49 protein-coding genes and 1 pseudogene (2 of these 50 running past the window's edge) are annotated in these 57,671 nt (G+C 39.5%); 20 read left to right on the top strand and 30 right to left on the bottom strand.

Translation table 11 applies throughout. The annotated features are described in order from the left end of the window. From PTRA_RS16790 to PTRA_RS16780, 3 genes are all read right to left on the bottom strand, one after another. Positions 1-1,276: the 5' portion of a mannitol dehydrogenase family protein gene (locus tag PTRA_RS16790; RefSeq protein ID WP_058374816.1), read on the bottom strand. The gene continues 248 nt to the left of window position 1, outside the view; 1,276 of the gene's 1,524 nt are visible here — the first part of the coding sequence; its start codon is at positions 1,274-1,276; its stop codon lies off the left edge, out of view. Positions 1,277-1,336: 60 nt separating this feature from the next. Further along, positions 1,337-3,058, bottom strand: coding sequence for a purine-cytosine permease family protein (locus PTRA_RS16785; protein ID WP_058374815.1), 1,722 nt, complete (start codon positions 3,056-3,058; stop codon positions 1,337-1,339). Positions 3,059-3,236: 178 nt separating this feature from the next. After that, positions 3,237-3,917, bottom strand: coding sequence for an HAD family hydrolase (locus tag PTRA_RS16780; protein ID WP_058374814.1), 681 nt, complete (start codon positions 3,915-3,917; stop codon positions 3,237-3,239). Positions 3,918-4,271: 354 nt separating this feature from the next. Here PTRA_RS16780 and PTRA_RS16775 point away from each other — a divergent pair, with 354 nt between their 5' ends. Next, positions 4,272-5,807, top strand: coding sequence for a catalase (locus tag PTRA_RS16775; RefSeq protein ID WP_058374813.1), 1,536 nt, complete (start codon positions 4,272-4,274; stop codon positions 5,805-5,807). Positions 5,808-5,918: 111 nt separating this feature from the next. Further along, complete coding sequence (locus PTRA_RS16770) at positions 5,919-6,434, top strand: ankyrin repeat domain-containing protein (protein WP_058374812.1); 516 nt, start codon at positions 5,919-5,921, stop codon at positions 6,432-6,434. A gap of 59 nt (positions 6,435-6,493) precedes the next feature. Here the strand turns inward: PTRA_RS16770 and yddG are convergent, their stop codons facing one another. Then, positions 6,494-7,414: an aromatic amino acid DMT transporter YddG gene (yddG, locus tag PTRA_RS16765; RefSeq protein ID WP_058374811.1), complete on the bottom strand. Its 921-nt coding sequence runs from the start codon at positions 7,412-7,414 to the stop codon at positions 6,494-6,496. A gap of 279 nt (positions 7,415-7,693) precedes the next feature. Between yddG and PTRA_RS16760 the strand changes: the two genes are divergently transcribed. After that, positions 7,694-8,176: a putative 4-hydroxy-4-methyl-2-oxoglutarate aldolase gene (locus tag PTRA_RS16760; protein WP_058374810.1), complete on the top strand. Its 483-nt coding sequence runs from the start codon at positions 7,694-7,696 to the stop codon at positions 8,174-8,176. A gap of 379 nt (positions 8,177-8,555) precedes the next feature. Here PTRA_RS16760 and PTRA_RS16755 read toward each other — a convergent pair whose 3' ends face one another. From PTRA_RS16755 to PTRA_RS16745, 3 genes are all read right to left on the bottom strand, one after another. Beyond that, a complete protein-coding gene (locus tag PTRA_RS16755) occupies positions 8,556-10,058 on the bottom strand; it encodes a trehalase family glycosidase (RefSeq protein ID WP_058374809.1) in 1,503 nt (500 codons plus the stop codon). Positions 10,059-10,072: 14 nt separating this feature from the next. After that, positions 10,073-11,311, bottom strand: coding sequence for an MFS transporter (locus PTRA_RS16750; RefSeq protein ID WP_058374808.1), 1,239 nt, complete (start codon positions 11,309-11,311; stop codon positions 10,073-10,075). A 175-nt stretch (positions 11,312-11,486) separates the two neighbouring features. Beyond that, positions 11,487-12,494: a LacI family DNA-binding transcriptional regulator gene (locus PTRA_RS16745; protein ID WP_058374807.1), complete on the bottom strand. Its 1,008-nt coding sequence runs from the start codon at positions 12,492-12,494 to the stop codon at positions 11,487-11,489. Between the two features lie 305 nt (positions 12,495-12,799). Between PTRA_RS16745 and PTRA_RS16740 the strand changes: the two genes are divergently transcribed. Continuing rightward, complete coding sequence (locus tag PTRA_RS16740; RefSeq protein ID WP_058374806.1) at positions 12,800-15,052, top strand: TonB-dependent receptor; 2,253 nt, start codon at positions 12,800-12,802, stop codon at positions 15,050-15,052. 80 nt (positions 15,053-15,132) lie between these two features. Here the strand turns inward: PTRA_RS16740 and PTRA_RS16735 are convergent, their stop codons facing one another. The 6 genes from PTRA_RS16735 to PTRA_RS16715 all read right to left on the bottom strand — a co-directional run bounded on the left by PTRA_RS16735 (position 15,133) and on the right by PTRA_RS16715 (position 18,946). Then, positions 15,133-15,654, bottom strand: a complete 522-nt coding sequence (locus PTRA_RS16735; RefSeq protein WP_058374805.1) for a hypothetical protein — start codon at positions 15,652-15,654, stop codon at positions 15,133-15,135. A 56-nt stretch (positions 15,655-15,710) separates the two neighbouring features. Beyond that, a complete protein-coding gene (locus tag PTRA_RS16730; RefSeq protein ID WP_083497553.1) occupies positions 15,711-17,279 on the bottom strand; it encodes an EAL domain-containing protein in 1,569 nt (522 codons plus the stop codon). A gap of 81 nt (positions 17,280-17,360) precedes the next feature. Then, positions 17,361-17,552 carry an SGNH/GDSL hydrolase family protein gene (locus PTRA_RS19300; protein ID WP_237113512.1) on the bottom strand — a complete coding sequence of 64 codons (192 nt, stop codon included), beginning with the start codon at positions 17,550-17,552 and terminating at the stop codon, positions 17,361-17,363. A 37-nt stretch (positions 17,553-17,589) separates the two neighbouring features. Next, entirely contained in the window at positions 17,590-17,979 is a 390-nt protein-coding gene (locus tag PTRA_RS19295) for an SGNH/GDSL hydrolase family protein (RefSeq protein ID WP_237113511.1), read from the bottom strand. Next, a complete protein-coding gene (locus tag PTRA_RS16720; RefSeq protein WP_418055011.1) occupies positions 17,979-18,473 on the bottom strand; it encodes a DsrE family protein in 495 nt (164 codons plus the stop codon). Before PTRA_RS16720 ends, PTRA_RS19295 begins: the two co-directional genes overlap by 1 nt. Positions 18,474-18,583: 110 nt before the next feature. Further along, entirely contained in the window at positions 18,584-18,946 is a 363-nt protein-coding gene (locus PTRA_RS16715) for a DUF1294 domain-containing protein (RefSeq protein WP_058374802.1), read from the bottom strand. A 61-nt stretch (positions 18,947-19,007) separates the two neighbouring features. Between PTRA_RS16715 and PTRA_RS16710 the strand changes: the two genes are divergently transcribed. Beyond that, positions 19,008-19,535: a hypothetical protein gene (locus tag PTRA_RS16710; RefSeq protein ID WP_058374801.1), complete on the top strand. Its 528-nt coding sequence runs from the start codon at positions 19,008-19,010 to the stop codon at positions 19,533-19,535. 73 nt (positions 19,536-19,608) lie between these two features. On the opposite strand, the gene PTRA_RS16705 is transcribed toward PTRA_RS16710, so the two are convergent. Beyond that, positions 19,609-20,151 (bottom strand): carboxymuconolactone decarboxylase family protein, encoded by a 543-nt coding sequence (locus PTRA_RS16705; protein WP_058374800.1) that lies wholly within the window; start codon positions 20,149-20,151, stop codon positions 19,609-19,611. 110 nt (positions 20,152-20,261) lie between these two features. On the opposite strand from PTRA_RS16705, the gene PTRA_RS16700 reads away from it, so the two are divergent. Then, positions 20,262-20,846, top strand: coding sequence for a TetR/AcrR family transcriptional regulator (locus PTRA_RS16700; RefSeq protein ID WP_058374799.1), 585 nt, complete (start codon positions 20,262-20,264; stop codon positions 20,844-20,846). Positions 20,847-20,930: 84 nt separating this feature from the next. On the opposite strand, the gene PTRA_RS16695 is transcribed toward PTRA_RS16700, so the two are convergent. The 5 genes from PTRA_RS16695 to PTRA_RS16675 all read right to left on the bottom strand — a co-directional run bounded on the left by PTRA_RS16695 (position 20,931) and on the right by PTRA_RS16675 (position 26,559). Then, complete coding sequence (locus tag PTRA_RS16695) at positions 20,931-23,051, bottom strand: methyl-accepting chemotaxis protein (RefSeq protein WP_058374798.1); 2,121 nt, start codon at positions 23,049-23,051, stop codon at positions 20,931-20,933. A 96-nt stretch (positions 23,052-23,147) separates the two neighbouring features. After that, positions 23,148-24,374, bottom strand: a complete 1,227-nt coding sequence (arsJ, locus tag PTRA_RS16690; protein WP_058374797.1) for an organoarsenical effux MFS transporter ArsJ — start codon at positions 24,372-24,374, stop codon at positions 23,148-23,150. A 12-nt stretch (positions 24,375-24,386) separates the two neighbouring features. Then, positions 24,387-25,400: an ArsJ-associated glyceraldehyde-3-phosphate dehydrogenase gene (locus PTRA_RS16685; RefSeq protein ID WP_058374796.1), complete on the bottom strand. Its 1,014-nt coding sequence runs from the start codon at positions 25,398-25,400 to the stop codon at positions 24,387-24,389. 228 nt (positions 25,401-25,628) lie between these two features. Beyond that, the gene (locus PTRA_RS16680; RefSeq protein ID WP_058374795.1) at positions 25,629-25,973 is read right to left on the bottom strand and encodes a metalloregulator ArsR/SmtB family transcription factor; all 345 of its coding nucleotides are present in this window, start codon (positions 25,971-25,973) and stop codon (positions 25,629-25,631) included. A 157-nt stretch (positions 25,974-26,130) separates the two neighbouring features. Next, the gene (locus tag PTRA_RS16675) at positions 26,131-26,559 is read right to left on the bottom strand and encodes an organic hydroperoxide resistance protein (protein WP_011329816.1); all 429 of its coding nucleotides are present in this window, start codon (positions 26,557-26,559) and stop codon (positions 26,131-26,133) included. A gap of 132 nt (positions 26,560-26,691) precedes the next feature. Here PTRA_RS16675 and PTRA_RS16670 point away from each other — a divergent pair, with 132 nt between their 5' ends. Next, positions 26,692-27,126 carry a MarR family winged helix-turn-helix transcriptional regulator gene (locus PTRA_RS16670; RefSeq protein WP_058374794.1) on the top strand — a complete coding sequence of 145 codons (435 nt, stop codon included), beginning with the start codon at positions 26,692-26,694 and terminating at the stop codon, positions 27,124-27,126. A 401-nt stretch (positions 27,127-27,527) separates the two neighbouring features. Further along, positions 27,528-28,874, top strand: coding sequence for an N-succinylarginine dihydrolase (gene astB, locus PTRA_RS16665; protein WP_058374793.1), 1,347 nt, complete (start codon positions 27,528-27,530; stop codon positions 28,872-28,874). 91 nt (positions 28,875-28,965) lie between these two features. Here astB and PTRA_RS16660 read toward each other — a convergent pair whose 3' ends face one another. Next, positions 28,966-29,832 (bottom strand): mechanosensitive ion channel family protein, encoded by an 867-nt coding sequence (locus PTRA_RS16660; RefSeq protein WP_058374792.1) that lies wholly within the window; start codon positions 29,830-29,832, stop codon positions 28,966-28,968. A gap of 225 nt (positions 29,833-30,057) precedes the next feature. Here PTRA_RS16660 and PTRA_RS16655 point away from each other — a divergent pair, with 225 nt between their 5' ends. Both PTRA_RS16655 and PTRA_RS16650 read left to right on the top strand, forming a co-directional pair. Next, positions 30,058-31,056 (top strand): DUF4382 domain-containing protein, encoded by a 999-nt coding sequence (locus tag PTRA_RS16655; protein ID WP_058374791.1) that lies wholly within the window; start codon positions 30,058-30,060, stop codon positions 31,054-31,056. Positions 31,057-31,110: 54 nt separating this feature from the next. After that, complete coding sequence (locus PTRA_RS16650; protein ID WP_058374790.1) at positions 31,111-31,791, top strand: SDR family oxidoreductase; 681 nt, start codon at positions 31,111-31,113, stop codon at positions 31,789-31,791. Between the two features lie 158 nt (positions 31,792-31,949). On the opposite strand, the pseudogene PTRA_RS16645 reads toward PTRA_RS16650, so the two are convergent. Then, positions 31,950-32,249: pseudogene (locus PTRA_RS16645) on the bottom strand (type II toxin-antitoxin system RelE/ParE family toxin). Next, complete coding sequence (locus tag PTRA_RS16640) at positions 32,237-32,494, bottom strand: type II toxin-antitoxin system Phd/YefM family antitoxin (RefSeq protein WP_058374789.1); 258 nt, start codon at positions 32,492-32,494, stop codon at positions 32,237-32,239. The pseudogene PTRA_RS16645 and the gene PTRA_RS16640 overlap by 13 nt, the downstream one beginning before the upstream one ends. A 238-nt stretch (positions 32,495-32,732) precedes the next feature. Here PTRA_RS16640 and PTRA_RS16635 point away from each other — a divergent pair, with 238 nt between their 5' ends. Further along, positions 32,733-34,046 (top strand): M20/M25/M40 family metallo-hydrolase, encoded by a 1,314-nt coding sequence (locus PTRA_RS16635; RefSeq protein WP_058374788.1) that lies wholly within the window; start codon positions 32,733-32,735, stop codon positions 34,044-34,046. A 240-nt stretch (positions 34,047-34,286) separates the two neighbouring features. On the opposite strand, the gene PTRA_RS16630 is transcribed toward PTRA_RS16635, so the two are convergent. The 4 genes from PTRA_RS16630 to PTRA_RS16615 all read right to left on the bottom strand — a co-directional run bounded on the left by PTRA_RS16630 (position 34,287) and on the right by PTRA_RS16615 (position 37,316). Continuing rightward, positions 34,287-34,604, bottom strand: a complete 318-nt coding sequence (locus PTRA_RS16630; protein WP_058374787.1) for a hypothetical protein — start codon at positions 34,602-34,604, stop codon at positions 34,287-34,289. Positions 34,605-34,765: 161 nt separating this feature from the next. Next, a complete protein-coding gene (locus tag PTRA_RS16625) occupies positions 34,766-35,563 on the bottom strand; it encodes a response regulator (protein ID WP_058374786.1) in 798 nt (265 codons plus the stop codon). A gap of 59 nt (positions 35,564-35,622) precedes the next feature. Next, on the bottom strand, positions 35,623-36,339 hold the full coding sequence (locus tag PTRA_RS16620; protein WP_058375152.1) for an SIR2 family NAD-dependent protein deacylase: 717 nt from the start codon (positions 36,337-36,339) through the stop codon (positions 35,623-35,625). Between the two features lie 101 nt (positions 36,340-36,440). Then, positions 36,441-37,316: a sensor domain-containing diguanylate cyclase gene (locus PTRA_RS16615; protein ID WP_058374785.1), complete on the bottom strand. Its 876-nt coding sequence runs from the start codon at positions 37,314-37,316 to the stop codon at positions 36,441-36,443. A 444-nt stretch (positions 37,317-37,760) separates the two neighbouring features. On the opposite strand from PTRA_RS16615, the gene PTRA_RS16610 reads away from it, so the two are divergent. Genes PTRA_RS16610 through PTRA_RS16600 form a run of 3 tightly spaced genes read left to right on the top strand, consistent with a single transcriptional unit; the run spans position 37,761 to position 42,401 of the window. Next, positions 37,761-39,842, top strand: a complete 2,082-nt coding sequence (locus PTRA_RS16610) for a TonB-dependent receptor plug domain-containing protein (RefSeq protein ID WP_058374784.1) — start codon at positions 37,761-37,763, stop codon at positions 39,840-39,842. Between the two features lie 9 nt (positions 39,843-39,851). Continuing rightward, on the top strand, positions 39,852-40,382 hold the full coding sequence (locus PTRA_RS16605) for a YfiR family protein (RefSeq protein WP_083497552.1): 531 nt from the start codon (positions 39,852-39,854) through the stop codon (positions 40,380-40,382). Positions 40,383-40,385: 3 nt separating this feature from the next. Then, the gene (locus PTRA_RS16600; RefSeq protein ID WP_058374783.1) at positions 40,386-42,401 is read left to right on the top strand and encodes an EAL domain-containing protein; all 2,016 of its coding nucleotides are present in this window, start codon (positions 40,386-40,388) and stop codon (positions 42,399-42,401) included. A gap of 16 nt (positions 42,402-42,417) precedes the next feature. On the opposite strand, the gene PTRA_RS16595 is transcribed toward PTRA_RS16600, so the two are convergent. From PTRA_RS16595 to PTRA_RS16580, 4 genes are all read right to left on the bottom strand, one after another. Further along, the gene (locus PTRA_RS16595) at positions 42,418-43,056 is read right to left on the bottom strand and encodes a methyltransferase family protein (RefSeq protein WP_058374782.1); all 639 of its coding nucleotides are present in this window, start codon (positions 43,054-43,056) and stop codon (positions 42,418-42,420) included. 140 nt (positions 43,057-43,196) lie between these two features. Beyond that, positions 43,197-46,124 carry a TonB-dependent receptor gene (locus PTRA_RS16590; protein ID WP_058374781.1) on the bottom strand — a complete coding sequence of 976 codons (2,928 nt, stop codon included), beginning with the start codon at positions 46,122-46,124 and terminating at the stop codon, positions 43,197-43,199. Positions 46,125-46,371: 247 nt separating this feature from the next. Next, positions 46,372-47,145, bottom strand: coding sequence for a thiol:disulfide interchange protein DsbG (gene dsbG / locus PTRA_RS16585; protein WP_058374780.1), 774 nt, complete (start codon positions 47,143-47,145; stop codon positions 46,372-46,374). A gap of 9 nt (positions 47,146-47,154) precedes the next feature. Next, entirely contained in the window at positions 47,155-47,976 is an 822-nt protein-coding gene (locus tag PTRA_RS16580; protein WP_058374779.1) for a TlpA disulfide reductase family protein, read from the bottom strand. Between the two features lie 113 nt (positions 47,977-48,089). Here PTRA_RS16580 and PTRA_RS16575 point away from each other — a divergent pair, with 113 nt between their 5' ends. The 6 genes from PTRA_RS16575 to nagA all read left to right on the top strand — a co-directional run. Then, a complete protein-coding gene (locus PTRA_RS16575; protein ID WP_237113509.1) occupies positions 48,090-48,809 on the top strand; it encodes a response regulator transcription factor in 720 nt (239 codons plus the stop codon). Further along, complete coding sequence (locus PTRA_RS16570; RefSeq protein ID WP_058374777.1) at positions 48,809-50,125, top strand: histidine kinase dimerization/phospho-acceptor domain-containing protein; 1,317 nt, start codon at positions 48,809-48,811, stop codon at positions 50,123-50,125. Before PTRA_RS16575 ends, PTRA_RS16570 begins: the two co-directional genes overlap by 1 nt. A gap of 323 nt (positions 50,126-50,448) precedes the next feature. Then, a complete protein-coding gene (locus PTRA_RS16565; RefSeq protein WP_058374776.1) occupies positions 50,449-53,073 on the top strand; it encodes a sodium:solute symporter family protein in 2,625 nt (874 codons plus the stop codon). A gap of 60 nt (positions 53,074-53,133) precedes the next feature. Then, positions 53,134-54,276 (top strand): sialidase family protein, encoded by a 1,143-nt coding sequence (locus PTRA_RS16560; RefSeq protein ID WP_058374775.1) that lies wholly within the window; start codon positions 53,134-53,136, stop codon positions 54,274-54,276. 324 nt (positions 54,277-54,600) lie between these two features. After that, complete coding sequence (locus tag PTRA_RS16555; protein ID WP_058374774.1) at positions 54,601-57,432, top strand: TonB-dependent receptor plug domain-containing protein; 2,832 nt, start codon at positions 54,601-54,603, stop codon at positions 57,430-57,432. Between the two features lie 115 nt (positions 57,433-57,547). Beyond that, a protein-coding gene (gene nagA / locus PTRA_RS16550) for an N-acetylglucosamine-6-phosphate deacetylase (protein ID WP_058374773.1) crosses the window boundary here: on the top strand, positions 57,548-57,671 show its 5' portion. Its footprint extends 1,010 nt past the window's final position; the window shows 124 of its 1,134 coding nt (coding positions 1-124); its start codon is at positions 57,548-57,550; the stop codon falls past the right edge of the window.

Here is a 57,671-nt window from a genome sequence, read left to right as displayed (position 1 = left end):
CGCTGTATAAACACCAAGTAGCAATAACCAGTGCAGCCAACGATATATCTCGACCTTGTACTAGGTTTTCGTTAATTGTAGCAATAATAAATTTAGGCAATTTAGCTGAGCTTTCACTGCAAATACGCGCTAGGCTGTCTTTAATATTAGGGTTAGCAAAACGCTCTATTAACGTGTTTTTGTAGCTTTGAAGGTCAATACCTTCAAGCGGCTCAAGGTTTGGCGTTACTTCTTTGTCCATAAAAGCACGTAGGTATGTGGCAAATAATTCATCAGATACCGTTTCGTCAATTGTGCCATAACCATGAATTGAACCTAATAAACCAAGTACTGAATGCCCTGCATTAAGTAAACGTATTTTCATGGTTTCATAAGGCGTTACATCAGTGACAAACTGTGCACCAACAACATCCCAATTTGGTCGGCCGTCACTAAATGTGTCCTCTATTACCCATTGTGTAAACGACTCACAGGTAATTGGCCACTCGTCGCTAACACCATAGGCATCAACCACGTAATCAATATCACTTTTTTTAGATACAGGCGTAATACGGTCAACCATCGCATTTGGAAACGATACGTTTTGCTCAATCCACTCACTTAGGTTTTTGTCTTGCTCTGTGGCAAAGGCTAAAAGCATTTTACGTGTTACGTTACCATTATGCTGAATGTTATCGCACGACTGTACTGTAAACGCGCCCAAGCCTTGCTCTTTACGCAGTTTTAACGCAGCAGTAATGTAACCAAACGCCGTAATTGGGTCGTTCGGGTTATTAATGTCGTTAATAATATCTGGATTACTCGTGTCAAACTCACCCGTTGCTGGGTTAAAGTTATAACCACCTTCGGTAATAGTAAGCGACACAATTTTAGTATCGCTGTGCGCTAGTTTATTAATTACCGCTTGTTTGTCCTCTGGGGCAAACAAAAAGTCGATCATTGAGCCAATTACTTTGTTATCTATTTTACCGTCTGGGTGCCTAACAGTAAGCGTATAAAGGTAATCTTGTTGCTTTAAAATATCACGCAAACCACGGTTACCCTCTAACAGGCCAACACCACATATGCCCCATTGCTCAGAGCCTGGGGTTTTTAAAAGCTCGTTAACATACACCGCTTGGTGAGCACGATGAAAACCGCCTACACCAATATGTACAATCCCTGCTTTAACGGCGCTACGGTCGTAACTTGGTGTGTCAACATGGCTTGGTAATTGAGCCAAGCTCTGTTGGTTTAGCCCTGTAACAAGAGCGTTAGTGTGTTGATGTTGCGTCATGGTGCGACCTTACTAAACAAAAATAAAATATAAATTACGATACTGTATTACGATAAGTAATTACGATGCTGTATTGAGTACTTTATGGCGTTTTAACGACCAGTACGCAGTAACAAAATAAATAACAGTACAAATAAAACAGGCAATTTCGAACTGCGACTTATTAGCGCTGTACATCACCATAGTTTCACTGAAAAACATAACTTGGCTGGCAAATATAAAAATAATAACCAATGAAGTAGTCGATATGCCATTAAGAACTTTGGTAAATGTAGAGCTATCAATTACTGGCTTTGGAATGTCTTTAGCTTGTGCTGTTTGATATTCTTTAATATCACGTTGCTCTTGCTCTTCTGCAGCAATTTCTTGCGTGTAATCTTCATCGGCACCGTATTTTTTAGCTAAAAGCGTGTAAATAACGATAGTGAAAATCCAGGTAGGAATAAACAAGTAGTAAAACGACATTACATCAATTGCGTTTAAGCCAAAACCAAACACAAGTGCAAGCGCCCAAGATGCTATAGCCGGTACGCTGCGGGTAATATTTTTATATTTAGCCCAGTAACGTGTTAAGCCAATTTTAGGAAATAACACATGCTCAGCAAACACAATACCGCCCACAGGCACAACTAATAAGCCGGCGTAAGTAAGTAGCGGTAGCATTTGTGAAAATACAAACGGGAAACACGCAATAATCACGGTTACAACACCTACAATAGCGGTTGTACGCTCACGTGACTGATTTACAAAAATCGATTGTGCAGCAAGACCTGCGCGGTAAAGGTTTGCGTTAGCTGTAGTCCAGCCCGCTATAATTACAATAACAAATCCAGTCCAACCTAATGCATGGTATGCAACATCGCCCGGATCAAGTGACGAAATGGTTGTTTTAAGTAATACCGCAACACCTGCGCCCATAATACCGGCAGAGATCCACGCTAAGTAATGCCCAAAAAACATGCCCACACCAGAGAACAAGCCATAGCTTTTGCGTTTGGCAAATCTAAAAATAGCCATGTCGATTAAACCAAAATGAGTAATTGAGTTAGCAGCCCATGCAAAACCAATCACTTCTAATAGGCCAATGCCTTTTTCGCCATCGGCATTGGTGCCCGTCCATATGGAGGAGTCGCCTATGGTCATAAAGTCGCTAAAGCTACTTAAAGAGGTAGACCCTAATACGTGGTTTGAAAGTTCAGGGAATAACGCGAACGAGCCTGCAATAAATATAACAAATAGCCAGGGCGCGCATAGTTTTGAAAAGTCAGCAACGGTTGAAAAGCCATACATAGCAACAAATACAACAATAGAGCCTACCGCTAAAACAATGGCTACAAACCAAAAACTGTTTGGATACCAGTCAAGCTGCGCGGGTATGTCGAACAAAAACCGCACGGCGGTGGAGGATACTGTGATCATGGCCGCCGATATAACACTAAAAATAACCACGTTAGCCCAGTTATAGAGCTTGGTCATTGAGTTACCAGCAATTTTGTTTAAGTAGTTATATAAACTTAAGCGGGTTTGTACTGCAATAGGTGCCGTAATTAGCCACCAAGAACACATTGCTAACAGGTTACCTATTAATAACCCCAGTAGAATGTCGATGGTTGATGCGCCTAATGCAACAAAGGTTGCGCCAATAACAAACTCAGTAGCGGCAACATGTTCACCAGCGTATAGCCCAGCAAAATGTTTCCAGCCGTGAAGCTTATTATTAGCAACCGGAAGTTGCTCTTCGTTTACATCTTTAAATGTGTGAGTGTGTGGACTCGTTGCCATGGTATTTCCTAGTTGTTAACAGCAAAGTACTTAATACCTAAAGACTTTGCTTCTTATAATTTAGTTTATAAACGCGTAACCACTTGTTTTAGTTTTTATAATTAATATCAGTACTAACAACGCTTATATTTTGCTACTTATAAACCCTATAAATGTGTGTTGGTATAAGTAGCTATGTTTAAATATTTTTACTTTTAAGAGCAGGATAAGCTGTAAAAAACTGCTGCCAATGAGTTAAGTGAGCCACATTCGGATACGCTTTACGAACATAGTTAATGGCCGTTTGCATGTGCTGCCCGCCACTGTAATGCAGTACTTGCATATTGGCATTTATGGCTGCGCATACGCCAGCTTCGCTGTCCTCAATTACCAAGCAATGCTCTGGTTTTACGCCCATTTGCTTAGCTGCATGTAAAAACAAGTCGGGGGCGGGTTTACCACGCTTTACTTCACTGCTGGTAAATATTGTATTGCTAAAACAGTTACTTAAATTAACTATATCTAATGCTTTAGCTGTACGTGCTGGGCTGCTACTTGTGGCAATACATTTGGGCACAGCTAAGTTATTAAGTACTTCGCTTATGCCATCGGTTGTAGTGAGCGCTGCTTCAAACTCGTTTAGGAGCGCTTCTCGGTAATCATCTTCAAAGCTATGTGGCAGAGTGACATTAAAGGCGTTTTGGATTTTTTGACTTACGGTTTTAAAATTACACCCCAAAAAGTGTTGCTGTACATATCCGCGGTCAATATTAACCGTAAAATACGCAAGCATATCAATCAACACTTGAGCGCTGAGTATTTCACTGTCGATGACTACCCCATCGCAATCAAATATTACTAAATCAATTTTAGCGTTCATTGGGTTACCTTAAACATTTACTTTTTGTACAAACACACAAATTGAGCATAAGCCCGGCTATCGAGCATATTCCCTTTATTGTTTTTGAATGTCAACAAAAAGTGAACGAATTTACTTGTCACTACTACAAATATAAATAAACAAAACTAAAAGTTGCTGTATTTAATCAAGTTTACAAAATATATATAAACCTAAAATTACCGTTAAAAGTATATTCTTAACCTCCCACTCAATCTCATTTATGAATTAATCCAATCTATTTAATCAACTTTACCGAACAAAACAATGTTCATACACTCCTCAACAGTTAAACAGCCAGCAGCACTGCCGGCACTTTTTAATAATAAGGTCGACATGAATATTTTATTAAACGCAATAAACAAGAATACAAAACTAACATTAAGCGCGTTAACACTTGCGATGGCATTACCAGCAAGCGCGGCTACATTAACTAAAGACAACGGCGCAACTGTTGGCGACAACCAAAATTCAATAACTGCAGGCGAGCGCGGCAGTGTGTTATTAGAAGACGTACAGCTAATTCAAAAACTACAACGCTTTGCACGTGAGCGTATTCCTGAGCGTGTGGTACATGCGCGTGGTACGGGTGCCCACGGGGTATTTGTGGCATCAAAAAGTTTAGATGATTTAACCATGGCAGCGCCTTTTACCGAGGCAGGTAAAGAAACTGACGTTTTTGTACGTTTTTCATCGGTAATTCACTCAAAAGGTAGCCCAGAAACACTGCGTGACCCGCGCGGCTTTGCTATTAAGTTTTACACCGATCACGGTAACTGGGATTTAGTGGGCCTTAACTTGCCAGTATTTTTTATTCGTGATGCAATAAAATTTCCAGATATGATCCATTCATTAAAACCATCACCAGTAGATAACATTCAAGATCCTAACCGTGTTTTTGACTTTTTTTCATACGAACCAGGCTCTACTCACATGTTAACGTGGGTTTATAGCGACTACGGCACACCAGCAAGCTTACGTAAAATGGATGGTTGGGGTGTTCACTCTTACAAAATGATCAATAAATTGGGTGATGTTAAGTACGTTAAATTTCATTGGGTAAGTAAGCAAGGCATTGAGAATTTAAATGCAAAAGAAGTCGCTGAAGTTCAAGGCCAAGACTTTCAACATTTAACGCGTGATTTATACAGCGAAGTAAATAAAGGCAACTTCCCAGAATGGGATCTATACATTAAAACGCTTGATCCGTCGCAGCTTGACGACTTTGATTACAACCCATTAGATGCAACAAAAATGTGGTTAAATATAAAAGAAGTGAAAGCAGGTACATTAACGCTTAACCGCATGCCAACTAACTTTTTCCAGTCTACGGAACAAGTAGCAATGGCACCGTCTAACATTATTGCGGGTATTGAACCCTCAGAAGATAAGTTATTACAAGGGCGTGTATTTTCATACGCAGATACGCAAATGTATCGCCTTGGTGCTAACCACCAGCAGTTGCCAATTAACCGTGCAAAAGTTGAGGTAGTTAACTACAACCAAGACGGCGCAATGAACTATGGTAACACCCAAAGCAACGTAAACTATCAACCAAGCCAAGAGAACCTAGCTGAAAACCCAATTGCCCGTAGAAGCCAAACGCAGCTTAAAGGTTACGTACAACAAGCAGCGATTGAAAAGCAGCAAAACTTTGCGCAAGCAGGTGTTTTATACCGAGGTTTTAGTAAGCAAGAGCGTACTAATCTGATCAATAACCTAGCGGGTGATTTAGTAAAAATAAAAGACAGTAACGTTAAGCACAAAATGCTTAGCCACTTTTACAAAGCTGATAGTGAGTACGGTACACGTTTAACTAAAGCCGTTAATGGCGATATTAAAATAGTTAAGCAGCTTGCAGCTAACCTGTAATTAGCAAGTTACAAAAAATTAGTCCCAACTAAACTCGCTGTTATATAAGCAACCACAACCATGAGGAAGGAGGCAACCAATCCCCTTCCTCTTTTTAAAAGGTATAAAGTGATGCGTAATTTATTAATTATAGTAGCGCTACTAATAAGCTTTACCAGTAGTGTTTACGCTCAAAATACAACGGATGCACAAACACCTAGTACGCAACTTGAAAACCAACACTCATCGAAAACACAATACGAGAGTTTATTTGCTTATTACTTTGCCGCTGCACGTACCAACGATACCGCTGTAATTAAGCAATTTGTAGATGCCGGTATTCCTATCGACAGCTACAACAATAAAGGCTACACCGCATTAATGATTGCCACTTACCATGGTAATAAAAACACGGTAAACACGCTTTTACATTTAGGCGCTAATGCTTGCATGGAAGATAACCGAGGTAACACAGCCCTTATGGCTGCTATATTCAGAGGTGAATTTAGTATCGCTAAAACGCTCGTATCACTTGATTGCGACAACGCGCATCAAAACAAAGCCGGTCAAACCGCTGAGCAATTTGCACACTCATTTGGTCAACAAAAAGTTATTGAGTTACTCGCGCAAGTTAAAAATTCTAAATAAAGATCTAAAGCCCTTATAAAAAGAGCTTTAGAGGTAATTAAACTTTAGCTGACTGTTTTTTAAGTCGTTACTTTTACATTATATTTTTGGGGCTTATCTCGCGTAACAAAATAACAAACAAGCGAGCCAAGCGTTACCAGTACGACTCCTTGATAAAACGACACACTAAGTGACACCGATAAATACAGCGCCGAAATTACAGTAGAAAACACCGGCGTAAAGTACGAAAGCGTGCCCAACAACATTAAGTTACCGCCAATAATAGCTTGGTTCCAAAGTGCATACCCGCTGCCAACAACCACACCTGCTAGTAACAATGTAATACTCGAATTTATTGAAAACGTTAATGCCGCCTCGTTACTTATTGCAAACTGTATCCACAAACTCACTGCGGTTACTGTAAAAAATAACGTTATTGCATTTTTACCGTTACTCAACTTCTGCGTAACCACACAATAAATAGCCCATATAAATGCAGCTGCAAGCGCCATTAAATACGTAGCAGGATTATCTGCAAAGTTATTTGCTAATGTGTTGACTGAAATACCCGCATCGCCAGCTATGCACCAAGCAACGCCTAAAAAGGCAACAAACATACTCGGATAGACCCATAAACTTACTTTTTTACGCCCTACTATAATGGTTAATAAAATAGTAAGAGTGGGCCATAAATAGTTTATTACCGCCATTTCCATAGCCTGATGCCTATTATTAGCCATACCAATAGAAAGCGCTAAGCACACCTCATAAAATACAAATAATAAAGTACCAATTACTAAGTAGCGTTTTGAAAACCCTTTTAACTTGGGTAACCCCATCACTAATATTAAAAATACAGCACTAACAGTATACATAGCGGCTGCGCCACCAATAGGGCTAAACAACTCAGACACATCCCTAAGTAGTGCAACTAAGCAACTCCAAAGTAAAATGGCAGCCACACCATATAAGGTGAATTTATTTTTAGTTAAAAATCCCATATTAAACCTAAAGTACTACTTAACAATTTGTAGCTAAACTAACAGTAATTTTTTATTTTAACAATAATATGCCGTTAATCAGCAGTGCATAACTTGCATTATCAAAGCTAAATATGACCACTATAGTTATAAGCAATAAGCGTAAACAGCTATTCAGTGTTTAAATTTAACTAAAGCAGTACAAACGCTAGGTAAATTATAGTTACTGGCTCTTTTGTCTCGTATTACCACTTTTACCGGTGGTGTCGTTAAATAACTCACTAAACAGAGAAAGCAAATATGAACAAGTTCACGACTCCCGATCTATACGACGAACACCGTGATAGCGTACAAGTAGCCGACTGTGGATTACAGCACTTTGGCAACAAAACCACCTTTAGTGGTCAAGTCGTTACTGTAACGTGCCCCGATGACAATTCGTTTGCCGCTGAAATACTCCATCAAAATGGCGTAGGTAAAGTGCTGGTTATTAACGGTTTTGCTAGTAAACGCTTTGCATTTATTGGCGATATTATGGCAGAGCGTGCTTTAAAAAATGGCTGGGAAGGCATAGTTATAAATGGTTGTTGCCGAGATATTGAGATTCTTGCTACCTTAAATTTACCTATTATGGCGCTTGGCTCGACACCACGCAGTACGTTAAAGCGAGGTTGTGGTGAAAACAATCAAGCTATTGCCATGTTAAGCGTCTGCATTGAGCCTAATGATTGGCTTTACGCCGATGTGAACGGACTAATTGTGAGTAAACATAAACTTAGTTAGTTGCTAAATCACAACTGAAATAGATTAGCTGCCGCTTTTTTAATAAAACCTGACACTAAAAAGCCCAGCTTTGCTGGGCTTATGTCATATTAATAGGTAACTATTAGTTAAAATATCGATAAGTTCATGCTTTTTACAGCGTTCAATGCGGGGATCTGTAATTGAATTAAAATGTTTCAGAAAAGTAGTGCTCATATTTATACGACCAAGTAATTACAATACCTTGATCTGATCACTACTTGCTCTATAAGTTCAATTTATAATGATCTTGCCGTGAGTGCTCGCCCCTCGTCCTTAAATAAAAACCAATAAAATAAAAGTTTAACCATTATAATTCGAGTCCACTTAATTGCTTTTATAAGGTAAATAACAGATCGGATTAGTGGCCTAGTAACTTATAAAATCGAGTCGTTACGCCGTTTGTCCAACCGAAACCCTCCTGTACTTGATATTCACCGCCACTGGCTAAAACATTAGGTATGCACACATTATATTTTTCTAGCAAGCACTTATTTGTCTCAAAGTTTTTCTCAACCATATTTATCCAGTTCTGCATTATATTAGTGCTTAGTTGTGTAATACCGTAATTATTAAGCCCTTTTACTGCAAACCATTGTAGTGGCGCCCAACCATTTGGACTATCCCATTGTTGTGGTGTATGAGTAATCGTTGTAACAATACCACCCTCTTTTAAAAAATCATTGGCTAATAACGTAGCTACTTTGGCTGCTTGCTCATTGCTGGCTAAATTAACAAATAAAGCAGTAGTTGCTGCTGCACTAAGCACCTGAGACTGGATGGCTGTACGGCAGTTATAATCAACAAAAAAACCGATAGACTCATTCCAAAGATAAGTATTAATAAGTGCTTTACGATTGTTAGCAAGTGATTCGTAATGCTCAGCTTGCTTACTATTGCCGAGCAGTTTAAAAAAATCACTTAGCTGGCTTTCTAAGTTATACATAAGACAATTTAAATCAATGGGAACAATATCAGTGGTTTGAATAGAGCTTAGTAAATTAGATTCACCAAGCCAACGAGAACTAAAATCCCAGCCCGACTCACACGCAGCGCGAATATTACGATAAAAGTCAGCTTTTTTATTGTCTGCTAATCCTTGCGCTAGCTCTAAATCTTCACGCAGTGACTCCGCTCTTGGCTCGCTCACATTGTCCCAATAACGATTTAAAACACCGCCACAAGGCATTCTTACTACACGGTTTGAGCTCAATACATTATCCGAAAGCAACTGCGCGCCTTGCATCCAAAACATATATTCTTTTTCAAGTGCTGCTACACACATATTAAGCCATTGCGTATTAAGTGATTTATTGTGTGTGTGTTCCCAGAGCAATTCGACCATGAGTGCTAAAACAGGCGGCTGCGAGCGTGATAAATAGTAACGGCGGTTACCATTTGGAATACTGCCAAAATCGTTAATTAAATCGATAAAATTAAGTAGCATATCTTCAACTACATCACCTTTATCTGCATCAATTAAACCCAAGGCTGTAAAATAGCTATCCCAATAGTAAATTTCTTGAAAACGTCCACCAGGCACAATGTAGCTGTGTTTTAGTGCAAGTAATGAGTCTTGCTTTGGAATATCGGCTTCTCTTTTAAGGCCAGTCCATAACGAATTTATATACTGTTTAACAGATGACGTATCAACTTCAGTGTCCATTGTTAGCACTGGGGAAGTAATAAAGTGTGCGTTTACAAACTCACTAAGCTGCGCGTCATTTAAAGGAGCTAGTTGCTCATAACTTTTACATGCACTTTGCCAATTAACACGCGCAATTGCATCTGCAAATGTTTTACAGTCACTAAATACATTCTGCGTTTGAACATCTTTAAATAATTGGCTCTCGAAAAAACTCATAACTTTCCTTACTTTTAAGCTGTGGTTGCGTGTTGTGAGATAACATCTGTACGTTTTTTGAAAAAAACCACGCTAATAAAAATTAAACTAATAGGAACCAAAGAAAGGTAAAACGCATGCTGGCCACTAAAGTGCTCAAATACATAACCGGTTATTATTGAGCCTGTTGTGCCTCCAAGTGCTGAAAAAACCACAATTAAGCCAGTCATAGCGGCATGACGATGTTTTTCAAGCGCGCTGAGCATAACGGAGTTAAGTACCGGATAAATAGGCGCCATAAAAAAACCAATTAACGGTAAAACAAATGCAGCAAGAGGAGCGTCAAATAAACTCGTGACGTTATTTTCAGTAATATTTTCGGTAAGTGGCAAGGTAATGAGTATTAAACCAGCCATAGCAATTAAACAACTGCACAATACAACAAACCAATTAATGTGTTTTAGTACTTGCCCTGCCACTAAGCGCCCAAGCGCAAGTGCTGCAGCAAAAATACTAGCCAACTGAATACTAATAGCGACAGGAAGTTTTAAAACTTCATTATTAAATGTGGGTAACCAAGTACCTACTCCCTGCTCAATTAGCACGTATAAAAAAGCGCTAATTATAAATATGAGCACTAATGGTTGATATGTTAGCTTTAGCATAGCTATAAAGTCATACCAGCTTGAGCGTTTAGTTTTACTTACAATAGCAGGCTTTATAGGCGCAGCAATAACGCTTGCTATTACAATTAGGGCTAGAGCTGCCAGCAAGTAATAAACGTTAAGCCACGCGGTTGAGTCACTTGGATCTATAAAAGCAGTAAAAATCCAATAGCCGCTTAATACACCAACCATAAAAATGCCTTCTATGGTGTTTAGTAATGAAGAGTGGCTGTTAGCATCGCCTGTTACTTGGCCAATAATAGAGTAAACCGATACTTTCACCACAGCAAAGCCACAGCCAATAGCTGCAAATAAAATTTTAAACGCATAAAAGTCACTAATTAAAGCCGTACTTACACAAGCAAGCGCAACAACAGTAAGTGCCCCAAGCATGGCAAGCTTATAACCCAAGCGAGGAATAAACGAAGCCACTAAAAATGACATTACCGCAATGGATAAATCTTTAAACCCTTCAAGAACTGAGGCTTCTGTTTTACTTACCCCTAGGGTATTTATTGCCTGCAAAATAACGGTACCTACACTATTTAATAAAATAGCAAAAATAAAGTAACTTGCTGCAATAGCTAGTGTGACTTTTGTTTTACTCATAACTGCCCTCGATTTACAGCGTTATTTAAACGCTATAACGACCTTTATTGTATGCCCATAACGGGTGCATACACTGTGTGTATTTGTATCAGTGAGATTTGAGTTTAATTTAGAATAACTGCTAATGCAATCGTTTGCATTTAAGTTTTAACATTAACTCAACATGATTTATAAACTATCGTTTACTTGATTGACGGGGAATTAATTCAATATCAATGACTTGTGATTCGACTTTCTCACCAGCGAGTTGTTGCATTAGCTTTTCAACTAATAACGTGGCTGCATATTGTGTGTTTTGTCGGATAGTTGATAGCGAAGGGTGGCTAATGTCGGCCATTGCAATGTCGTCAAAGCCCACTAAGGCTACATCGTTAGGAATGCTTACATAGCGCTCTTTTAAGGCTTTCATTGCCCCTAAAGCAACCATGTCACTACATGCAACTATACCATCAAAATAGAGACCTTTTTCACGCAGTAACTGGTTAATAGATTGATACGCAGAGCTACTTGTAATATCAATAGATACAACATGTTGCTCTAACTTATGAGATGCTAATGCAGCAGAGTACCCTCGATGACGTTCGCTAATTTCACCGTGTTCTGGGTCACCTAAAAATACAATATTTTTAGCTCCATGCTCTATTAAATGCGTAGTTGCTTGCAAGCCCCCTAAATAGTTGTCACTTCCTACAATGGCATAATTACTGGGTGTTTTAGGATCCCCCCATACTACCAGCGGAATACCTGCGTTAGCTGCATTTTCGATATTGATTTGGTTTTTACCTTGGCCTACTACAATAATGCCGTCTGCACGGCGGCTATTAATAAAGTAATTAGCCCAATCGTCTTGCGCCATTATTGAGTTTGATAATAAAAGCTCTAACCCTTGTTGATTAAGCGCAAGGTTAATTTCGCTCACCACTTTAAGTAAAAATGGGTCACTAATCGACTGCTCTGTTTGTTCGTCAAGGTTAATTATAACCGCCACGACATTGGTTTTTTGAGTACGCAAGCGGCTTGCGGCAGTATTCAGGCTAAAATTGTGTTCTTTAGCTAAGCGCTTTAGTTTGTCGCGGGTTTCTTGCTTAATTAGCGGATTATCATTAAGCGCACGCGAAACTGTTGAAGTGGATACCCCTGCTAGTTTTGCTAAATCAATTAATTTAATTTTTTTATTATTCATGATTTTCCTAAATCGCCGGTTGCCACTAATTAGCCTGCACTCTGGTTGCTTAATACAATTATCTAACCTGCTGACAATATAGCATTATTATTTTTTGCTGGCGCGAACAACGTCTTAAAAATTGTTTATCTGATAAATAAGCTCAATAAACAAACTATATTTATTCATAAATAGTTTACAAATAAATATTGCAAACGTTTGCATTTATCTCTAAGGTTTCAACATACACAGCCTATTTACATTAAATTTTAAGAGATAAAGCTGAAAAAATCACACTGTTTCACACACTAAAATGGATCACACATATGAAAATCAATAAAGCAAAAAGCACATTAGCGTGTGCAATTACTTTAGCGTTTAGCACTCAATGCGCATTTGCAGCAGAGCAAACACAAGAAAAACAAAAAGTTGAGCGCATTGTGGTATCGGGAACACCTACCGGTGTTGGTGTCAGAAAAATAGATGCAAGCTATGCAGTTACTAATATCGATAGCGAGCAAATTATTAAACTGTCTCCTAAAAGCACCGCCGACTTGTTTAAAGCAATACCTGGTGTTTGGGTAGAAAGCTCAGGTGGTGAATCGGGTGCGAATGTATTTGTTCGTGGTTTTCCTGGTGGGGGTGATGCCCCGTTTTTAACACTCAGTATTGAAGGCTCACCTATTTATCCTGCTTCAACGTTGTCATTTTTAGAAAACTCATCAATGTTTCGTATTGATGAAACCATTGAGACAGTAGAAGCCCTGCGTGGTGGACCTAACCCTGTTTTATCTAACGGACAACCTGGATTAACAACCAACTTTAGATTAAAACGTGGTGGCGAAGAAACCGAAGGCTTATTTAAATACACAACTTCTGATTACGACTTACAGCGCGTTGATGCTGTAATGAGTGGTGAAATTACTGACGATTTATACTTTATGGTTGGCGGTTACGTAAAAAGCTCACCGGGTATTCGTGATGCGGGCTTTACTTCAGAAAAAGGCAGCCAATTTACAATCAACATTACTAAAGATTTAGACAACGGTGAGCTTAACTTTTATACCCGCCAAACAGACGATCACGGTGCATGGTACTTACCAACACCCCTTAATGTTGATGGTATTGACGCAGAATATACGCAACTTGGTACGCTAAATCGTCAAGCAACAATATTTACAGGCCCCGATGCACAAGCACTTGATATTGACCTAGGTGATGGTCGAGGATGGGACGGCCATGTTTCGGGCGGTAGTATTAAGCTAGAGCTAAAAGATGGTTGGCATTTTTCAGATCGCTTTAACATTACCAAAGGCGATGCAAATACCTACGGTTTAGTACCTAGTGGTTCAGCAACAACGGTTGGAGCAGTTGCTGATAACGGCCAAACCGCATTTGGAGCAGTTACAAACACTGAATACGAAAGCAACACCCCAGTCCAACAACTTGGTCGATGGGTAGTACTTAAAGAAATCAGCTCATTTACTAATGATTTAGCTTTTTCGAAAAAATTTGGCGACCTATCAACAACCTTTGGGTATTACACTGCAAGTACTTCAGCAAAAGATTGGTGGAGTTTAGGTAACACTGCATACCATGTACTTGAATCAGGTGGCGAAGCATTGACGGGGATTGGATGTAATCAAAGCACCGATGGCTGTGATTTTAACTACGACATAAGCTCAACAGGTGATGCGCGTACTAACGCGTTTTATGTTACTGGTGAATACAAATTTGCTGATGCGTTTACACTTGATGTTGGCGTGCGCCAAGAAAACCACGAAGTAGAATACAGTGTAGATGAAGGCCTTGATGGTATTATTACTAAAACCGTTAGCTATGATGAAAGTAAAACGTCTTGGACTACAGGATTAAACTATTCAATTAACGATGACATGGGTGTATTTGCTCGTGTTAACCGTGGTTATAAAATGCCGTACTTTGATGACTTTAGAGATAACTTTGACGCCTACGAAGGCGGAGAAAAGCTTATTAAAGAAATAACTCAAGGCGAGCTTGGCTACAAGTTAATTACTGAATCAACCGACTTTTATGCAACCGTATTTGTAAACGAAGTTAAAGGCGACACCTTTGTACGCCGCCCTGGTGTACCCGCTGAAATTTTAACAAACGAAGCATACGGTATAGAGCTTGATTACAACTTTAATCATGAGTCTGGTTTTTCTGTTAATTTAAATACGACATTACAAGATGCCGAAATTACAGAAAGCCCAACAAACGATGGCAACCAATCGCAGCGTCAACCAAAATGGCAAGTACGTGTAACACCAAGCTACGACTTTGAACTACAAGGTATGTATGCAACTTTATACGGTACGCTTTCAGCTGTTGATGATCGCTTTGGTAATAACGAGAACACTGTAACACTCGATGGCTATGAAAAAGTTGATTTAGGTTTAATTATAGAGCCAATGGAAGGCATTAAGCTTCAAGTAGCAATTGATAACTTAACTGATGAGCAAGGCATCACGGAGGGTGACCCACGTAATGCTGATGCACCAAATGGTCGTTACATTATGCCTCGTACTACGCGTTTTAGTGTAAGCTACGAGTTTTAAATAACATGCATTATAAAGGGAGCATTCGCTCCCTTTCACTTTAATTAACCTAAGCAGATAAATTTAAAGACTAAAGTAAATTATTCAATACTCACTTTTAACTTATTCAGTGCATCAACTGAAAAGCCTCTATCGTAAAAATAAAGTATTTTACCGCTGTTATTTATAAGTACTACACGGGTATTGTTGGGATTTTGATTACCAGTGAATTTTTGTACTTTTTCGCCGTCTTTATAAATAGTGATCACCCCTGCCCAAAGCTCTTTTGGAATTCCTTTGCGCATACCACTGTCTATAACTGCGCTAAACATACGAGGTGCCATACCAGCAATAGTGGGTAGTTCGTAGGTAGGAATAATAACACCGCTCATGTCTAAACCAATTAACCAGCGATCAATGTCAAACTGACTATCTTGCTTATAACCCATAAGCAAAAGTGTTTTATCTGCATTAAAATCGCTTGGAATAGTCACTTTATTTTGTGTTAAACTTTCACCATTAATCATTGGAAATTGTTTACCAATTACTTGCTGATTGGGGTACTGAGTGGAGCACGCCGCTAGAAGTATAAATAAAAGAGCAGTGAGTATTGATTTAGCCATAGTAAATCCTACATTAAATTTTTAGAGTAAACGTGAGTAATAATATACGCTAAGCGTTACTTTATCGTTCTAGCTATATACTCTTTAAATTCTAAAATAGGCATAGGGCGGCCATACTTCCAGCCTTGCCCGTAATGTACCCCTGCTTCTTTTAAAATGACTTCTTGCGCTGTGGTTTCTATGCCCTCTGCCACACAGGTATAACCAAATTTGTGTACTAGTTCCATAATATTAGGGATCATAGAGGCTTTTAAACCTTCCGTAGCTATGTCTTGCACAAATGAACGGTCTATTTTAAGCTGATGAAAACTTAAATTATGTAAGTTTTTTAAGTTTGAATAACCAGTGCCAAAATCATCAAGCGACAAGTGAAAACCCGACTCGATTAATGTTTTAAAATAGTCATGAGCAATAGTTGAATCTAAATACTCGTCTTCGGTTATTTCTAAACAAATTACAAATTTAGATTGCATTAACCCGGCTATTTTCGGTAATGACGACACATTCCCTTGCTCTACATCACAAGGAAAAATATTAAGTGATACCTTAAATTCACTTGGTAGCTGCTCTGCACTTTCTAACTCATTAAGCACAGTGTTAATCATTATTTTGGTAAAAGACCAAGTTAAATTAATTTGTCTAAGTATAGGAATAAATTGATCCGGTGTAAGCACCCCGTAATCATCTTTAAAGCGCGCAAGTACCTCACAACCAATTGTTTTTCCGCTTTGTAAATTAACTATTGGCTGATAAACCCAATAAAAATTACCACTCTTTAATCCCCTACGTATCCTGCTTACAATTGAGCGGCGTGTAGTTAAGTGCTCATCAACTAATAAGCCACACGAAATGCTCACCAAACAAATTAAAATAAACGAAATAATAAATAGTTGACGATTATCGGTAAAAAATACATCCCATGGCAAATACAGGGCAACACAATAATTGCCATTATTATTACTACACGTTATATCCGTTTCGTAATGTAAATAGTCATTACTTTTTATATTACTATGAAGCCCTATCTGCCCTGCTAAATGGAATAAGTTTTCAGATTCTTTATAAAAAACCTGCCAATGGGGCGTTACAATAATTTTAGGATCGAATACTTCTGATTTTAATATGAGGTTATAGTTGCCTTGACGAATAATCAGTACTTTTAGTGGGCGCTTAGTAAAAAGTAATAAGTAAAGTTCAGGCTCAAAACGTATGCCTATTTGTGAGGGTCTGTTTTTATTTACAATATAATCTGGTTGGTTATCTGGTAAAGGTTTTTCAAGCAAACCAGCACCTGTAGTACAGATTAATGTATTATTTTTGAAGTAACCTATATCAATAGCAAACTTGGCATCAAATAGCATCCGCCGCATAGCAAGCAAATTCGCTTCGTTACAAGTAGTAAAATTTAGGTTATTTAATTGGGTTAAAACACGAACGCTTTCCTCTACACCATCGTCTACTTGAGAGAGTAAATATTGTGAGTCTGAACGTGTTTGCGCTACTAATTTTTGACCCGCAAAGTACAATAGAATAAAGCAACCTAATGCAAATATAAATCCACCTGATAGCAGTACTACTATTATTTTTTTAGGATGCTGTTTCATTGTAAATTGAGGTATCCCCATTTATGCAAAGTCCTTTAATAATTACATAAGTAACTGAAAATTCAAGTTTCTGATGATATATTTACAATAAATATTTAAAAATTAAAACTCACGAATAATCGCCTCTAATGCATCACTAATTTTTTGATGCTGTTTTTCATCTAAATGCACACCATCCTCACTTGAAACACTCGCAAGCCTTGCCAAGTCATAAAATGAGCATTGTTTTGTACTAGCAACATTTGCAAATGCTGCAGCTAATTGCACCACTTTTTGCTCTGCCCCTTTGTACACGCTTGCGTAACTTCCTACTTCTCGTACATGAGCGGGGCTAAGTATTAAAATTTTTGGAGAGCCTGGCGCATTGCTTATAATAATTCAATATTGAATCTATTAATGCTGTTAACCCAGCGGCAATATCGTGAACATTTAAATTAAACCGTTTTTTCAGATCGTTAGCACCTAAGTCTATAATAATTAAATCTATTTTAAGTTCATTTAAGTAAGACTGTAAATAAGTCACGCCCGATAACTCACCTGCAAACGGTGAGTTATTTACTAAAGTACGGTTAGGCTGCCCAGCTTCTATTATTGTAAAATTAACCCCTAACTTTACAGCAAGCTTTGCAGGCCAGCGTACTGTAGCATCAAATCGTTTTCCTGTTTGCGGATTGAAACCCCAAGTATTGGAATCCCCAAAGCATAATATATTTTTTATCATTAAAAGGGGTTTAGCGTATAGCCCTGCTGTTGTAACTGCGCATGTGCTGTCATTGCCGATAACGACATTTTTACGCCCTTTATTAACTGTTCAGGAGCTACTTTATAATGCGTGGCCGACTGTCCACATACATAAACCACCGTATTATTAGCAAGTAATTGCTCAATTAAGCTTTGATTTTTGTTATCGACTTCAAAGCGGTTTTTATAAGTATTATTATCAAGCACATCTACGCTTGCACTGCCATGAATTACGAGTGCCAGCTCTATATTTTCTGGTTTAATACCATGTGCTATATGCATATTAATAAACCGCGCTAAAGAATTCATACCATTATTTTGCTCACCCTTTTGCGCGCCTTTACCAATATCAAAGGCAATTTTAAAATGTGTATTTTGCGCTATTGGGGCATGTGAAGGTACATTATAAAAAAAGCCAAAGTCTTTTATTGCGGGCTCTAAGTCATTCGCAAATACTGGCAGGCTTACAAACATTAGGCAAAGACCTAAAATAAAAGATTTCATTAATATTATTCCTTTTTATTTTTAACATTTTAATTAATAGTCATTTTTTGAGCTACTTTAAGCTATCTACGAGTAATGTTTTACCCTAGTTGCCAATAATAGTAGGCACCAAATAACGCACTGCAGTTAATAATTATGGTAAACCAAAGTACGGCTATAAAAACACGTTTTTGTGATTTATGCCTAAACCATTGCTGAGCGATTAACGCCCCCGGCCAGCCACATAATAACGCTAATAGATGTAAAGTACGCTCTGGCACTCTCACCACAGGCTGTTTTTTACTCATGGCTAAACGCTTGTCCCACTTATAAACTAAAATGGTAATTGTACTCATAAATACGTACACACTTGCGGTAATAGTAGGCCAATAGCCAAACAGCCCTCCTACGGTTAATACACATAAAAAACCAATAGAAAAAAGTAATAATGCTTTTTTAATCAAGTAACTCTCACCTATACTGTATCTAGGCCATCCCCAGACTCACTCATAATAGGCAGTAATTATGTCATATTTAAAAAAACTAATACTAACCTTTTGCATTGTATTTACAACCACTGTAAATGCACAGCCAACTGATTTAGCTAAAGAGCTCAGTGCATTTAAGCCATACTTAGGCACATGGCAGGCTAATTTTACAGTCCCTGAAGGCACTAAGCCTAAGCAAGACATTAGTAAATGGCAGCGAGCTTTAAACGGTAAAGCTATTCGTACTATGCACTCAATCAATGAAGGGGAGTATGGCGGCGAGTCGATGATATTTTACGATAGTAAAAAAGACTCATTAGTATTTTATTATTTCACTACGGCGGGGTTTTACACTAAAGGCACAATGAAGATACTTAGCCCCACTCAGCTTGTAGCCTATGAAGAAGTAACCGGAAATAAAGAAGGCATTACTAAAGTTAAGTCTACCAGCGAAATTAAAGGTGATGAACTTATCGTATCAACCTCGTACTTAAAAAAAGGCGAGTGGACAAAGCCTGCAACCCGCACCTATACACGCAGTAACCAGCAGGTTAAGTTTCAATAAAGCGTTTATAACAACAATTAATTGAGAAAGGCAGCCAAGGCTGCCTTTCTCATAACCACTTACAGTTTGTAAACTATTTTATGAATTTTTTAAATGGTTCATCAACTGGCGTATTTGCAAGGTGGTTAGTGTAGTTGCTCATTACTTTTTGCGATAAGCCTACAATAATTTCAAGCAGTTGTTGCTTGCCATAACCCGCTGCAAAAAATCTTTCAATTTGCTCATCACTGATCACACCGCGGTCGCGAGCCATTGCAAGTGTTGTTTCACGAAGTGCTTCAAGTTTAGGATCAGCAAGTGGTGTTTTATTTACTAGCGAATCAACTATACCTTGATCAACTTTCATTGATGCTGCAATAGCACTGTGGGCTGGCACACAATAATGACAGTTATGTTCAACGTTAATTGATTGCCATACAACCGTTAATTCTTCAGCATTAAATGACGTATTTTGAAACAGCTCATGTAGTACTTGATAACCTTTAAGTAAAGTAGGTGCTTCTGCCATTACTGCATGTAGGTTCGGTACCATACCAAACGCAGCTACTGAATCGGCCATAAGAGATTTTGATTCTTCAGGTGCATTTTCTGCTGTATATAAAGTAAATTCTGTCATGTTTAGCTCCAATTAATAATTAGTTAGTTAACTTCGAGACACATACTATTTGATTTTGAGCGATTGCTCAAGTTAAAATTGAGCATGTGTTCAAATAATTGAGAAATGAGATGGCGAATAAAATTAAGTTTGAGCGTGAGTCTGTTGTCCGCCTTGCAAGTCAGCTATTTTGGGAAAAAGGTTTTCATGCAACGTCGACGCGTGATTTACAAGAAGCCATTAATATGCGACCTGGCAGTATCTACTCTGCTTTTGGCTCTAAGGAAGGGCTTTATATTGAGTCTTTAAGAGACTACACAGTACAAATGGAGAGCCAAATTAAAGAATGCCTATCCACATCAGACACTATTTTGGGTGGGCTGCGCGCTTTTGTTGAAGATGTAATAACAAAAAAAGAAAGTGCACCTAGTGCTATTTGTATGCTGGTAAAGGCCAACTGTGAATTTGCAGATAAGGACAGCAATTTATATCAACTAAGCTTAGATTTAATTGATAAATTTGAAAACTACCTTTCGGTTCTTTTTGAACAAGCAATAGCAAAAAATGAGTTAAGTAATAATATATCTGCGCAAGAGTATGCACGCTTTTTTGAAGTACAGTTTACTGGTTTACGTGGTTATTTTAATCGCCCGGGTGTTGAGTCACTGGCTCAGCCAATGATAGATCAAATGTTTAAGATCATAAAAAGCTTATAAATTTCTCACTTTAGTTATTTGAACAAAAACGGCAGTAATTTAAAATTACTGCCGTTTTTATTTTGTCTCAGTGCTAAATCAATATTACGTTTTTAACTTATTAAGTTCTGAGTCTTGTTGCGCAACCAATTTATTAAGTACTTCACTGCTGTCGCCTGCTTGCGAAGATAAATCAGATAATTGCGAAGCCGCATCTGAGATCAGCGTTAAATTACGGTTTATTTCTTCGCTCACTAAGCTTTGCTCTTCGGCTGCGGTAGCAATATGCGTAATTTGATTGGTAATTTCGTCCACTTTAACTACCACGCTATGCAGTGCATCAAACGCAACTGAAGTTTCATCAACTGCACTTTGAGCCCGTACTACGCCTTTTTCGATAACCGTTGAGGCATTACCTACTTCAAGCAACAAGCTATCAATTAATCGGCTAATATCATCGGTTGATGAGCGCGTTTTTGACGCCAGTGCACGTACTTCGTCTGCAACAACCGCAAAGCCTCGACCATGATCACCCGCTCGTGCAGCTTCAATTGCAGCATTTAGCGCAAGTAAATTAGTTTGCTCTGAAATAGTACGAATCACATCTAAAATTTGCGTTATATCGTTACTGCGCGACGCCACTTTTTGCACCGCTTGGTTGGCTTCTTTTATTTCCTCAGACATGGTTTTAACTTGGCTCATGGCTGATGACAAACTCGTTTCACTACTTACCACTAAGCTATTAATTTCACCCGCTTGTTGCGCCGATTGTTCTGATGCGCGTGCAACTTCAAGCGCAGTTGCACTCATTTCGTTCATTGCGGTAACTACGCTTTCAATTTCGTGAAATTGCGCCTGTACATTATGTTTAGTATCAATAGCAATATGCTGGGCAATTTCGCCTTGCTGCTTAGTTTGATCAGACACATCTTTTAGCTGTGAAATTAGCACTCTAAGCTTAGTTAAAAATCGATTAAAGCCATCGGCTAATGCTATTAACTCTGCATGCGACTCTACATGTAGTGTATGGGTTAAGTCGCCCTCTGAGCTGGCAAGGTTATCAACGCGTTGCTGAATTTGCTGCAGTGGGGCAACAATACTGCCAATAACTAGCTTCATAACAATAAAAGCAACAACTGCAATTGCTAAACCGGTTATTAAAATAATAACCCCTAGTGACTGCGCAGTTTGCTGCATATTTTGCGAAAGTGCTTGCGGCCCTGCCAGTGCAAGCTCTGCTGGTACTTCTATAATTAACGACCACTGCTTATTAGCAAGCTTAATATTAATTGGGTAATTAACTAAATACTGATCGTTAGCTTTAAAAATACCACTGTTATCTTTTAGCTTTTCTAAATTATTAATCGTTACTGCGTTAACAGCTTCTTTAAAAGGACGCCCTAATTTAGATTTATAATGACTGCTACCAACCACTAAGCCCAAATCACTCAGCAAGGTTACTTTTGCTTTGCCATTATAAAGTTGCTTAGAAAGCTGCTCTGTCATGGTTTGAAAAATAGGTAGCGTTAAGTCAGCGCCAGTAATACCAATAAACTGACCTGATTTTAAAATAGGTACTGTTAAAGACGTTAGCATAACCGAATCGCCAGAGGGAATTTCGTATAGGTAGGGTTCCATTATACACGGCTTAAGTGTGTCTTTAGCACATAAATACCAATGCGCCTCTCGAATACCAAACTCATTAAGTGTTGTTATGTATTTATCTGCGGCGTTAGCTACCTTTTGCTGCTCAATAACACCGTTTTCGTCGCGGGTAATATATACTTCAAGTGTGCCAGCACCATCAACAGAGTGTTTATAACCTTGCTGAAAATAGGCGTCTTGGCCGTCAAAAGCATTGGCTTCAAACTGTGAGTAAACCGATGATAAAAGAGTGTTTTTTTCAATAATAGCGTGGTTAATACTTACCACCGTATCTCGGTTTAAGCTATTTTTCTGTGCTGCGTCGCCAAGTAATGCTGCCAATGTATAGGGAATTCGGTAGGCTTCGTTAATAAACCCAGCTATTCTTTCACCGTAAACAGCCGCGTTTGCATTAAGTTTTTCTTCTACTTCAGCAACTATATACTCTTCAGACTTGGCCGCTAAATCTTTATTACTTAATGACAACTGCCACCATAAAATACTCGAAAGTACTAATACAGTTATAAATATACTGCCCACAGAGAGCCACAATAACTTTTTCGCTAACGCTATTTCCCGCATTCATCACACCTTTTAATTAATTAACGTATATAGTTTAGTTGATCTATAAAATGAAGCTATTAATTTAGTGCAAAAACAGCAATCTCATACAAAAGTTTAGCCTTCATGTTTAGCCAAAAAAGCGGTGGCTATTGCAGCCATAATGAGTAGGCAAACACTTACCCATAAACACGCCACTAACCCATAAAGCTGAAATACCCAACCAGAAAGCACAGTACCCAGTAAGCGCCCCATGGCATTGGCCATGTAATAAAAACCCACATCGAGCGACACACCATCACTGCTGGCAAAGCTCACTATTAAATAACTATGTAGCGATGAGTTAACAGCAAACACCCCACCAAAAATAAATAAGCCCACTATAAGCGTATAATTTACCGCACTATTAAATTGCATTAGCAGTGCTAAAGCGCCAGTTACAATGCACAATAGCGTAACCCACTTATATGCTTTATTAACTGTATTAAAACCAGAGGTAATAACTTGCCCGGTAATTCGCGGTGCTTGCGATTGCACTACCCCATACGCTATTACCCACAGTGCCATAACGCCACTAACCCAAGTATGGTTCCAGTTAAATTGCGTGGCTAAGTACACAGGCAGAGCCACTACAAACCACACGTCTCGCGAGGCAAATAAACACAATCGTGCTGCGCTAAGTAAATTAATAGCACGAGATTTAGAGAATAACGTTTTAAATTTAGGTTTGTTTTTAGCCTTACCTATATCGCCTTTTAAAAATACTAAACTTATAACCCAGGCAAAACTCAATAAAACGATTAAAGTAAACAACGCACCAACAAAACTAAATAAAGTAAGCAGTACCCCACCTAAAAAGAAGCCCACTCCTTTTAATGTATTTTTAGAGCCTGTAAGTATGGCAACCCATTTATATAATTGACTTTGCCCGCTGCTGTTTTGCGGCACCAAATATTTAATAGCACTTTTGGCGCTCATTTTATTTAAATCTTTGGCAATCCCACTTAACGCTTGTGCTGCCATTACATAAGCAACCGTTAACCAATCTGTTGGCACGCAAAGCATAGCAAGCGCAAGTATTTGCAGCCCTAAGCCAATATTCATGGTTTTATTTAAGCCAAGTTGCGCTCCTAACCATCCCCCCACTAAATTAGTGATCACGCCAAATATTTCGTAAAACAAAAACAACATAGCAATCGCTAATGCGCCATAACCTAACTGATGAAAATACAGCACCACTAACATTCGCAGTGCACCATCGGTTAAAGTAAAAGCCCAATAATTGCCGGTAATGATAAAATACTGTTTTAGTGAGCTTGGTAAGTTAGCTAGTTGCGCAAACATTAAATGAGCCTATTAACTTGATTGATCACTTAAACCAACTTTTAGCATTAGCTCTGCAGTACGATTTGCATAGCCCCACTCGTTATCGTACCAAGCGTATAATTTAAGCTGTGTGTTGTTAATTACCATAGTGGAAAGCGCATCTATTATGCTGCTGCGTGGATCGGTTGCGTAATCAATCGATACCAGTGGCTTTTCCTCGTAACCTAAAATACCTTTAAGCTCGTTATTAGCCGCATTTTTAAACCAGCCATTTACTTCATCTTCACTAACGCTGCGCTGCAGTTCAAACACACAATCGGTAATTGAAGCATTTGTAAGTGGTACACGTACAGCATGGCCGTTTAATTTACCTTTAAGCTCAGGAAAAATATGCGTAATGGCTGTTGCGCTACCTGTTGTTGTTGGTATTAAACTTGTGCCACAAGAACGTGCTCTGCGTAGGTCTTTATGTGGTGCGTCAATAATGGTTTGCGTATTAGTAATACTGTGAATAGTGGTTATGGAGCCGTGTTTTATTCCCACTTTTTGTTGCAGTACCTTCACAATAGGCGCTAAGCAGTTAGTGGTACAGGAGGCCGCAGTAACTATTTTGTGCTCACTTGGCTTATAAAGATGATCGTTCACCCCTAATACTATATTTAAAATGCCCTCTTCTTTTACCGGTGCAGTCACCACCACGCGTTTAACTCCTTGGGCTAAATACGCATTTAGTAACTGGGTCGTTTTCATTTTACCGCTAGCTTCTATTACTACATCGCAACCAGACCAATCGTTGTCGTTAATGGTTTTATGGTTGCTTACAGTTATATTGTGTTTGCCAACCTCAATAATATTATTAGTGGCTGTAACAGGATGATGTAAACGCCCATGCACTGAGTCAAACTCCAATAAATGGGCATGGGTTTTAGCATCGCCCGCTATATCATTTACTTTTATAAACTCTATATCTGGCCAGTCAACCGCTGCGCGCAGCGTTAAACGCCCCATACGGCCAAAACCGTTAATACCTACTTTAATGGTCATAATAAAATACCTTTTGTTATATTAATTACTTAACCTGAACTCTGGTTAAGAGATTTACTAACGTATTGAGTCATAGTTATATTTAATTTTATTTTCTCTAGCCAGAGGTTTTCAGTGAAAACAAGGCGAATTTACGCGTCAATAGCTGGCCTATTGCAAGTAAATTCAACGCAGTTAGCGCTGAAAATAGCTGCTTGAGATAAGTTTATTATCCGGAGCTCAGGTTACTTAGCAACAGCGCTCAGGGCGATTACCCATAGCATTTAAGCGCTCTAAATCATTTTTATAAAATGATGCTGTTGCAACACGTGTTTGTGTAATTACCGTTTGTGCCCAATCTGGTAGCGCCTTATTAATACTGTAGTACACCCATTGGTTTTGTTTTCGATCTGTAAGCAATCCGCACTGGCGAAGCTGTGCTAAATGACGTGACACTTTAGGTTGGCTTAAATTAAGTGCCGCAACTAATTCGCAAACACATAACTCTTGCTGATCAGCAATAAGCAGTATGGCCTTTAAACGTGTATCGTCCGCTAGGCATTTATAAAATTGCAGGGGGTTGAATTGTTCCATAGCGTCCTCGTATCGTTAATATGTACACAATAAAACAAAAACTAAATATATGAAATAGTGAATATACGTTTTTTCGTATATTTATTTTTTATGACCCCAAAAACAAAAAAGCACACAAGGTTATTGTGTGCTTTTTAAATATTAGCGAGTGCCGTTATTAAATAACCGACAGCTCAACTTCAATATTGCCGCGTGTTGCGTTTGAATATGGGCATACTAAGTGCGCTTTATCTACAAGCTCCTGTGCTTGCGCTTTATCCATATCACCCAGCGACACCGCTAGCTTAACTGCAATACCAAAACCACCGTCAATAGCGCCAATCGACACTTCTGAGTTAATGTGCGTGTCACTTGGCAGAGTAATTTTCTCGCTGCCCGCTACAAATTTAAGTGCACCAATAAAGCATGCCGCGTAACCTGCTGCAAATAGCTGTTCAGGGTTAGTCCCTTTACCATCATCGCCGCCTAAGCCTTTAGGAGTTGATAAATCTACATTTAAACGACCATCATCAGATTTAGCAGTGCCTTCACGGCCACCGGTTGCAGTTGCTTTTGCTGTATAGGCAACGTTTTGTAATACATTCATAATGAACTCCAAAATTTAAAAAATTAATTAACTTATTTAGTTTGTGTGCAAAATAATAGAGCAACTAAATATAGATTGCAAATGCTTTGCATGCAAATTAAAATACGCTTTATTCAGCAAAGAGGTTAAAGCATGTCGTTTGAGCAGTTAAAATTAAAAAATCAGTTATGTCATCGTTTATATATGGCATCTAATAGTATTGCTCGCGCTTATAGGGAGCCTTTAGCTGAGCTTAATTTAACTTATCCGCAGTATGTAGTAATGATGGCACTGTGGGAGCAAGACCAAATAACCATTGCCGAGCTTATAAATAACACCGCAATTGATGGCGGTGCCATGACCCAAATACTAAAAAAAATGACCGATAAGTCATTACTTGCCGTAGTAAAAGACAAGCACGACAAGCGCAAGCGTTTAGTACAACTCACTCACCAGGGGCAATCACTAAAGCTAAAAGCGGCTGATATACCCAGCAAAGTGCTGTGTAAATTTAATAACGTAAATACAGAGCAAGCAAAACAACTAATGCAATTACTCGACTTAGTCGTTAACGATTTATCTAATTAATGCATAAACCGTTTAAAATAGCGCGTGTATCAAATAAGTGCATATAGCCCAAAAAAACCACCATATAAGTGCAAAAAGCTAACAACTCTTTTATGTAAAAATACTAATTCCTTGATTCGTATTCATAAAATATTCAATTAAACGTTGGCATACTTCTTCCTATTACTTTATGTGTTTAAAAAACTTCACAGGAAAAGCTATGTTTAATTTATATCACACACTTTATTTATTATGGCGTTTAGATGTTAGTTTTTGGCAAGTAAACGAGCCAAATAATCCGCGTACTACCGCTGATAAAGAGCGTATTCTCAGCCGTTAAGCTTTTCTTGTTGGTGTCGCTTTGCAAGTAAACCCAATGCATTGTATTGTTAGTACTATTAAACAATTTATTTGGAATGTGTATGCCTGCCTTAGAAGTTAATTTTGATGGCTTAGTTGGCCCTACTCACAATTATGCGGGGTTATCGTATGGTAACGTTGCTTCGTTAAATAACGCTGCTAACTTTTCAAACCCCCAAGAGGCAGTGCTTCAAGGCCTTGAAAAAATGAAAGCCATGCACGATAAAGGCTTAACTCAAGGTGTATTTGCACCCCATGCACGCCCCGACTTAAATATACTGCGCCGCCTAGGGTTTAGCGGTAACGACGCGCAAGTTATTAATAAAGCTTTTAACGCCGATCCTATTTTATTACGCGCATGTTATTCAGCCTCAGCAATGTGGACAGCAAACGCCGCTACTGTGTCGCCATCGCCCGATACAACCGATGGTAAAGTGCACTTTACCGCTGCAAATTTAAACAATAAGTTTCATCGCTCGTTAGAGCCTGCCACCACAACGCGGTTGTTAAAAGCAATGTTTAATAACCAAAACCACTTTGTGCATCATACCCATTTACCCGATCAAGGCTTTTTTGGTGATGAAGGTGCAGCAAACCACACCCGTTTTTGCGACAGCCATGGCGAGCAAGGCCTAGAAATGTTTGTGTTTGGGGCCAGTGCATTTAACAGCCATTTACCAAAACCGGTTAAATTTCCTGCAAGGCAAACACTCGAAGCCTCTGAAGCTATTTGCCGCTTACATAATTTAAAAGATACCAGCCAAATTTTACTGCAGCAAAACCCAGATGTGATTGACCAAGGGGTTTTTCATAACGACGTTATTGCAGTAGGTAATGCCAACGTACTGCTGTGTCATCAGCAAGCATTTTTAAATCAGCAGCAAGCATTGCAAGATATTCGTGAAGCCTACATTGGTAATAAACAATTTTATATTATTGAAGTACCTACAAGTAAAGTAAGTATTCAAGATGCAGTTAGTAGTTATTTATTTAACAGCCAGCTAGTAAGCCTAAGTGATGGCTCTATGTTATTAGTAGCGCCAAAAGAGTGCCAACGTAATAGCGCGGTTAACGACTACATTGAAGAAATGATCATGGCCGATAATCCTATAAACCAAGTACGCTTTTTTGATTTACGCCAAAGTATGCAAAATGGCGGCGGCCCAGCTTGCTTACGTTTACGGGTTGCTTTAAACGAGCAAGAACTCGCTGCAGTAAACCCAGACGTTATTTTAACCGACACTAAATACACGCAACTGTGTGATTGGGCACAACGTAACTACCGCGATCAATTAGGCGCTAAAGACTTCGCCGACCCAGCACTGCTGAGCGAAAGTTACCAAGCACTTGATGAGCTAACTCAACTACTTAATTTAGGCTCAGTGTACGACTTTCAACTAGAAGGTTAATTGACTTACTTAAGCTAAATAATTACAAACAATACAACAAAAAATAGCGAGCCTTAGCTCGCTATTTTTATGTGTGCTTGCACTGCTAATATTAATCTACCTTTGCAGTGTCTTTATTAACTGTAACGCTTGTTGCTAGCGACTCAGGTAAGTGCAAAGTGCGCTGTGGGAATGGAATTGTTAGCCCTGCTTGCTCAATAGACTCTTTAACGCGTTTATTAAGATCCCACACTGTTTGCCAGTAATCACCATTTACAGTCCATGCACGTAATTGCAGGTTTACCGAACTTTCGGCTATAGATACCACCATTACTTTTGGCGCTGGTTCTGCTAATAAGCGCTCTTCTGAGCTGGCTATTTGTTTAAGTACATTTAAGCCATCGTCTATTGAATCGGCATACGAAATACCCACTACAATATCCATGCGTCTTTTGCCGTTACGGGTAAAGTTTTTAATATTACCACCCCACACTTTGCCGTTAGGAGAGGCTATATAAAGGCCGTCGGTGGTTTTAAAAATAGTAGTGAATAAGTTAATTTCGCTCACCGTACCCGATGTACCACTGGCATCAATAAAATCACCGACTTTAAAAGGTCTTAGTATTAATAACATAATACCTGCAGCTATATTACTTAATGTGCTTTTTAATGCCAAACCAATTGCTAAACCTGCAGCGGCCATTAGCGCCACTAAACTGGCGGTATTAACCCCAAAAATATCTAAAATAAATAACGAGCCAATTATATAAACCAAGTAACTGGCAAGGCGAGAGATAATGGGCAGCAAAGTTTTATCTAATTTATTGAGCGGCGATTTAGAGCCATTAACTGCTCTTTTAACAGCGCGGGCAATTACGCCACTGGCAATTAAAATCACCAACGCTAGAATCACTTTGTATCCTAAAGTGATTATTGTTTCTGAATGGCTTTGCCAAAATGCTAAAAGTTTATCTTTCATGTTTGTTCCGATAAATGTGGCTGAAATTCAGCAAATTATGGTTAAATTTAATAAAAACGACTTCAAAAGAAGTGGCGCGAGTATATAGTAAAAAACAATTAAATCGATGAAATTAAAAACCATTTAAAACAGCATGTTAAAAGTCCTAACTCTTAATATTTTTTATTCAATTTAGGTTAAGGGTTAAATACGTACACTTAACAAATCAAATCAAAGGAAACAAGCATGAAATTTAAATCAACAATATTAAGTAGCGCTATTATTTTTGCCTTAGCAGGCTGTGGCTCATCAAATGACGATGCTGAAACAACCCCACCGCAAGCAAGTGATAAAACAACATTTAGCTTAGGCATTTCCGATGCACCAGTCACTGGTTTAAAACAAGTTAACGTTGTATTTGATTCAATAACAATTAAAGCCCAAGAAGGTGAAGAAGTTAGCTTTGAAACTCGCTCTAAAAACGATTCCACCTTACCGCAAATGGTCAATTTACTAGACTATACGGGCGACGATATTTTTCCATTACTTGACGATCAAGAAGTCCCCGCTGGGGATTATTCGTGGATTCGCGCACAAGTTATAAACGGCGACACAAACAACCTTAGCTTAACATCTCACGTAGTTTATGAAGACGGCAGCATTGCACCGCTTATCGTAAAAAGAAAAGGGAATGATGGCGTGGGTGAAATTCAGCTAGATGGCTTTACCCTCAATCAAACCGACAACGAATTTGTATTAGAGTTTGATTTAAAAAAATCGTTAGTTGCTCCACAAAATAATAACGAAATATTTTTAAAACCTCGCGGTGTGCGTTTACAAAACCTTTCTGATTCACAAGATATTGAAGGCACTGTAAGCCAAACACTTATAAACAATTGCGAGACTGATAACATTACTCTTGCCGCTGATGATTCATCATTTGGTCATGCTGTTTACCTTTATTCTGCGCAAGCACAAACCCCTACTGATATTCATGAAATAGATGACCAAACGCCTGAGAACGCACCGTTGGCGACTGCCAATGTTGTATTTAATGCGGACGATAATGAATACGAATTTGAACTCGCATTCATAACACCAGGCGACTACCAACTTGCTTATACATGTAGCGCGCACATAGACGATCCAGAGCAAGCAGATGCAGATTTTAATGTTTATCAACTGAAACAAATTAGCCTAACGCAAACTGACGATTTATCCGTCAGTTTTGACATAGCACAATAACTGCATGGCGCACATTGAGCTGCGCCTTTATTCATTTGTTAACAAGGAAAAAACATGGCAAAAGAGAAAATAGTACTCATAACCGGCGCTTCTAGTGGCATTGGTGAAGCAACGGCAAAAACCTTAGTAAACAAGGGTCATAAAGTTATATTAACCGCCCGTAGAGAAGAGCAGCTTAATCAACTTGTTGTCGAGCTAGGATCAGATAACGCACTTAGCGTAGCCGCAGATGCCACCGACTTTACCGCGCTCGAAAACGTAGTTACCAAAGGCATTGAAAAATTTGGCCGATTAGATGTGGCCTTTGCTAATGCAGGTATGGGCGTTTCAACCGCTGGCACCGAAAAAGGTAACCCAGATGAATGGTCAACCATGATCGACATAAACATTAAAGCCCTGCTGTGGACTGCAAAGCTAACGCTGCCACATTTACGCGAAACCACCGGGCACTTCATTTTAACCAGCTCCGCTGCTGGCCGTAAGCCAATTGGCGGCTCTATTTATGGAGCAACTAAATGGTTTGCTTATGGCTTTGGTCAAAACTTAGCTGAGGAAATGAGCCAGTGGAACGGCCGCTGCACAACCATAGCGCCGGGCATGGTAAACACCCCGTTTTTTGATGAAGCAAAACCCGACAAACTCGACCCACAAGATGTAGCCGACGCGGTACTGTTTGCCATTGAAGCAAACCAGCGCAACAGCGTTCGCGAAATTTATTTAATGCCGACTAATTAAAGCGTTAGTTGGTTTAGTTTTGGCTGTCTGGTTTAATTCAAGTGGTGTTAAACCTGATAGTTGCTTGTGCTTAATATGGGCTGAGAGCTGTTTGAGAGAAAAAATTTTGGTTGTTTAAAGGCCTTGTTTGTACTAGTTAATTTGCTTGTTAACCGTATTTAATTCTGTAAAAGATACCTGCGTAAATCTCGCTCTTGTCGCATTAGCTGTAAAATATAAACCTTGTCACTTTCAGTTTTATAGAAAATACGACACGGATTAACAATAACTTCTCGGTAGTTTAAGTTATTTAGCTCAGCAGGCCTTTTACCTGATTCTGGATGGTTCTCTTATCTTGATACTTTCTCAAATACTTTTTGAACCAATTTTTTAGCCACAATTAGATTACTTAAAGCAATATATTCAGCAACATCATTTAAATCATCGAGAGCTGGAGATGTCCATACTACTTCAACCATTTACTCATTTTCTCTTTTGCTTCTTGATTAGAGAATAAATGGCCATTTTTAATAGCTTGTTCACCGCACGCTACACCTTCTAGAATTACTATTCGTTGTTGCATGAATTCATAATCATCAACCTCAACTAGATAAGCGGATGGTTTACCATGTTCTGTAATTAACACAGGCTCTTTTGAAGTATGAAGATCAGCTAATATTTTGCTAGCTTGGCGTTTTAGGGTCGTAACTAGCTCAACTTTCATAAAGAATCCTATCTAGAACTTAAATGTATCACTATAGCATCACAGCAGCCGGAGGTTACAACGATACGACTAAAAATTTAGCCGACGATATTTGTCATTTTACAAACCAAAAATATCCTTATATTACAATAACTTTATCCTAGTTATAAAATAAAAACTATCACTGCTCTTTCCCTATTGAATCCTTATTAATTTTACTTCATATTAAATACTCTTATTTCTCACTTATTATGCTGTTATGTCATTTTTAAAATTTAGCCATGCACTTTTTCTCACACTTGCTAGTACCTTTCCGCTTATATGCCATGCTGCGCTTGATAAGAACGAGCATGTAATAGTAAAACAGGTCGATAAAAATATTCCCCAAGCACTGCAAGAAATAGAGCAAGCTGTAAATATTAATAGCGGTTCGCTTAATATTGAAGGTGTAAAAAAAGTAGGTGCGCTTACAAGCGAGCAATTAAAAGCTATTGGTTTTAAGGTAGAATGGCTTGATGGTAGCGCGTTTAAACGTGCAGGCCATGTATTGGCAACGCATGAGAGCAAAAAGCCTGGCGCAATAAAAATACTGATGATCGGCCATCTAGATACAGTATTTGCCAAACACGATAACTTTACTACCTACAAACAGCTTGATGCCGATACAGCCAGTGGCCCTGGTGTTGCCGATATGAAAGGCGGTAACACGATAATAATTACCGCGCTTAAAAGCTTACAAGCCCTTAATTTACTCGAAAATGTAAGCATAAAAGTAATACTCACTGGCGATGAAGAAAGCAGCGGTCGTCCGCTTAGCTTATCTAAACAAGCCATTGTTGATGCGGCAATGTGGGCAGACGTTGCCTTAGGCTTTGAAAATGGCGATAACAACATTAAAACCGCCATGGCGGCGCGCCGTGGTTATACCGGCTGGACGCTAAACGTAACGGCAAATGCTGCACATTCGTCGCAAATATTTAGTGACAATGTAGGCTATGGCGCTATTTACGAAGCATCGCGTATTTTAAATAGCTTTAGAGAACAACTTGCCACACAACCTAATTTAACCTTTAACCCGGGGCTTATTGTGGGTGGCACAAATGCCGGCTACGACAGCGCTAATTCGTCAGCAACGGCGTTTGGTAAAAGCAATGTAATAGCACAAACAGTGCATATAGCAGGCGATTTACGCGCTCTTTCGCCAAAACAGTTAGAGAACGCCAAAAGGTCAATGCAACTCATAGCTAGTAATAATTTAAATGGCAGTAAAGCAGAGCTTATTTTTGAAGAAGGCTACCCGCCAATGGCATTAACCGATGGCAATAAAAAGCTACTAGCATTATACAGCGATGCGAGCCACGATTTAGGTTACAACAAAGTAGTGGCAGCTAATCCACGCAATGCAGGCGCGGCAGATATTTCGTTTGCGACAAGCCATGTTGATATGGCACTTGATGGTTTAGGCTTAATGGGCAGTGGCGCGCACACTAAAAACGAAACTGCCGATTTAACTAGCCTTGATAAAAACATTAAAAAAACTGCATTACTTATTTATAGATTAGGGCAGCTGTAAGGGTGTTATTTAATTTTTATAATCGGTTAGCTAACTAATTATATTTAATATTAATTAACCCAAGATCAGATTAATTAATCTCTGCCCCCCTACTTTTTACCCTAGCTTTAATTCAGGTAATAAGTATGCAAAAGGCCAATTTAATTGGCCTTTTGCATAAGTAAGATTGCATGTATAAGGTGCTCTGGGTAGTTAACTCACCATTGAACCATTACAATAACCACGCTAGTGCTATTTATATTATGTTTCACGGTGCTTTTTTTCATGGCTGTCGTAATCAGCATCGCGTACTCTTCTATCACTGTCTCTTTTGCCTTTTTTGCGCTTTCTTTTAACTGCTTCGGCCATGTCATTAACTATAAGCCCTTCGTCAGAGTTGTCCGACTCACAGAGTATTTCATCAATAGCTAAGTCCATTTCAGCTCTGATCTCTGCAATTGCAATTCTTTTTTCTTTGAGAATTTCATCTATAGCCATTTTTTTTGCTGCAACAATTGCCTCTATTTGCTCACAAGCAGCGTCTTTACTATTGAGATTATTGATATCGAGATCAGACATAATGTGTCCTTAGCTAAAGTAGTCAGGAATTACTAACCTTTATACTTTAGTATATAAATAGCAAAAATAAAATTGTCTCTTTATTGCTATATACCCTAAATATTAGGGGTAAAGTAATGACTTAAAATACTGCTATTTCATCGAGTACTTGCTTAAACTTGTTAAGACATTATTTTAAATAGCAAATCTCTCACTGTTGCGGGTTCAAACGGTTTGTCGCAAATGGCATCCACTCCGGCTTGAGAGATGTTTGCTAGGTGGGTTTCATTGGCTTCTGAGCTCACCATTAAAATAGGGATGTGCGAGTAGCTATTTGAGCCCCTAACCGCTTCGGTTAGTTCTCGGCCATCCATTTCGGGCATATTGTAATCGGTTACTATTAAGTCAAACGCTTGCTCATTTAGCTGCTCAATTGCTTGTTTGCCATTCTCAGCCTCTACCGGCGCAGGTATTCCCATACCAGCAAGCACCCGAATAATATGTTTACGAGCAAAGCGACTATCGTCAACCACTAACACGCGCAGCAAAGTAACATCAAAGTGTTCAAGCTCTACTTCTTGTTCGCTAATTATATCTAAGGTAGCTTTAAGCGCTCGGGTAATGGCTTCGCTCGTAAAGGGTTTAGGTAAAATAGCTAACACGCCCGATTGCCTTAATTGCTCAAGGTATTTTTTATTGCGCTCGCTCGATACCAACATAAATGCTTGATGCTCTGTGCGCGGGTTTGATCTGATGTTTTGTAGCAGTGAATCGGCGGTACCGTCAGCTAAGTACATACTGCTAATTACTAAATCAGGTTGGTAACTTGCAAGTAGGGTTAAAGCTTGGGTTTGTGTAGTGGCTGTTTCTATTTGTTTTACACCACTTTGTATTAGTGATTTTATTATCAGTTTTTGCTGCACATCTGAAGGCTCGACCAATAATATTGATAGATTAGCTATTGCACTTAAGTCACTCATTTATATCTCTTTATTATACTATTGTTATTTTATAAGGAGCTAACACTCTGTTTAACACTTTAATTACTCTGAATATATTCAAGCGCGGTCATTTTTTTATAACTTACATTTGGATGTAAAATATGCGCTGGGTGTGGGTCTACAACTTCTAATGCAATATTGTATTCGCGGGCTATTTCCAGCGCCATTTGGGTAATGTTAACGCTAAACGAAGTACCCATAAATACAATTTTTTCGGCATTGACCATGCGTTGTTGCGCTTCGCTAATTTTAAATAACTCGGTGTAGTATTCATCAAATAATAATACAAACGGTTTAAAGGAGTGATTAAGTACTGGCGCTTGGTTTTGAATATTAAACACCTCAAATAATGAGGTGTGCAGATGAGCCTCATCTACTTCATCCCAAGGGGTAATCACCGTTTTTACGTTTTCACCTTGTTGATGAAACAAGGTCATTTGATCTAGCCTGCCATGAACCGCAATATAGTTTTTATTTCCTGCTTTACCATCAAGCCCATCTATATTTTGCGTTATTAGGTTTTTATCTTGTAGCCAATAATGTACGTCGTTAGGGCCGTGGTTTCTATACGTTGCAAACCTGTGGTAATACCAAGATAAAAACTCTTTAGGTGCGTTTTGATACATAGCGCGTGTCGCCATTTGCATTGGTGTGTAATTTTTACTACCAATAGTCCAGTAACCATCTTCACCTCTAAAGGTAGGAATGCCGCTGGCTGCGCTAACGCCCGCGCCTGTAATATATAACGTATTAATTGCTAACCTCTGCACTTATTATTTGAATTCAAGTTAGGTAACATGAAATATTTCACTCGCTTACTTAACCGCCTGCTTTTTTATTATTTGAGCGTTAAGTTTTAATCTGGGTAATCTATGCTATTGGCACTCATTCTTTTAATTTTATACATGGCTTGATCTGCGTGTTTTATTAATTGATGGTCTGTTTCTCCATGGGTGGGGTAATTAGCAATGCCAATACTCGGAGATACATTTAATGATAGCTCATCTAGATCAAATGGCTGTTGAAACTGCCCAATTATTTTTCTCTTAATGGCCGTGGTATCGCCAGCGCTACTTAAGTCCTCTAGCACAATCAAAAATTCATCTCCGCCCAAGCGCCCTACTGTATCGTATTCTCTTACTACGCTTAAAAGACGCTGTGCTATATCTTGCAATAACTTATCGCCCGTAAGGTGACCATAGGTATCATTAATAGCTTTAAAGCCATTAATATCAATAAATAATATCGAAAATAGTGTGTTTTCTCTTTCTGCTTTTACTATTGCAGCCTGTAATCTGTCCATTAGTAATGAGCGATTTGGTAAACCTGTCAGCCCATCGTGGCCAGCCATGTAATAAAGCTGCTCTTCCATTTTTTTTCGCTCAGTAATATCGTGAGCAACTGCAATTCTTACTTGATGATCTGATGACCAGCACACTGACCACAAAATATGTATTATTTGACCATCTTTACGAACCCAGCGGTTTTCGAATCGTGAATGAGTCGTTTCGCCCGACAAAAGTGAAGCAACGGCATTATAGGTTTTATTATGATCGCCTTTATAAACGTAATCAATCATAGGTTTGCCCACTACTTCGGCAGCTTTATAACCAAATATTTGTTCAAACGCAGCACTTACAAATACAAACGTACCTACTTTATTTACCACGCACACAGCATCAAGCATTAGATCAAGTACATCTTCTAGCTCTATTAACTCATTCTTTATCATACTTTGTTTGCCTCTAAAGCAAGGTGAAGCTAGTTAAGTATTCGGTATACACAAAAATAATGCAAAATAAACCACCTTATTTTTGCATTATTTTCAATAACGGTATAAATACAAAAGTTACATTTTATTTATTGTTAAATAAAGTTAATTTTTACTCGCTCGTTTTATAAATAAGGTATTAAAAATAATACTAACCTTATGCTCTAACCCTAAACCTATGATCTTAATAATAACAACTCTTAACACACAATAATAAATGTGTTTTCCTATAATTACTCGAGCAGGCTATTTGCTTAAATATAAAAATTTGCCTACTACAAAATAACATCTATGCTTTTGAGTAGCATAAAGGATGCTTTAGCCAGTCACATATGTTAATTTTATGTGTTAATGTATATTTTATAAAACCAATGACTGTTTTTAATTAGTGCGGGAGCCGCCTAGGTGATTATTTTAAAACGATTTTTATTAACAACACTTTTTATTACTCCGTTTTTAGCGGCCCAAACGTTTAATCACAGCGACCTAGACCTTGACACTCTAATGGGTATGGATGTTCAAACCACCTCTGCAATGAAAAGAGCACAATCGGCTTTTGATACCGCGTCATCCATTTACGTTTTAAATAAAGAGCAAATTAGCCAATCGGGAGCAACGTCTGTCCCTGAAGCACTTAAAATGGTACCCGGCCTTATTGTAAGGCAACTCGACAACAATCAATGGGCTATTTCATCTCGTGGTGTTGCATCTCGTTTTTCAAGCAAGTTGTTAGTAATGATTGATGGCCAAAGCTTATATTCTCCTCAGTTTGCAGCTGTATATTGGGAAGCGCTTAATGTCCCGCTATACGATATTGAGCGCATAGAAGTTATCCGTGGGCAAGGCGGACTTTTATGGGGAAGTAACGCTAATAATGGCGTTATTAACATAATTACTAAAAATAGCCTTGATACTCGTGGCGGATATGCAGAGGTTACAACCGGTAGCCAAATAAACAGTGACGTTAATTTTCGTTATGGCGATGATATTAGTAGTATTGGCAGTTACCGTATTTACGGCCACTTAAATAATACTCAAGCGTCTAAACGTGAAAGTATTTACAGAGGCAGCATACTTACTCCCCATGATACTAAAAAACAATATTCGCTTGGTTTTCGAACTGACTTTACACCGAGTAATAACTGGAACATATTATTTCAAGGCGATATAACTCATTCTAAATTATCTCAAAATTTACGTGCGGCAATTGATGAAACAAATAGAAATATAGCTTTTTCAGAAAACTTTAAAAGAACCGATTCACGTTTAATGGCTCGTATTGATAGTAGAATATCTACCAGTGCGAATCAGATGTTACAAATATCGTGGCTTAAACAACGTGGTACCGAAATATATTTAAAAGAAGATTTTGAGTCTGTAGATATAGATTACCAAATGAACTTTATTCACAACTCTTTACAGTTAGATTGGGGATTGAGCTACCGTTACAACGATGTTGTATCAAAAGAGAGCTTACTATTTAATTATGATAAAGGGCTTGAGCATTTAAAACAATATGGGGGCCTTTTACAACTTCAGTATGACTTAATTCCAGAAAAGCTCGCCTTAATTATTGGCACCAAACTCGATCATAACGATTTAACTGGTTGGGAAAACCAACCCTCTGCAAGGTTTACTTATAAACTGGCCAAAAAACATCTCGCATGGGGCGCTGTTTCACGCAGTGTACGTATTCCTGCACTTTTGGAGTATGACTATAACTTTAAAGTAAGCGGAATCGAAACAAGCAAAATATTACAAACAACAACGGGTATTGCTGCAATCGATGAATATAGGGTGGCAACATTTTTAAACGGCAATGATAAGGTAGAATCGGAAAAGTATTTATCTTATGAGCTAGGCTATCGATTTAGTGATGCAAACTGGTCTGTCGACTTTTCAGCGTATCGAACTGATGCAAAAGATGTCGTGGTTTTGAGTACAGACCCGACGGATCAAGTAGCACAATTTTTTCCGGTGCAAGCACTGTTGCAAGCAGGAAAATTCACACAAGCAGCTCAAGTACTTACAACCACCCAACTTAACTTAGATTTAGTTGCTGTTGCAGAAGCTAAAACAGATGGGCTTGATCTTGTATTTGCATGGCAAGCCCTTGATACACTTAATACAGAGCTTGGTTATAGTTATACCGATTTTACTTACGATTTACCGCCAAATACAATGCCCACTATTGGGTATGACTCAATAAACAGGCAAGTTTTTGCTAAAGCCAATTATACCCCGCTAAATGGCCATAATATACTTGCTGTATTGCGAGCAGAAAACTCTAGCGCGTACGGTACCAATAGCTACACTGCACTGGATCTTACCTGGAATTGGCAAATAAATTCACAGTGGTTAGGCAAATTATCGGCTAAAAACTTATTAGCCGACTCTCATCTTGAATTTCACAACACCAACGAAGCGTATACAATACCAACTTATATAGACAAAAGTATTTCACTTACAATTGCTATGACGTTTTAAGTTAAAACAATGCTTAAATTAAGATATTTACCCCAAAGCCTTTTAATAACACTAATGCTGTTACCGAGCACAAGTAGTTATGCTATGGAAAAAGAGTATCAATTAAAAGCTGCTTTTTTATATAACTTTGCACGATTCAGCCAATGGCATAATTCGCTCTCCCGCCGTGAGTATTTCACTTTATGCAGCCCCGACAAACACTTTGTAGATACAGCAAGCACAACCTTAAAAGGTCGTTCAATAAATGATCGCCCTATTCAAAATAAACATGTAGCACTGGATCAAATATCAATTAATGGCTGTCAAATGCTGTTTATTACTTCTAATACAGCAGCAAATTGGCAAAGTGCACAACAGCTATCTTATAAGAATATTATGCTCGTAGGCGAAGCCGAAACTTTTATTGAAAACGGGGGGCAAATTAGGTTTTTTTTAGCCGGTGGTAAAGTTCGTTTTGAAATTGCCCCTCAAAAGCTCGAAGAAGCAGGTATAGCCATGAGCTCAAAAGTACTTCGCCTTGCTCGCATTGTTAAGGGATAACAAATGAGAAAGCTATTTAAGTTAAATACAATGAATAAAAAATTGCTCTTTATTTTAATGAGCGTTGCTTTAGTTTCAACTGCTACAGTAACAATTGTATTTAGTGCATATGAAATGGCCAACGCAAAAGAAGAGCAAGCTAAAAGCCTAAATTCGCTGTTAAAGGTACTCTCCCCCAATATTACCACTGCACTGATGTTTGACGATACCGACGCAGTACAAGAACTAATAAACCCTATCCTTATTCGTTCAGATATTATATCGGTTGTTGTAAATAGTGCCTTTGGTAAACAGCTTGCAATAGCGCCCGCGTTAGCACATAGCGAAGCGGTTGAGCACAGCTTTGAAGTATCGACAGCGCTTTCGTTAGATTCACAATATTATGGTGAGCTAAAAATACGCACGAATAATAGTTACATAAATGATCGAGGCGAGTTTTATACTAAATTTATTATTATATTAATAATTTTTACCTTTGTAATTAGCTTACTTTTGTCGTTATTACTAAGACGGCGTTTTTTAAACCCTATTTTATACTTAGCGCAAACCGCAAATAAAATAACTACATCGAACGACTATAGTTTACGCGCAAAACAACTCTCTGAAGATGAAGTAGGCCAACTTACTGCTTGTTTTAACGATATGCTATATACAATAGAGCAACGAGAAAACTCCTTAGAAAAACAAGTTAGCTTACGTACAAAAGAGCTAGAAAGCGCCAATGTACAACTCCACAAATTTGCATATCAAGATGGCCTCACAGACCTACCCAATAGGCGCTATTTTTATGAAAAACTACAAAGTTTAATAAACACTAAAAATATGACCTTTACGCTTATTTTGATTGATTTAGATGGTTTTAAAGAAGTAAACGATAGCCTTGGCCATGACTACGGCGATTTATTGTTACACCAAGTAGCAACTCGACTCAAAAGTTGTGTACGCGATAACGACACGGTTGCTCGTCTTGGAGGCGACGAATTTACACTTATTTTAGAAGGCGTTGACGATCTAAGTACTGCACAACAAATCGCTAAAACAATAAAAAATAGTTTAATTCAATGTATTCATATAAAAAAAGAGCCTATTTATATTACCGCTAGTATAGGTCTCGCATTTTTCCCTGATGATGGTCGTACTGTTGAAGAGCTGGTAAAACGCGCTGATCAGGCTATGTACTTATCTAAAAGTAAAGGTCGTAATCGTTATGAGTTTTTTTCGTATATTATTGAAGAACAAGCCATAGAAAAACGGCTTTTAATAGAAGAAATCAGAGTTGCCCTCAAAGAAGAGCAGTTTGAGCTTTACTACCAACCTATTTTTTCGATTGATGGTGAAACAGTGCAAAAAGCAGAGGCATTAATACGTTGGAACCATCCAGTTCGCGGCTTAATTGGCCCAGATAATTTCATACCAATCGCTGAAAAAAATGGCTTAATTTGTGATATTGGCCGCTGGGTAAAATTACAAGCAATACGCGATACCATAGAATTTAATAACGTGTGTGAAATACCGATGCAAATTAGTGTTAATACCTCACCATTGGAAATTGACCGTGCAGGCAACTGGGTTGACTTGTGGGTTGAGGCCAGCAAACAACATGAATTAGCCGCACACACCATTTTAATTGAGGTGACCGAAAATACCTTAATGATCCCCGACTCGCCAATTCAAAGCCAATTTAAACGTCTAAATGCAATAGGTATTGATATTGCTATTGATGATTTTGGCGTTGGTTATTCATCGCTTTCTTATTTACAGCGGCTACCTATAAACATACTTAAAATAGATCGTTCATTTATTAACGACATAGAAAGTAACAACAATAGCATTGCACTCATTAAAGCTATTATTACTATGGCGCATAATTTAAAGGTTAAAGTGGTTGCCGAGGGTGTAGAAACTCAAGAGCAATACGCACTTTTAGAACAGCTCAACTGTGACTATATTCAGGGATACATATTTTCAAGACCAATTGCTAAAAAAACATTTATTGAGCTATTTGTTAAACCCAAATAATTGCTAAGCCTTAGCGCTATAACCAACGTGGCACTAATTCTTTATATTTTTTATATTGGGTGTTAAATATGCTCACTAAATGCTGCTCTTCAATCAACACCTGACGATATAACGCTGTAAGCCCAACCAGTAAACACACTAAGCTAAATACGCTCGGTAGTGCTAAAAAAAAGCCTAACTGCGCCGCAGCAATGCCTAAATACATAGGGTTACGAGAATACGCGTAAAAACCGTTTACTTTAAGCTCATCAGGCCCTTGTGGGTCTATTCCTGAGCGCCAAAGTGATGCCATATTAAAATGCACAACCATAGTTAATATAAAACCAACAGTTAATAAAGCATTACCTAGCATTACGCCTGGCCATGTATTTAACGGCAAAAAAATTCCGAGGTAGTTATCGGTTGCAGGTATAAATACCCTTACAACACACACTAACCAAATAGCGGCTCTAAAAATGCGAAAAACGAGATGGTTCCACCAATTAGCGCAATATTTTTTCCCCGTAAAAATCACTCCCGATGGCGTATTACTGTTTTTATAGAGTATTCTAACGGTGTAGAACCCCGCTACAAAGGTATAAAAAACGGCTAAATAAATGCGGGTAAATTCGATTAAGGACGCAGAGTCATTAATTAGGGGCTGATAGGTTGTCAATATTAGTTACTCGCCGTGATTACTCAATTTTAGTTATAAATTCATCATAGTATTCATACCGTTAAGAAACAAGGTAAACACAAAGAATAAGCCGACTTTAAGTTTAGGTCGGCTTAATTAAAGTTACTTTAAGTAGCAGCTTAAAAGCTGTAGTTAAACCCAGCGTAATAACGCCTGCCCGAGTAGCTTGAGTTTAGTAACCGTGCGTCACTATCGTTACCTAAACGCGTAACCGACTCAGACTTGGTTAAGTTTATAATTGCTGCAGTAAAACTAAGGCCTTCGTATAAGTTAATTGAGGCATTAACATCAACCTGATCATATGGGTCTTGGTACACGTTTAAGCCACTATTTAAGCCCAATACCGTTTCGCCGCGCTTATTGTATGAGGCACGTACGTTAAAATCATCACCTTCAAAATAAACCGAGGTATTATATTGATACTTTGCACTGCCGATCAGTGGCGATTGCCCAAATGCTTCGCCGTCTACGGTTACTTCTGCTTTATTTGTTTTGTTATAAGTGTAGTTAGCGTAAAAACCAAAGCCGCTATCAAAGGCGTGTTGCAAAAACACCTCGGCTCCTTTAGATACCGCGTTAGTGCCATTACCTACTGTGCTGTAAGGAGTAATATTTATATTACCTGCCTCTACAATACCGTCTTTACCAGCAAAGTTTTGTTGGGCGTTAATGACCACTGGCACTACAAAGTTATCAACTTTTTTATGAAACAGCGCTAAGCCAATTGCTGAGCCTTCAGCGTAATAATATTCGATAGATAAATCGGCTTGTACCGATATAAACGACTTTAAGTTTTTATTACCGCCACTGCCACTAAAGCCAGGTTGCTCGTTAAAGTCGGCTCTGTCGGCTGCCCACTCGTCTGAAATATAACTAATGCGTTGCTGCGCGCCTAAATCTGCATAATCGGGGCGCGACATTACTTTAGCAACCGCGCCACGAATCACTAAATCATCTGTGGCATCCCAAGCAATGTTAAAGCTTGGCAATACTTGGGTGTCGGTGTTTTGTTGCACTACCAGTTGGTAATCCTCTACTGAGCGATCATCACCGATAACAGGCTCCCCTGTTTCATCATTGGTATGATCCAAAAAGTAAGTATATAAATCGGTAGAAGCACTCATGGTTTTGCTGCGTACAACCCGTACCCCTAAATTACCTCTAACTTGATTAAATTCAAAGTCACCTTGCAGATAAAAAGCCGCTATTTTTTCTTCAATATCGTATACAAAGTTGTCTTCCATACGGGTGTAAGGTACGTAATTACTAGTAATAATGTCGCGGTATTTATCCCAATCAATACTGGGCATTTGGTTTATATTAAAGCCCCCTGCAATATTGCCTTGGTTAATAAAAACATCTTGCGCTGCCGGCATTCCGTTATTCCACTGGTAGCTATCAAAGCGGGTTATGCCGCCCTCTCTGGCTTCTCCGGCGGCAATATCAAAACGAGGATCTAAAAAGAAGGTATTACCGGTTTCGCGGTGCAATGTGGCTTCGCGGTATTTTACGCCGGTTTTAATGGTTGTTAAAAAGCCCCAATCGGCGTAAAAGTCTAGATCGCCTTGGTAGTAACTTTCTTCAAGCTCGCTGCGTACAAAGCTTGAGTTTGATGAACCCGGATCGCGCCCACCGCCTACGCCGCTGAGTAAATTAGCCAGTGTATTTGGGTCTATATTGAGGGTTATATCGTTTTTACCAAGTTGCCAACCGGCATTTTGCGCTGCGTTTTCAATTGTTGTTGGGTTTTCGCTGGCATTTGAGCTTTTATAAGCGGCCTCCCAACTTTCTTCTGGGCCGCCTTTTGAGCGAGTATTGCCCGCAACAAAGCGCGCTTTAAAATCATCGCCTTCGTAAGTTAAATTAAAATCGAAGGTATCTGAACTCGACTCTTCACGAACATAACTGCCACGCATCCACGGAAACTGCATGTCACCTTGTGCGCCACTTGCTGCAGCATCAAACTGCATACCATTAACAATCGTGCCCGATTCATCCAAGTTCACATCGGTTAAGTAATCGGGATTTAACGACCACTCTGGCATATCAATAACCGACTCAGTTCTGTTTTGCCCCAGCGTAAAGCCAAAATAGTTTAACCCTATTTCCACACGATTAGTTGGACGCCACTGCGTACTAAACTGTATGCCTTCGCGTTCGCGTTTTTCATTAAGTACTGAGCCGCGCACGACTTGTGGAAACCACACACCATCATAATTATTACCATTGGCATCGGTAATTGTATCCCAGCTATTATTGTTATTGACCGCATTGCCATTTACATCTACCGGTTGGCCATCACCTGTGTAGCGCCACACATTGGCATCGGTGCCACCAGAGAGAGTACGATTGGTGCGCTCTTGGCGAGTATAGCCCACTAAAAAGCCAAGCGTTTCTGCATTGTTTTTCCAAGAATATAAACCGGTTAGTTGTGGCTCACTAGTTTGCGTTACGTCACTGTAAGTCCCTTCAATATTTAGTACTCCAGAGTTGGCCTCCATGCTGAGCGGCTTACGGCTATGCATTAATACTGTGCCGCCTACACCACCTTCATCTAAACGCGCTTCGGGCGATTTATATACCTCAACACTGGCTATCATGGCTGAAGGGAGTAGCGTGTAATCAAACGAACGCGAAGGCTCGCCAGGTGACGATGCAATAAAATTACCGTTAAGCTGAGTAAAAGTAAGCTCAGACGACAAACCACGAATACTTACCGATGCGCCTTCGCCGCCATCACGTTCAATCATTACCCCTGGTATACGTTGCAATGAGTCGGCTACGTTTTTATCTGGAAACTTACCAATATCTTCTGCGGTTATAGCATCAACAACTGAGCTAGACATGCGTTTAATGTCAAGGTTTTCGGCCATACTGGAGCGAATTCCCCGTACTTCGATTACTTCTATATCGGCATTATTTTTAGCGGTGAGGGCTGGTTGCGCCGCATACGCGCTACCTATGGCAGATAAAACAGATAAACACAGTGCTGATTTTATAAATGTTAATGCAGGTAGTGAAAAGGGGCGATTATTGCAAGTACTCATGACAGTGTGCGGTTCCGTTTTATGCGCTTTTGATACTTAGCGGCAGCGCTATCAATAAAGGTTAATAGCGGGTCAAAAATTGCTGCTAAGTCTACAGCGCCAAACTTAATGGCCGATTAATAAAGTCTATAACTTACTGAATACCTTATGTAAATAACAAAGTGTAACAATATTTAACGTTATTTATAAAAAAGCCGGTAAAACTTTTACCGGCTTGACGTTGCACACTATGTACTAAGTTGGTTTTTTACTTGGTTAGCTTACTTGGCCGTGGGCCAAGGATCTCAGTCATTAATGACGCAGGCGGTAAGCCCATTTGCATTTTTACCGCCCCATTAGCATCGTGATAAAAAGTAGCGGGGGTTGCTCTGGCACCAACACTCATCATTATTTGATGGTTTTTCATTAATTGCGCATTTATCTGCTCAGGTGGATTTTTTAGCGGCTGTAATGTACGCGCTAAATTATCGTTTTCAAACTTTTTTAACACTTCTTCAGGGTTACTGGCACTCATAATAGCCGCCGCTTTGCCTAAGCTGTCGGCTTTTAAAATACCCACTAAAATATGGCGTATTTGTACCTCACCTGCGTCAACCCAAGGACGCGCATTTTGCCAAAACTTTCTGCAATAAGGGCAATTGGGATCGGTGAAGGTATAAACTACTCGCTTTGCCTTGGCTGAACCATCGACTATCCAATGGCTACTCTCTAATGTTTGCCAGTCTTTTTGCGCTTTAGGGCCTGTAGCGTAGTCGTTTTCTGCTTGCTCTCCTACATTATTACCATTGGCGTCAAGCATAGGGCCAGTAAGTAAATATTGCTCGTCGGCGGTGATATATAAAGTAATAACTTGGCCTTTAAAGTCGGCAACATAGCCTTTCATGTTGGCAGGCGCTGCAAACTCACTGACTATTTCGCCGCCTTGCTCAGTAACTAACTTAAGGGGTGCTGGCAGTGCTTTTTGTTGAGCCAATAGGGGCGAGGTAAACGCTAGTAATGGCAGTAAATAAATTAACTTCATGAGGCATCCTTATTGTGCAGACTGTTGATTTATAGCTTGCATGTAATAACGCAAACTCGCGTGTGAGAGCTCTCCCATGTGACTGGTTACTAATTTGCCATCACTGCTATAAAAAAGCGTGGTTGGTAGCCCAGCAGCTCCGGATTCACGACTTACATTACTGTTTTGATCAAAAAACACATTTTGTAAGTCGAGCTGCTCAGCATTTATAAATTTTTGTACCGTAAATAAGTCCTCTCCTTGGTTAACAAAAACAAAGGCAATATTAGGATTATTTTTTTGTGCAGCCTGTAATACCGGCATTTCTTTACGACACGGTGGGCACCACGACGCCCAAAAGTTAATAACGACAGGTTTGCCTTTAAATGATTGTAAATCAACCTCTTTACCACGCAGGTTATATACCGCAGATTGTGGCAGCTCAACCCCTGCTTTATAAATAGAGGCTGCAAAGGTAGGCACCATAATGGTAAACAGCGCGACAATAGCCGCGATAAAATAGGTTTTCAGTACTGCTTTTTTGCCTCGCGCATACAGCACCAACACAAGCGCACCCGCCACCCAGCCATAAGAAGGCATAAAGCCGCCATCACTTATATTAATAAGTTGCCACCAGTTTTCTTGATACGCATCCCACATAGTCAAAACAAACATTAATCGCGCAACAATAAAGCCCACCACAAACGCTTTAAATACAGTGTCTAAAATTGCTTTTTGTTGTGGTTGCTTACGAGTTTGTAAATAGGTAAGCCCCCAAAATACGCCTAAGCCTAATAAAATAATAAGCTGCGAAATGGCAATAACAAACGGCCCGAGTGAAATACTTAACATAGCTATAAATCTTCTTTAAATACGGTTAGCCGCTATAGTATACAAAGCGTTAATTAAGCCAATATTAAGAGCAAAAATTAATAGTAAATAAGCACATAGCAGTTACTTAATAAATGGAAACAGGTATTCTAGTTAGGGTGTTTTTTAATAGAGTGGCGAGTATGTTTGTATTGTTAGTGGAAGATGACGAAGTAATAGCCGATGCTATCTGTACTTACTTAACCCACCAAGGGCAAGCCGTTGAGCACGTTAGTACCCTGGGCGCAGCTACTACTTATATGCAATCAAGCAATTTTGATTTATGCATTCTTGATTTAAACCTACCCGATGGTAATGGCATTAACTGGTTAAGCTGGCTGCGTGACAATCGTTTTTCGCTCCCCGTGCTTATTCTTACCGCCAGCAATACCATAGATGACAAAGTTATTGGATTAAAAAAAGGCGCCGACGACTATTTGGTAAAACCTTTTGATTTAAGAGAGTTACTAGCGCGGCTATTAAGTTTAAAGCGCCGCGCAAGCGATAGGCTCAGCAATACAATTACTCACGGCGCTCTGCAATACGATTTAGAGCAACATAAAGCATTACTCAATGGCACGCTTGTTTGCTTGTCACGTAACGAGGACTTATTACTGCAAACTTTTTTAAATAGTCCGCAACAAATTTTAACCCAAAGCCAGTTAAAAAATGTACTTTATGGCGTGTGCGATGATGTAGCGAGTAACGCACTTAACGTACATATTTTTAATTTACGTAAAAAGTTAGGCGCACCGGCAATAGAAACCATACGTGGCCTAGGCTTTAGATTAGGCACAATAGAGGTGAGCCACTAATGAGCTTGCGTTTACGGTTAACAGTATTGGTTGCAGCGGTATTTTTAGGCTTTTGGCTTATCGCCAGTGTGTGGATGATATCGGGGTTAAATAATAAGTTAGAAGTTAACTTTGATCAGCGCCTGCGCTCAACCGCTTTTATGTTAGGTAACATTTTAGCCCATGTACCCAAAGATGCGCTCAGTAAAAGCCTCCCTGATATTATAAATGCCAGTGGGGTAAACACTGAAAAAGGCCTAACCTGTCAAATTAGCTCCTTGCAAGGCAGTATAATTGCCAGTAGTAACAGTCAATCGTTTCCCAATCAGCCAACCCTAAACCAAGGTTTTAGTTATTTAAGCTCTGAGCAAGCGCAGTGGCGTACATTCACCTTAATTACTGTGCAATATAAAATTACCATTGCCGATAAAGTGGCCGAGCGCGATGTGCTCTATCACGACTTGCTCATTAGCATACTCATTCCACCCGCGTTAGCTATTTTTGTTGCCCTCGTATTACTTTGGTTTGCCATTGGCACAGGAATACGGCCAATAAATTTATTAATACACGCGCTTGAAAAACGCGGCAGTCACGACTTAGAACCGATACAGTTAAACCAGCCTTTAAAAGAACTGCAACCGCTTATTACTAGCCAAAATGCCTTAATGGCACGCTTAGCAAAAGGGATCAGCCGCGAAAAACACTTTACCAGTAATGCCGCGCATGAGCTAAGAACCCCACTAGCCGGTATTTTAGCGCAAATACAATTAGCAGAGCTTACGCAAGATGCCACCCAACAAAAAGCACTAGGGCAAGCTAAAAAAAGTGCGCATAGATTAAATGCCATTTTAGACAATCTACTGGTATTGGCCCATGTAGATGCCGACACGCCGCTAAACATTACAGAGCCTTGGAAACTTGAGTCGTTAATTACTACTGTGGTAACAGAATCAAACAACAATAGCGCCCGCTTAACCTATAGCATAACAGCAAGCCAGCCAGTGTACTGTATTCCCAGTGCCATGCTCACTATAGTGTGTCGTAATTTACTTGATAACGCATTTAAGTACAGCAAAGCGAATACACCAATCATTTTAGCCGCTAATTTAACAGCCACAGCACTAAAAATAACCATTAGTAACCACGCCCATATTAACCCGGCCGATTTAACTAATATGGCAACTCGTTTTTGGCGTAAAGGGACTGTAAACGGCGCTGGGCTTGGCCTGTCAATTGTGGCGAGCATCGCCGAAAAGTATCAAGGCTCACTCATTCTTAAAAATGATAACGCGTTATTTATTGCAGAATTTACCGTGCCCGTTAAGATAAATAGCTAAGTTACGAAGTAACCAGATGTAATAACCTTCCTTTTATTGCATGTTTTATTTTTTAGGTTAATAGCAGTTTTATTAAAATATGCTCAGCAACCCACACGCTATCTCGCGCTAAGTGCTAGTGGCGGTTGATATTATTAATAAACCTGCGATGCCCTACATAACATTTATTTACCTACCGACTACAACATCAACAATTAATTCACCCTATTCACCTCGTATTGCTAGATTTAGAAAATAACAACTGGTATAACAGGTATACATCCAAAACAGTGTTATCCATCTTTGTGTATTAAACTCTGCTAAAAATAATAGGAATACCCGCTATGCATCGCCTTTTTTTAATGCGCTTACGCACCCATTCATTGCGAGCTTTACATGTTATTTTTTGCCTTTTGGCAATCTTGCTTGGCTTAACTTCTCATGCATATGCTGGCGAGCGCATTGCACTACACTGGAGTGAGCAAGCCGCGCCAGTAGAAGCCGTTTCTCGCTATGCTCCTTTAGTTGGGGTACATAATGAATTACTGGTAATTGCTGGCGGAATAAGCACTAACAACTCCCGTAGTAGCGCACCCAAATACCTCAGCTCAATATGGCTTGGGGAGCAAAACCCTAATCAGCCACGTACTTTAAATTGGAAAAAAGCTGCCATTAAGCTGCCTTCACCTCGTGCTTATGGAGCCTCTGCCTCTTTTGAAAATGGCATAGTACTGCTTGGTGGCAGTGATGAAACTCATACCTTTAACGACACCTTGCTAGTGCGTCGTAATCAAGCATCTGGCATAGAAATGCATACACTGCCTGCGCTGCCTATTCCTATGCGTGAAGGTTCTGCTGCTTTTGTTGGTAGTACCTTATATGTACTGGTAACGGCAACTGACACAGGTAAAACCACTGCACTTTATGCGCTTGATTTAACCACATCAGCGCTAGCTGCTTTCACCCAAGGTAGTGAGCCAAAGCACTATACTGCAGCTGCAAACTGGCAAAAATTAACCCCTCGCCCGCAATCAATTACATTAGTTAGCCAAAATGACGGCCGTGGAGATGTATTATTTGCTTTAGAAATGCCAAATTCCAACAGCCAAAGTTCACTATGGAAATATAAGACAGATGATTCACAGCCACATTGGATACCACAAAGCGGGTTTAACAGTGAGTTACCTAATTTACAGCTGAGCTCTGGTAATGCACTGGCAATTGGTCAGTCTCATTTTTTACTGTTTGCCAGTAGCGCCAACCAAAAACAAGTGCTGAGCTATAACGCCATCACTAATGTGTGGGCAAAATATGACAGCATTGATCCACAGCTTTTGGCTATGCCTGTTCATCAAGCTGCAATGCCTGTTCATCAAGCAGCAAATTCAATGGCAGTATTACCTTGGGATGGAAAAATACTCGTTCATCAAGCCAGTAAATTTAATAGCAGCCTAAAATTGGCAGCAATTGCTGAGGCGAGTGACGCCTTTGGTTGGCAAAATATGACGGTATTGGTTGTGTACTTGTTTGCTATGGTGCTAATTGGCGTGTACTTCGTGTTTAAAAACAAAAACGTGAACGACTACTTCCGTGGTGGCCAAAATATTCCTTGGTGGGCCAATGCCTGCTCAATGTACGCAACTATGCTCAGCTCGCTGACCTTTGTGGGTATTCCTGCCATTGTTTACAGAACCGACTGGTTATATTGGGGCGGTATTTGGATGATTTTGGCGGTAACGCCCATTGCAGCTTATGTTGCTATGCCGTTCTTTCGTAAAATAGATGCAACCAGTGCTTATGAGTTTTTATCACTGCGCTTTAATATGCCGGTGCGCCTGTTTGCTAGTGGCTTATTTACCCTGTTTCATATTAGTCGTATGGGTATTGTTATGGCGTTAACTGCACTTGCGCTTGCAGCTGTAACTCCTTTTGATGCGTGGCAGTGCGTGCTGATCATTGGAGTACTGAGCTTAATATATTGCACGCTCGGTGGTATTGAAGCCGTTATTTGGACCGACACTATACAAACCGTGGTTCTGCTTTTAGGCGCGCTATTATGCTTTGCTTATATTGTCAGTGGTGTTGATGGTGGCATAGCGGAAATATTTCGCAGTGGTATCGCCAATGACAAGTTTAAAACCCTTGATCTAGACTTCAGTATGGATAGTTTCACTAAGCTCTCTATCTGGGTAATTGTGCTGGGCGGTATAGGGCAAAATCTATCAACTTATACAGCCGATCAATCTATTGTACAACGCTACATGACCACTAAAGATGTGGCCTCTGCCCGCAAATCAATTTGGACTAACGGTATTATGGCACCGGTAGCATCTGTATTGTTTTTTATTATTGGTACTGGTTTATATGTTTTTTACCAGTCGAATCCCGAAAAACTCGATCCAACCAAACAAATTGACCAAATATTCCCTGCTTTTATTTCAAGTGAGCTACCTATTGGCATTGCAGGGCTTATTATTGCTGGCATTTTTGCTGCTGCGCAATCGACCGTATCAACCAGTATGAACTCAATGTCGACCACTTTAGTAACCGATTTTATGCGCCCTTTTAATCTTTGCCGCAGTGAAAAAGGCTACCTAAATGCAGCGCGACTGTTAACTCTATTAGTAGGCATTTTTGGTACTTTAGTTGGCTTATTATTTATTAGCCCCGAAATTCGCTCGTTAATGGAGGAGTACTTTAAAGTGGTGGGTATGTTTATGGGCGCACTCGGTGGGCTATTTATTTTGGGGATAATTAGTACCCGAGCCAATGCCTCCGGTGCCATGGTTGGGTTGTTTTTTGGCGTAATTACTATGATGTTTGCATGGATATTTGAGCTAGTAGAAGGCTATTTATTTGGCACCATTGGCATAGTTAGCTGTATTTTTGTTGGCTATGTTGCCAGTGCCTTATTTAGCAAACAACCGACTAATAACCTTAGCGGCTTAACTATTCATACGATGAAGTGATCGGCTAGCTGCAGCCGTTTAAACCACTATTATTTAACCCTTGCAGCCGAGGAGTTTTAAATGAGTACTGTGCAACCTTCACTGACAAATACCACAGTGATCAGCAATATTTTTGAGGCCGAAACAGATGGCTTTGGTAGTTATCGTATTCCGGCATTATTGCCTATGCCAGAGGGAAAACTACTCGCATTTTGCGAAGCACGTGCGATATTGTCAGACCATGCTCACAATAAAATCGTACTAAAAACCAGCCAAGATAACGGCACAAGCTGGAGCGAGCAAATTCTGGTAGCCGATGCTGGCGAAAATGCCTTAAATAATCCTTTGGTTGTAATTGATGCTAGCTCAGGCGATATAGTATTAATGTACCAAGAGTATCCATATACCACGCCCGAACAAGTTGAAAACCCAGCAGCGTGGATATCTCATGCAGGGCAAAACTTTCCATCTAATGTTCACGAAGGCGCGGTAGAGACAGGCTACCAAGGGCGAATTTGCCGTACCTTTGTACAACGCAGCAGCGATGGCGGACTCAATTGGTCACCACGGGTAGATATTACCCGCCAAGTTAAACGCCCAACCGAGGTTACCTGCTACGCTGGTGGTCCGGGCATAGGTATTCAACTGCGTACCGGGAGTTATAAAAACCGTATTGTAATGCCATTTACCCAAGGCCCTTGGGATAATATGAAAGTATACGCTGTGTATAGTGACGATGGTGGCCACCAATGGCAATACGGTGAGGTTGCCCCTGCTGCAATAGCTGAGCACGCTAATGAAACACAAATGGCCGAGCTTGCTGATGGTCGGGTACTACTTAATGCCCGCAGTTATCATGGTAATCACCTGCGTAAAACTGCCTTTAGTGAAAATGGCGGTATTAGTTGGACTGCACTGCAAGACACGCCCGATTTAACCGAGCCCGAATGTCAGGGCAGTATTATTAGCTTACAACACGACGCTAAGCACAGTGGACTATTATATTGTGGCCCAGAACATCAGTCTCAACGTATTCAAGGCACGCTAAAAATAAGCCTGGATGACGCTACAAGCTGGCAACACATAGCATGTGTTTATAGTGGCTCATTTGGCTACTCTTCTATTTGCCAGTTAAGCGATAACGAAATAGGCGTAATGTTTGAACGCGATAACTATAGTGCTATTTCATTTACGCGCATTAGTTTACAAAATAACGACGCGTAAACAGCCCCTTATAACTCTCTTCATAATTACCTCATAACGCCTTCGGCTAGCTCATTGCTAGCCACATTTACAGTGTTAATAGCCGCATATAAAATTTTATATAAATAACCTAAATAAAATTAACAATATAGCGCCAAATATGTAAACAACCAGTTAAAAAACAGATTTTAACTTTGACATTTAAAACACTCCAGTGGTACGCTGGTATAACAGGTTAATGGCGTACTTGTAACTTCAGTGCTTTGTTGTGTTATTTTGCTGTTATCGAGCAAAGCGAGTTATGAATAAACATTTAAAAAATAATTATAAATTTTTGGGGATACCATGTTGAAATCAAAAACACTTGTTAAATCACTACTGGCGATCAGTATTGCTTCGGTAACAACTTATTCATTAGCTGCAGATTCAGACAATGTAAAAGCAGAAGCAAAAGTAGAAAAAATAATTGTAACTGGTTCATATATTAGTAAAGGCGACTTTGAGTCTGCTTCACCAGTAAAAATATTAGACGCTGATGATATTGAAGGTGTTGGCGCAGTAAACGTGGGTGACCTACTAGCTAGAATGCCCTCAGTAGTGGGTGATACAACCTCGGCTAGCTCTAATATCAGTGAGCAAGATTCAGGCTTAAATACCGTTGCTTTACGTAACTTAGGATCTTCGCGTACCTTAGTACTAGTTGATGGTAAGCGTTACGTTTCTGGCATGTCTGTTGGCTCTGGCTACGGTGTTGATTTAAACACAATTCCTACCACTATGATCCAAAGTATTGAAGTACTTACCGGCGGTCAATCTGCTGCTTATGGCTCTGATGCAGTTGCAGGTGTGGTTAACATTATCCTTAAGAAAAACTTTGACGGTGTCGCTTTTAAAGCACAAGCTGGACGCAGTGGCGAAGGTGATAAAGACACAAGAGATATCGAATTTTCAATTGGTAAAAACTTTGATGACGGTAATGCTTGGTTATCCGTTGGTTACTCTGAAGATGATGGCTTAATGGCTAGCGATCGTGACTATTCACGCGTGCACAAAGACGCAGTAGACACTGATGGCGATGGCATACGCGATACATCTCAGTTTGTGGGCTCTTCGCATGTTTTTGGTGGCCGTATTGATAAATACAATGGTGACGGTAGCTTATTTACCCGTACTGATGATCCAGCCACGTCAGATGCGTTTAACTTTCACGATTACCGCTCTATGATAGCGCCACTAACACGCCACTTTGTTGCCACTGGTTTATCACTGGATTTAAACGAAAAATCGCGGATGAACTTTACGGCTAACTACGCGCGTGTAGATTCACGAGCTCGTTATGAGCCTATTCCACTTGATACCCGCAACGACATTTTTAAGTTATCTAAAGGCGGTACTACAGGTATTGATATTGCAACGCACCCTTGGTTTGCAGGTACTGCACTTGGCAATAACTTACTTGCCGACGGCATTAATAGTCTTGATGATGCAAGCTTAACATTTAGACGCCTATATGAATTTGGTGACCGTGGGGCTGAAAACACCCGTAGCACATTTAGAGTTGCAGGCGAATATGAGTATGATATTTCAAATGATATTTACTTAAAAGTAAGCGGTACTTATGGCGTTACAGATCAAAAGCAAACTAACCATGGCGACATTAACCTTGACCGCGCTCGCTTTGCTTTAAATGTTGAAGATAATGGCGCTGGCGGATATCAGTGTGCTGATGACATTGCTCGCATTAATGGCTGTGTTGTATTCAATCCGTTCTCGCTTAATGGCATTTCGCCTGAAGCAGTAGATTACTTATCAGCTGATACCAATCTAGAAGGTAGTATTGAGCAAGTGGTAGTAACCGCCGTTGTTGCTGGTCGATTAGATTATGCCGTTAGTAACGACGTAGACACTATCGGTTTTGCTGGTGGTGTAGAATACCGTGAAGAAAAAGGCCATGAAACACCAGATCCACTACGCCAAGCCGGTATTGTACGTGGTGCAGCAATTGCTAAAACCAAAGGCTCATTTGACGTTGTTGACGTGTTTGGTGAGTTACATATTCCACTACATGAAAAGTTAAGCTTATCTGCTGCAGTACGTTTTGGCGATTACTCGTCGGTCGGTAGCACTACTAACTGGACTATTGGCTTAGATGCACCAATTACAGACAGTATTCGCCTACGCGGTGCGGTAGCAACAGCAGTACGTGCGCCTAACGTAAGTGATTTGTTTGCTGGTGGTACTGCAACCGCAGCACTGGTTACTGACCCTTGTGACGGACTAACGAATGCTGATAGTGGCAATATTGCAGTAAACTGTCGCTCGGTTGCAGCTATTGCTGATCGTATCGATAGCGAGGGCGCATTTAACTTAACGCAAGTAGAACGTCAAAATACCGCAGGTTTATTAAGCGGCTCTACCGATGTTAAAGAAGAAAAAGCCGATACTGTCACAGCCGGTATCGTGTTTACGCCTGAGTCAATTGCGGGCTTACAAATGTCACTTGATTATTACGACATTAAGATTGATGATGCCATCGCTAAAACCGACCGTACCGTTATCTTAAATCGTTGTTACTCTGCAGATCCTAGCAATTTTGATGCACAATGTGGCGGCTTAGTACGCCGTGATGGACGTTCAGGTGCAGCACTTGAAGTAAATGCAGCATCTGGTAACGAAAACCTCATTGAAACAAGAGGCCTTGATATTGATGTGTCATACATGACCGACTTAGGTGATGGTGATTTGTATGTAGGCTTTGCAGCAAACATCTTAGACACTTACAGCATTACAGGACTCGAAACGGGTGACAAACAAGAGTTAGCTGGCGAAGTAATGTTCCCAGAGCTGCGTTTTAACGTTAATGCATCGTACACAATTAATGAGTTCAATGTGTATTGGCAAGTACGTTACTGGGATGAAACCAAAGACCGTAACGATAATACCGTATTAACAGAAGAGCTTAACTCTATCGACTCACGTCTTTATAACGATGTGCGTTTTAGCTATAACTTTACTAACCAAATCAATGCTTACTTTGGTATCACTAACTTATTTGACGAGCAGCCACCACACCTAACGGCTGGTCATAAGTATCAGCAACAAGGTACTTTAACAAATGGTAGTGCGTATGATTTAACAGGCCGCTCATATTACGCCGGTGTTAAATTAAACTTCTAATCTAAGTAAGCTTGGGTTAACCGTTTAATACTTAAAATATTAAACGCAATGGTGGACTAACCATAAAAAATTAGTCCACCGCTTTAAATGTCAGTACTAACTTAGAAGACTTGTCATGATCACCACTTTAATAGCCGATCATCTATTTGATGGCAAAACACTACACTCTAACCACCCTATTAGTATTAAAGATGGCAAAATTATTGCTTTTGATACTGTAAAAGGCGCCATTGAAACTA

Origin of the sequence: Pseudoalteromonas translucida KMM 520, from assembly GCF_001465295.1 — a bacterium.
In the GTDB taxonomy this organism is placed as follows: Bacteria; Pseudomonadota; Gammaproteobacteria; order Enterobacterales; family Alteromonadaceae; genus Pseudoalteromonas; species Pseudoalteromonas translucida.
The sequence above is the reverse complement of the archived record's forward strand: the minus strand, read 5'-3'. Positions and strand labels throughout refer to the sequence as shown.

Excerpts from the sequence above, each read along its gene's own strand:
- PTRA_RS16770 (WP_058374812.1), top strand. The coding sequence starts at position 5,919 with ATGCGTAATTTATTAATTATAGTAGCGCTACTAATAAGCTTTACCAGT.
- PTRA_RS16630 (WP_058374787.1), bottom strand. The coding sequence starts at position 34,604 with ATGTCTGATCTCGATATCAATAATCTCAATAGTAAAGACGCTGCTTGT.
- PTRA_RS16745 (WP_058374807.1), bottom strand. The coding sequence starts at position 12,494 with ATGAATAATAAAAAAATTAAATTAATTGATTTAGCAAAACTAGCAGGG.
- PTRA_RS16720 (WP_418055011.1), bottom strand. The coding sequence starts at position 18,473 with ATGTTTGTAAGCCTGCCAGTATTTGCGAATGACTTAGAGCCCGCAATA.
- PTRA_RS16560 (WP_058374775.1), top strand. The coding sequence starts at position 53,134 with ATGAGTACTGTGCAACCTTCACTGACAAATACCACAGTGATCAGCAAT.
- PTRA_RS16780 (WP_058374814.1), bottom strand. The coding sequence starts at position 3,917 with ATGAACGCTAAAATTGATTTAGTAATATTTGATTGCGATGGGGTAGTC.
- PTRA_RS16785 (WP_058374815.1), bottom strand. The coding sequence starts at position 3,058 with ATGGCAACGAGTCCACACACTCACACATTTAAAGATGTAAACGAAGAG.
- PTRA_RS16580 (WP_058374779.1), bottom strand. The coding sequence starts at position 47,976 with ATGTTAAGTATTTCACTCGGGCCGTTTGTTATTGCCATTTCGCAGCTT.
- PTRA_RS16730 (WP_083497553.1), bottom strand. The coding sequence starts at position 17,279 with ATGGGGATACCTCAATTTACAATGAAACAGCATCCTAAAAAAATAATA.
- PTRA_RS16655 (WP_058374791.1), top strand. The coding sequence starts at position 30,058 with ATGAAATTTAAATCAACAATATTAAGTAGCGCTATTATTTTTGCCTTA.
- PTRA_RS16740 (WP_058374806.1), top strand. The coding sequence starts at position 12,800 with ATGAAAATCAATAAAGCAAAAAGCACATTAGCGTGTGCAATTACTTTA.
- PTRA_RS16635 (WP_058374788.1), top strand. The coding sequence starts at position 32,733 with ATGTCATTTTTAAAATTTAGCCATGCACTTTTTCTCACACTTGCTAGT.
- PTRA_RS16575 (WP_237113509.1), top strand. The coding sequence starts at position 48,090 with ATGGAAACAGGTATTCTAGTTAGGGTGTTTTTTAATAGAGTGGCGAGT.
- PTRA_RS16735 (WP_058374805.1), bottom strand. The coding sequence starts at position 15,654 with ATGGCTAAATCAATACTCACTGCTCTTTTATTTATACTTCTAGCGGCG.
- PTRA_RS16615 (WP_058374785.1), bottom strand. The coding sequence starts at position 37,316 with ATGATAAAGAATGAGTTAATAGAGCTAGAAGATGTACTTGATCTAATG.
- PTRA_RS16750 (WP_058374808.1), bottom strand. The coding sequence starts at position 11,311 with ATGAGTAAAACAAAAGTCACACTAGCTATTGCAGCAAGTTACTTTATT.
- PTRA_RS16660 (WP_058374792.1), bottom strand. The coding sequence starts at position 29,832 with ATGAAAGATAAACTTTTAGCATTTTGGCAAAGCCATTCAGAAACAATA.
- dsbG (WP_058374780.1), bottom strand. The coding sequence starts at position 47,145 with ATGAAGTTAATTTATTTACTGCCATTACTAGCGTTTACCTCGCCCCTA.
- PTRA_RS16565 (WP_058374776.1), top strand. The coding sequence starts at position 50,449 with ATGCATCGCCTTTTTTTAATGCGCTTACGCACCCATTCATTGCGAGCT.
- PTRA_RS19295 (WP_237113511.1), bottom strand. The coding sequence starts at position 17,979 with ATGATAAAAAATATATTATGCTTTGGGGATTCCAATACTTGGGGTTTC.
- PTRA_RS16555 (WP_058374774.1), top strand. The coding sequence starts at position 54,601 with ATGTTGAAATCAAAAACACTTGTTAAATCACTACTGGCGATCAGTATT.
- astB (WP_058374793.1), top strand. The coding sequence starts at position 27,528 with ATGCCTGCCTTAGAAGTTAATTTTGATGGCTTAGTTGGCCCTACTCAC.
- PTRA_RS16685 (WP_058374796.1), bottom strand. The coding sequence starts at position 25,400 with ATGACCATTAAAGTAGGTATTAACGGTTTTGGCCGTATGGGGCGTTTA.
- PTRA_RS16625 (WP_058374786.1), bottom strand. The coding sequence starts at position 35,563 with ATGAGTGACTTAAGTGCAATAGCTAATCTATCAATATTATTGGTCGAG.
- PTRA_RS16755 (WP_058374809.1), bottom strand. The coding sequence starts at position 10,058 with ATGAGTTTTTTCGAGAGCCAATTATTTAAAGATGTTCAAACGCAGAAT.
- arsJ (WP_058374797.1), bottom strand. The coding sequence starts at position 24,374 with ATGTTTGCGCAACTAGCTAACTTACCAAGCTCACTAAAACAGTATTTT.
- PTRA_RS16605 (WP_083497552.1), top strand. The coding sequence starts at position 39,852 with ATGCTTAAATTAAGATATTTACCCCAAAGCCTTTTAATAACACTAATG.
- PTRA_RS16590 (WP_058374781.1), bottom strand. The coding sequence starts at position 46,124 with ATGAGTACTTGCAATAATCGCCCCTTTTCACTACCTGCATTAACATTT.
- yddG (WP_058374811.1), bottom strand. The coding sequence starts at position 7,414 with ATGGGATTTTTAACTAAAAATAAATTCACCTTATATGGTGTGGCTGCC.
- PTRA_RS16710 (WP_058374801.1), top strand. The coding sequence starts at position 19,008 with ATGTCATATTTAAAAAAACTAATACTAACCTTTTGCATTGTATTTACA.
- PTRA_RS16760 (WP_058374810.1), top strand. The coding sequence starts at position 7,694 with ATGAACAAGTTCACGACTCCCGATCTATACGACGAACACCGTGATAGC.
- PTRA_RS16675 (WP_011329816.1), bottom strand. The coding sequence starts at position 26,559 with ATGAATGTATTACAAAACGTTGCCTATACAGCAAAAGCAACTGCAACC.
- PTRA_RS16570 (WP_058374777.1), top strand. The coding sequence starts at position 48,809 with ATGAGCTTGCGTTTACGGTTAACAGTATTGGTTGCAGCGGTATTTTTA.
- PTRA_RS16705 (WP_058374800.1), bottom strand. The coding sequence starts at position 20,151 with ATGACAGAATTTACTTTATATACAGCAGAAAATGCACCTGAAGAATCA.
- PTRA_RS16695 (WP_058374798.1), bottom strand. The coding sequence starts at position 23,051 with ATGCGGGAAATAGCGTTAGCGAAAAAGTTATTGTGGCTCTCTGTGGGC.
- PTRA_RS16775 (WP_058374813.1), top strand. The coding sequence starts at position 4,272 with ATGAATATTTTATTAAACGCAATAAACAAGAATACAAAACTAACATTA.
- PTRA_RS16650 (WP_058374790.1), top strand. The coding sequence starts at position 31,111 with ATGGCAAAAGAGAAAATAGTACTCATAACCGGCGCTTCTAGTGGCATT.
- PTRA_RS16670 (WP_058374794.1), top strand. The coding sequence starts at position 26,692 with ATGTCGTTTGAGCAGTTAAAATTAAAAAATCAGTTATGTCATCGTTTA.
- PTRA_RS16680 (WP_058374795.1), bottom strand. The coding sequence starts at position 25,973 with ATGGAACAATTCAACCCCCTGCAATTTTATAAATGCCTAGCGGACGAT.
- PTRA_RS16640 (WP_058374789.1), bottom strand. The coding sequence starts at position 32,494 with ATGAAAGTTGAGCTAGTTACGACCCTAAAACGCCAAGCTAGCAAAATA.
- PTRA_RS16600 (WP_058374783.1), top strand. The coding sequence starts at position 40,386 with ATGAGAAAGCTATTTAAGTTAAATACAATGAATAAAAAATTGCTCTTT.
- PTRA_RS16700 (WP_058374799.1), top strand. The coding sequence starts at position 20,262 with ATGGCGAATAAAATTAAGTTTGAGCGTGAGTCTGTTGTCCGCCTTGCA.